Here is a 51,989-nt window from a genome sequence, read left to right as displayed (position 1 = left end):
AAGCCCCGATAAGATGCAGGAGGACCACAGCAGCCATGGCTCATGGGCGATGCCCATGGTGGCAAAACCGGCCGCCCGTAGCAGCATCCCGGTGACAATCAGCGGCTTTGCGCCGAAGCGGTCGGCAATGGCGCCGCCAAACACGCCTAACCCCTGCTGGACGAACTGCCGCAGGCCAAGGGCGATACCCACCATCAGGGCGGCCCAGCCGAGCTGATCGACAAAGCGAATCGAAATAAGCGGAAAAACGACGAAAAAGCCCAGCACCACGAGCATATTATCGACGAGCAGGAAATATTTACCCAGGCTCCTTGCCTGCGAGACGCGTGACATTTCCCCTCCAGGGAAATAAAAAGAGTAGCCTGCTTATTTTGCCGGGTCGCTGATTATTTTCCCATCGTCGTTGCGACAATATTTTTTTATCAAAAGCAGGCTTTAATTCAGACTTCTCATCGAAAGCGGTTTTTGAGGCTAAGAAAATGCAGGTTGGTGTTTTCCCGAAGCGGGCGAGCAAATGTATAGTAAAGGTAAGGGGTTAAAGACGTAACCGTAAGGAGAAGGAATGCATGTTTGGCTATCGCAGTAATGTCCCCAAAGTACGCCTGGTCACCGACAGGCTGGTGGTTCGTTTAGTCCATGAACGGGACGCCTGGCGGCTTGCGGATTATTACGCAGAAAACCGTCAGTTTTTGAAACCGTGGGAACCCGTACGCGATGAGAGCCATTGTTATCCATCGGGCTGGCAGGCTCGCCTTGGCATGATTAATGAGTTTCATAAACAGGGCACTGCCTTTTATTTCGCCTTGCTCGACCCGGAAGAAAAAGAAATTATCGGCGTGGCGAATTTTTCCAACGTCGTCCGCGGCTCCTTTCATGCCTGTTACCTGGGCTACTCCATCGGGCAAAAATGGCAGGGGCAGGGGCTGATGTTCGAGGCGCTCACCGCCGCGATCCGCTATATGCAACGCACGCAACATCTGCATCGTATTATGGCCAACTATATGCCGCATAATCAGCGCAGCGGCGATTTGCTGGCGCGTCTGGGGTTTGAAAAAGAGGGATACGCGAAAGATTATCTCTTGATTGATGGCCGGTGGCGCGACCATGTATTGACCGCGCTGACTACCAAAGAGTGGACCGCGGGTCGTTAAGGAGCAGCTATGAAATATCAGTTAAGCGCGACGGAAGCGCGCGTTATCGGTTGTTTACTGGAAAAACAGGTCACCACGCCAGAGCAGTATCCGCTGTCGGTTAATGGCGTGGTCACCGCCTGTAATCAAAAAACCAACCGCGAGCCGGTGATGAACCTGAGCGAAAGCGAGGTGCAGGATCTGCTCGACGCGCTGGTGAAGCGCCACTATCTGCGCACGGTTAGCGGCTTCGGCAATCGCGTCACCAAGTATGAGCAGCGTTTTTGCAATTCCGAGTTCGGCGATCTCAAACTGAGCGCCGCCGAGGTGGCGCTGGTCACCACGCTGCTGCTGCGCGGCCCGCAAACGCCGGGCGAACTGCGCGGCCGGGCGGCGCGGATGCATGAGTTCGCCGACGTCAGCGAAGTCGAGCAGGCGCTGGAGCGGCTGGCAGAGCGGGAAGACGGCCCCTTCGTGGTACGGCTGCCGCGCGAGCCGGGTAAACGTGAAAGCCGCTATATGCACCTGTTCAGCGGCGATGTGGAAACCTTAATCAATGTGGTTGAGGCGGTCAGTCCGCAGGAGAGCGACCTCACGGCGCGCGTCGAGGCGCTGGAGGCGGAAGTACAAGAGCTTAAGCAGCGGCTGGCGTCTTTACTGGAACATTTGGGAGATTAACCGTGGCAGCATTACGTATTGGGGTAGTGGGGCTTGGCGGGATCGCGCAGAAAGCGTGGCTGCCGGTGCTGGGCGCGGCGACGGACTGGACGCTGGCGGCGGCCTGGTCGCCCACCCGCGAAAAGGCGCAGCGAATCTGTGAAACCTGGCGGATGCCGTACGCCGCCTCTTTACAGGATGTTGCGGCGCAGTGCGACGCGGTTTTTGTGCATACCGCAACCGCGTCGCACTATGCGGTGGTCAGCGAACTCCTCAATGCGGGCGTCCATGTCTGCGTGGATAAGCCGCTGGCGGAAAACCTGCCGGATGCGGAGAAGCTGGTGGAGCTGGCGGCGCGTAAAAAGCTGACGCTTATGGTGGGGTTCAATCGCCGCTTCGCACCGCTCTACCGCCAGCTTAAACAGCATCTCGGCGACGCTGCCTCGTTGCGTATGGATAAGCACCGCGCCGACAGCGTAGGCCCGCATGATTTACGCTTCACCCTGCTGGACGATTACCTGCACGTGGTGGACACCGCGCTCTGGCTTGGCGGCGGCAGCGCGACGCTTGCCAGCGGGACGTTACAGACCAACGATCAGGGGGAAATGGTCTACGCCGAACACCATTTTTCCCGCGGGGGGCTGCACATGACCACCAGTATGCACCGGCGTGCGGGCAGCCAGCGTGAATGGGTGCAGGCGGTAACCGATGGCGGCCTGTATGACATCACCGATATGCGCGAATGGCGTGAGGAGCGCGGTCAGGGCGTTGTGACGTCGCCGGTGCCGGGCTGGCAAAGCACCCTTGAACAGCGCGGCTTTGCCGGATGCGCGCGTCACTTTATCGAATGCGTGCAAAATCAGACGGTTCCTGAAACGGCGGGCGAGCAGGCGATACTGGCGCAGCGCGTGGTGGAGAAGCTGTGGCGCGAGGCGATGAGCGAATAAACTGCTGTTACACATGCCGGTAGAAATTCGCGCGATTCCGGGTAGACTAAGCGCTTCGCTATACCAACGCCTGCTTTGCAGGCGTTGTGCTTATGGAACCATTAATGAATCTTTTAAAATCGCTGGCCGCCGTCAGTTCTATGACCATGTTTTCCCGCGTGCTGGGCTTTGCCCGCGACGCGATTGTGGCGCGGGTTTTTTGGCGCAGGTACGGCGACCGACGCCTTTTTTGTCGCGTTCAAACTGCCGAACCTGCTGCGACGTATTTTCGCCGAGGGGGCGTTTTCCCAGGCGTTTGTGCCGATCCTTGCAGAATATAAAAGCAAGCAGGGCGAGGATGCGACGCGGGTTTTTGTCGCCTACGTGTCGGGCCTGTTAACGCTGGCGCTGGCGGTGGTCACCGTTGCCGGGATGCTGGCGGCCCCCTGGGTCATCATGGCTACCGCACCGGGTTTCGCCAATACGGCTGACAAATTCACGCTGACTACCCAGCTGCTGCGGATTACCTTTCCCTATATTTTGTTAATCTCGCTGGCGTCGCTGGCGGGGGCGATACTGAACACCTGGAACCGGTTTTCTGTTCCGGCATTCGCGCCGACGTTTCTTAACGTCTCTATGATTGGCTTCGCCCTGTTCGGCGCGCCGTACTTTCATCCGCCCGTACTGGCTCTCGCCTGGGCGGTAACGGTGGGCGGCGTATTGCAGCTGGTCTATCAGCTACCGCATCTGAAAAAAATCGGCATGCTGGTGCTGCCGCGGATCAACTTTCGTGACGCCGGGGCGATGCGGGTGGTCAAACAGATGGGGCCTGCCATTCTTGGCGTATCCGTCAGCCAGATTTCGCTCATTATCAATACCATTTTCGCGTCGTTTCTGGTCTCCGGCTCGGTCTCGTGGATGTACTACGCGGATCGCTTAATGGAGTTTCCCTCCGGCGTGCTGGGCGTGGCGCTGGGCACAATTCTGCTGCCGTCGCTGTCGCGCAGCTTTGCCAGCGGCAACCACGATGAATACTGTCGCCTGATGGACTGGGGCCTGCGCCTCTGCTTCCTGCTGGCGTTGCCCAGCGCGGTGGCGCTGGGGATTCTGGCGAAACCGTTAACGGTCTCGCTGTTTCAGTACGGCAAATTCAGCGCCACGGACGCGCTGATGACCCAGAAGGCGCTGGTTGCCTACTCCGTGGGGCTGATGGGGTTAATTGTGGTGAAAGTGCTGGCGCCGGGCTTCTATTCCCGTCAGGACATTAAAACGCCGGTGAAGATCGCCATCGTGACGCTTATCATGACCCAGTTAATGAACCTGGCCTTTATCGGGCCGCTCAGACATGCGGGCCTGGCGCTGTCGATTGGCCTTGCCGCCTGCCTTAACGCCGGGCTGCTCTACTGGCAGCTGCGTCGGCAGAAAATTTTTACCCCGCAGGCCGGGTGGGGCAGTTTTCTGGCACGCCTCATCGTCGCGGTAGTGATTATGGCCGCCGCGCTGCTGGGCATGATGCATATTATGCCTGAGTGGGCGCAGGGCAATATGCTCAGCCGGATATTGCGTTTAATGGTGGTGGTGGTGGCAGGGGTCGTCGCCTACTTCGCAACGCTTGCGCTGCTGGGCTTTCGTCTGAAAGACTTCGCGCGGCGAATCGCATAAACGCCAAAGGGAGTCTGCCTGGCGGCGACTCCCGTCATATCATGTTTACGCCAGCGGCGGGTTAAATGGAGATTTTTTTTCCGCCGCGATTCTGGGTAAACGTCTGGCCGTTTGCGCCGTAGAGCCCCGGCTCCTGGTGCGGCTTGAGCACTTCCAGCGCCTGCTGGTTACGGGCAATCTGTCCTTCAAGCAACCAGCCGTTATGCTGGTTCAGGGAGCGAAGCTGCGCTGTTTTTTCAGTAATTATCTGCCAGCGGCTGGCAACGTCGTCGTTGGCGCTGGTTTGCACTTTTTGCGCCGCCCGACGCTGCTGTTCAAGGTAATCCAGCGTGGCGAGCAAAGAGCTTTTCTCTTCGGTGATACGCTGCAACGCGCTGCCATTGATATGGCCTGCGGAAAGCTGTTTTTGCTCAGCATCCATCACGTCTTTCAACGCGTTCAGGATAACTGTCATCTGATCGAGAATATCTGACAGTTGATTCATACCTTATTTACTCTGTAAGTAACTCTGCACTTCATTAAGCAGGGCGTCAGCGATTTTGCCCGTATCCATTTTCAGCTCGCCGTTACGGATAGCGGTTTTCAGCTGTTCTACGCGCTCCATATTGATATCGCCAGTGCCTGGCTGCATCAGTTTTGACTGCGCGTCGCTGAGCTTCACGCTGGCGCTGTTCTGGGCGGCAGATTTTTCCACGCGTACTTTTGCGGCCTGCGGGTCGCTGGTCTCACGCGGCTGTACGGTGCTGACCGGCTTTAAAGGCGATGTACGATCAATGCTCATAGTCTTGTCCTCATTGAGGTTTTCCGGCGTAAAGGGCCAGATTTCTTCAGTCGTTGCTTATTTATCGGCAGCGGGCGCGAATTCTTTAAAAAGATTACAGGTTAATCAGAATATTCCCATCAGCGCCGACCGTACCGCTAACGATTTGCCCCGAGGACATGCGTACGCGGGCGCTTTGCGCCACCGCCGCATTATTAAGCGCCTGTCCTTCACCATTCACGCTAAACCCGTCGCCGTTGGCAATCACCTGGACGCGCTGGCCCGCCTTAACGCGCCATGCCTGGCGCAGCATTGTCAACTGAACGGGCTGGCCGGGGGCAAGATCGCGCAGGGTGATGGCGTCCTGCGCCTGGCTGATATCCAGCATTGTTCTGGGCGGCAGCTGATCGAGCCGACCGCGCGCCAGCTTCACGCTGCCGGGCGACAACGCGCCACCGCGCGCGACTGGCTGCGCCGCGACCACATAATTGCCCGTCGCCTGGACGTTCACCTGCAGATAGCGTTTCTCATTATTGCAGCGGGCGAGCACATTCACATTACCCCACAGTTTAGCACTGCCCGTCACGCTCAGGGCTGGCTGTTCGCAGGCGGGATAAAGATTCTGCGGGGTACGAATGGTCACCGCCACTTCATCGCTGAATCCCGCCAGCCTCTGGGCAAAAAAGGTGGTGAGCTGCGCCTGTAGATCCTGCGCCGTCACGAGCGGGCTTAAACAGAGTAGTGTCGCGGCTAAACCGCCTCGTAACGCCTTCATCACGGACTCCTGCCTGTCAGGGATTAAGTTGATGGCAGGATTTTACCCGTCTGGCGATTCTTTCAACGCAATAAATAGCGACGCATTTTGCGCTTATTCCAGCGATCGTGCGCGCGTAAGGCGATTTAAGCTGTTGGCTAAATAATTGTCATTTGTGGAGAAGCCATGCTCGACAAACTCGATGCCAACTTACGCTTTCAGCAAGAGGCGCTGAACCTGACCGCCCGGCGGCAGGAAATTCTATCCGCCAACATCGCCAATGCCGACACCCCCGGGTATCAGGCGCGCGATATTGATTTTGCCAGTGAACTGAAAAAAGTCATGGAGCGTGGACGGACCGAGGCAAGCGGCGTCTCGCTGGCGCTGACCTCAAGCCGCCACATTCCGGCGCAGGCTATCTCCGCCGCGCCAGAAGATCTGCTGTATCGCATTCCTGACCAGCCCTCTCTGGATGGCAACACCGTGGATATGGACCGCGAGCGGACCCAGTTCGCCGACAACAGCGTGAAATATCAGACAGGGCTGACCGTGCTGGGCGGACAAATCAAAAGCATGTTGACCGTACTGCAGGGGAATAACTAACCATGGCATTGCTGAATATTTTCGATATCGCCGGTTCGGCGATGGCTGCGCAGTCTCAGCGTCTGAACGTGGCAGCCAGCAACCTGGCCAACGCCGACAGCGTCACCGGCCCGGACGGACAGCCTTATCGCGCAAAGCAGGTCGTTTTTCAGGTCGATGCTCCGGTGGGGCAGGCAACCGGCGGCGTCAAAGTGGCCGGCGTTGTTGAAAGCCAGGCGCCGGACAAGCTGGTTTATGAACCCGGCAACCCGCTGGCCGACGCGAACGGCTACGTCAAGATGCCGAACGTCGATGTCGTGGGTGAGATGGTGAACACCATGTCCGCGTCGCGCAGCTATCAGGCGAACGTGGAAGTGCTCAACACCGTCAAGAACATGATGCTCAAAACGCTAACGCTCGGCCAGTAAGGAGACCCCCATGTCCATCGCGGTAAACATGAATGACGCCACCAGCGGCGTTAGCTCAACCAGCACAAGCAGCAACGGCTCATCGCTGACCACCAGCAGCGCTTCCGACCTGCAAAGCAGCTTTTTAACGCTGCTGGTCGCCCAGTTGAAAAACCAGGACCCGACCAACCCGTTACAGAACAATGAGCTGACCTCGCAGCTTGCGCAGATCAGCACCCTTAACGGTATTGAAAAACTCAACACCACGCTGGGCTCAATCTCCGGTCAGATTGATAACAACCAGTCAATGCAGGCCAGCACCCTGATTGGTCATGGCGTTATGGTGCCGGGCGCGACGGTACTGGCTGGCAACTCTACCACTACGCCATTTGGCGTCGAGCTGGAGCAGGCCGCCGAAAAAGTCACGGCCACCATCACCAATAAAGATAACGTCGTGGTGCAAACCATCGACCTTGGCGGTCTGAGCGCGGGCGTTCACACCTTTAGCTGGGACGGCAAGCTGACCGATGGCACCACCGCTATCGACGGTTCTTACAAAGTTTCCATCGCGGCAAGCACGGGCACCACGCAGCTGGTGGCGCAGCCGTTGCAGTATGCGGTTGTGCAGGCCGTAACCCGCACGGATGACGGCAGCAAGTTAGATCTGGGTACGTACGGTACTACTACGCTCGACGAAGTTCGGCAGATTATTTAAGCCTTAACACTTATCAGGAGTAAGTCATGGCCTTTTCTCAAGCGGTCAGCGGTCTGAATGCTGCGGCCACCAACCTCGATGTCATCGGTAACAACATCGCCAACTCCGCCACCTATGGCTTTAAATCCGGCACTGCGTCTTTCGCTGACATGTTCGCCGGTTCCAAAGTAGGCCTGGGCGTGAAAGTAGCGGGGATTACCCAGGATTTTAACGATGGCACCACCACTAACACCGGCCGCGGACTTGACGTCGCCATCAGCCAGAACGGCTTTTTCCGCGTCGTAGACGCCAACGGCTCTGTTTACTACAGCCGTAACGGCCAGTTCAAGCTGGATGAAAACCGCAATCTGGTCAACATGCAGGGCCTGGCGGTGACCGGCTATCCGGCAGCGGGCACGCCGCCGACCATTCAGCAGGGGGCGAACCCTACCGGGATCACTATTCCTAACACCCTGATGTCGGCGAAAACCACCACCACCGCAGCGATGCAGATCAACCTGAACTCCTCGGACGCCGTTCCGACCGTGGCTACCTTCAATCCGGAAAACTCCAGCAGCTTCAACAAAAAAGGCTCGATCACCGTCTTCGATACCCAGGGTAACGCCCATGACATGAACATCTATTATGTCAAAACCGCAAACAACAAATGGGATGTCTGGACGCAGGACGCCAGCGTAGCGGGCACCACGCCGGCAAAAGCGGCGCAGATGAGCTTTGATAACAACGGCAACCTGGAGGGTGTTTATAACTACACGGCAGGCGCGACCGCAGGCACCTGGAATCTGAGCACTACCGCAAACGCTAACCCGCAGATTCAGGTTACCACTGGCGCGCTGAACGGGGCAGTTCCCGCGAACTTCTCCCTGAGCTTCCTCAACTCAATGCAGCAGAACACCGGCGCCAACAACATCGTCGGCACCACCCAGAACGGCTACAGACCGGGCGACCTGGTGAGCTACCAGATTAACGATGATGGCACGGTGGTGGGCAACTACTCCAACGAGCAGAACCAGGTGCTGGGGCAAATCGTACTGGCAAACTTTGCCAACAACGAAGGCCTGCAGTCCGAAGGCGACAACATGTGGTCCGCCACCCAGGCCTCCGGCGTTGCGCTGCTGGGCACCGCGGGCACCGGCAACTTCGGCACGCTGACCAACGGCGCGCTGGAAGCCTCGAACGTGGACCTGAGTAAAGAACTGGTGAATATGATCGTCGCGCAGCGTAACTATCAGTCCAACGCGCAGACCATCAAAACCCAGGATCAGATCCTTAACACGCTGGTTAACCTGCGTTAATCGCCTGACGGGATGGCTTAATGGATCACGCAATATATACCGCGATGGGCGCTGCCAGCCAGACGCTGAACCAGCAGGCTGTGACCGCCAACAACCTGGCCAACGCCTCCACGCCGGGCTTTCGCGCCCAGCTCAACGCGCTGCGCGCGGTGCCGGTGGAAGGGCTCTCTCTGCCAACCCGTACGCTGGTAGTGGAGTCGACGCCGGGGGCGGATATGTCTCAGGGCGAGATGAACTACACCTCCCGCCCGCTGGACGTCGCACTCCAGCAGGATGGCTGGCTGGCGGTGCAGGGCGCGGACGGCAGCGAAGGATATACCCGTAACGGGAATATCCAGGTCAGCCCGACCGGGCAACTGACCATTCAGGGGCACCCGGTTATCGGCGAGGCGGGTCCTATCGCCGTACCGGAAGGCTCACAGGTAACCATCGCCTCTGACGGCACCATCTCCGCCCTGACGCCGGGCGATCCGCCCAATACCGTGTCGCCGGTGGGTAAGCTCAAGCTGGTGAAGGCGGATGGCAAAGAGGTGGTGCGCGGCGATGACGGGCTGTTTCGTCTGAGCCAGGCCGCTCAGGCCACCCGTGGCCCGGTTTTACAGCCCGATCCTGGCATCCGCGTCATGTCCGGCGTGCTGGAGGGCAGTAACGTAAAACCGGTGGCGGCAATGGCAGATATGATTGCCAGCGCCCGCCGCTTTGAAATGCAAATGAAGGTTATCGGCAGCGTGGATGAAAACGCGCAGCGCGCCAACCAGCTACTGTCCATGACCTGATAAACGGGAATTTTTATGATTGGTTCATTATGGATCGCGAAAACCGGCCTTGACGCACAGCAGACCAATATGGACGTTATCGCCAACAACCTGGCGAACGTCAGCACCAATGGTTTCAAACGTCAGCGCGCGGTATTTGAAGACCTGCTCTACCAGACCATTCGCCAGCCAGGCGCGCAGTCTTCTGAGCAGACTAACCTGCCTTCCGGCCTGCAGCTCGGCACCGGCGTGCGTCCTGTCGCCACCGAGCGTTTGCACAGCCAGGGTAACCTGTCCCAGACCAACAACAGCAAAGACGTTGCTATCAAAGGCGAGGGGTTTTTCCAGGTTCTGCTGCCGGACGGCACGTCCGCTTATACCCGTGATGGCTCGTTCCAGGTCGATCAGAACGGCCAGCTGGTTACCGCTGGCGGCTTCCAGGTACAGCCAGCAATCACCATCCCGGCCAATACCCTGAGCATTACCATTGGACGCGACGGTGTGGTGAGCGCGACCCAGCAGGGCGCGGCGGCGCCGGTGCAGGTTGGCCAGCTTAATCTGACCACCTTTATGAATGATACCGGTCTGGAAAGCATCGGCGAGAACCTGTACATCGAAACGCAGGCGTCGGGCGCGCCGAATGACTCCACGCCGGGTCTCAACGGCGCGGGTTTGCTGTACCAGGGGTTTGTTGAAACCTCCAACGTAAACGTGGCGGAAGAGCTGGTGAATATGATCCAGGTTCAGCGCGCTTATGAAATCAACAGCAAAGCGGTATCGACCACCGATCAGATGCTGCAGAAACTGACGCAACTCTAAGGGCTATCCGGCGCGGTAAACGCCGTGCCGGACCCCTGATTTCGAAGATGAATGTGATGCAAAAAAACGCCGCGGGCCGCTACCCCCTGTTAGCTTTACTGGCACTGACCCTCTCTGGCTGTGCCTGGGTTCCTTCAACGCCGCTGGTGCAGGGCGCGACCACCGCGCAGCCGACGCCGGGGCCGGTTCCCGTCGTCAACGGTTCGATCTATCAGAGCGCGCAGCCGATTAACTACGGCTATCAACCGCTGTTTGAAGATCGTCGCCCGCGTAACGTGGGGGATACGCTGACCATCGTTCTGCAGGAGAACGTCAGCGCCAGCAAAAGTTCATCTGCTAATGCCAGCCGCGACGGGAAAACCAGCTTCGGCATGGAGACCACGCCGCGTTATCTGGAAGGGCTGTTTGGCAATGCGCGGGCCGATATCGAAAGCGCCGGCAGCAATGGTTTTAACGGCAAAGGCGGCGCCAACGCCAGCAATACCTTTAACGGCACGCTCACCGTCACGGTCGATCAGGTGCTGATTAATGGCAATTTACATGTGGTGGGTGAAAAACAGATCGCCATCAACCAGGGCACTGAGTTCATCCGCTTCTCGGGTGTCGTGAACCCACGCACCATCAGCGGCAGCAATACCGTTCCGTCCACCCAGGTGGCGGATGCGCGCATCGAGTATGTCGGCAACGGCTATATCAACGAAGCGCAGAATATGGGCTGGCTGCAGCGTTTCTTCCTTAACTTATCGCCGATGTAACCGGGGTGAATTATGTTTAAATATCTGGCTGGAATCGCGCTTGCGCTGGTGGCGACCTTCGCCCAGGCTGACCGCATCCGGGACCTCACCAGTGTACAGGGCGTACGTGAAAACTCCTTAATCGGCTACGGGCTGGTGGTTGGCCTTGACGGGACGGGCGACCAGACCACCCAGACGCCGTTTACCACCCAGAGCCTGAATAACATGCTCTCGCAGATGGGGATCACCGTTCCGGCGGGCACCAACATGCAGCTCAAAAACGTGGCGGCGGTGATGGTCACCGCGCAGCTTCCCGCTTTTGGCCGCCAGGGGCAGACGATTGACGTTGTGGTCTCCTCAATGGGTAACGCCAAAAGCCTGCGCGGCGGTACGCTGCTGATGACGCCGCTGAAAGGGGTCGACAGTCAGGTCTACGCGCTGGCGCAGGGCAACATTCTGGTCGGCGGCGCGGGCGCGTCGGCGGGCGGGAGCAGCGTGGCGGTGAACCAGCTTAACGGCGGGCGCATCACCGGCGGCGCGGTCATCGAGCGCGAGCTTCCCTCTCAATTCGGCAACGGCAATACCATCAACCTGCAGCTGAACCAGGACGACTTTACCATGGCGCAGCAGATTGCCGACACCATCAACCGTCGCGGCATGGGCGGCGCGACCGCGCTCGATGCCCGTACCGTACAGGTGCGTGTGCCGACAGGCGGCAGCTCGCAGGTGCGGATGCTGGCCGATATCCAGAATCTCGAAGTGGGCGTTGCGCCGCAGGATGCCAAAATCGTCATTAACTCGCGCACCGGGTCAGTGGTCATGAACCGTGAGGTTACGCTGGATAACTGCGCCGTGGCGCAGGGCAACCTCTCCGTCACCGTCAACCAGAGCGCCAACGTCAGCCAGCCGAATACGCCGTTTGGCGGCGGCCAGACGGTCGTTACGCCGCAAACGCAGATTGACCTGCGCCAGAGCGGCGGTTCGCTGCAGAGCATCCGCTCCAGCGCCAACCTCAACAGCGTAGTGCGGGCGTTGAACGCCCTGGGCGCGACGCCGATCGATTTGATGTCTATTTTGCAGTCGATGCAGAGCGCGGGCTGCCTGCGCGCGAAGCTGGAGATTATCTGATGCTGACCGACAGCCGACTGATGACGAGCGCGGCATGGGACGCGCAGTCGCTAAATGAACTGAAAACCAAAGCGGGGCAGGACCCGCAGGCCAACCTGCGTCCGGTCGCCCGCCAGGTCGAGGGGATGTTCGTGCAGATGATGCTGAAAAGCATGCGCGACGCCCTGCCGAAAGACGGTTTGTTTAGCAGCGACTCAACGCGGCTGTACACCAGCATGTATGACCAGCAAATTGCCCAGCAGATGACGGCGGGCAAGGGGCTGGGGCTGGCGGATATGATGGTTCAGCAGATGGGGGGCGGCCAGGCCGCCGTCGAGCCCGGCGAACAGATCCAGCAGGTGCCGATGAAGTTCGATCTGCAGACCGTCAACACCCTGCAAAACCAGGCGCTGAATCAGATGGTACGCAAAGCGGTGCCGAAAGCGCCGGAAACCAACGATGTGCCGCTCAGCGGCGACAGCAAAGATTTCCTGGCCCAGCTTTCGCTGCCTGCGCGTCTCGCCAGTCAGCAAAGCGGCGTGCCGCATCATCTTATCCTGGCGCAGGCGGCGCTGGAGTCCGGCTGGGGTCAGCGGCAAATTCCCCGGGAAGATGGTCAGCCAAGCTTTAACATTTTTGGCATCAAAGCTACGTCAGGCTGGAAAGGGCCGACGACTGAAATCACCACCACGGAATACGAGAACGGCGAAGCGAAGAAGATCAAAGCGAAATTCCGCGTCTACGGCTCGTATCTGGAAGCGCTGTCCGACTATGTCGGCATGCTGACCCGCAACCCGCGCTATGCGGCGGTTACCACGGCGGCGACGGCGGAGCAGGGGGCGCAGGCGCTGCAAAGCGCCGGTTATGCGACCGATCCGAAGTATGCCCAGAAACTGACCAGCATGATTCAGCAGCTTAAATCAATGGGCGAGAAGGTCAGTAAAGCCTACAGCAATGACATTGAAAATCTGTTCTGAAATGACTCAAGTTCAGCTCAGGGTTGCCGATAATCGTTAGCAGGACTGATGTCTTAAAAGTTTAAAAGGAACCTCCATGAGTAGCTTGATTAACAGCGCCATGAGCGGGCTGAACGCAGCCCAGGCCGCGCTTAATACCACCAGTAATAACATTTCAAGTTATAACGTGGCGGGTTATACCCGTCAGACGACGGTGATCTCCGCGGCGAACAGTACGCTGGGCGCTGGCGGCTGGGTCGGCAACGGCGCTTACGTATCCGGCATACAGCGGGAATACGATGCGTTTATCACCAACCAGTTACGGGCGGCGCAGACGCAGAGCAGCGGCCTGACGACGCGCTATGAGCAGATGTCGAAAATTGACGATGTGCTTTCCGGCACGACTAATACGCTGTCGACGACCCTGCAAAGCTTTTTCTCCAGCCTGCAAACGCTGGTGAGCAACGCCGAAGATCCGGCGGCCCGCCAGAGCCTGCTCGGTAAAGCGGATGCGCTGGTTAACCAGTTTAAGGTGACCGATCAGTATCTGCGCGACCAGGACAAGCAGGTTAATATCTCTGTCGCCTCAAGCGTTGATCAGATCAATAACTACAGCAAGCAAATAGCCAACCTCAACAATCAGATCTCCCGTCTGACGGGCGTCGGCGCGGGCGCGTCGCCAAACGATCTGCTGGATCAGCGCGACCAGCTGGTCAGCGAGCTGAACAAAATTGTTGGCGTGGAAGTGAGCGTTCAGGATAACAATACCTTCAACGTCACCATGGCCAATGGCTATACGCTGGTGCAGGGCAGCAACGCCCGGCAGCTGGCGGCGGTGCCGTCAAGCGCCGACCCTTCCCGCACGACGGTGGCGTATGTCGACCCGATTGCCGGGAATATCGAAATCCCGGAAAAACTGATCAATACCGGCTCGTTGGGCGGGCTGCTCTCTTTCCGCGCCCAGGATCTGGACCAGGCGCGTAATACGCTGGGGCAGATGGCGCTCTCCTTCGCCGATGCCTTCAACACGCAGCACAAAGCGGGTTTTGACGCTAACGGCGATAAAGGGACCAACTTCTTTGCTGTCGGTAGCCCTTCCGCATTAAGCAATGGGAAAAATACCGGCGGCGCAACGCTGGCCCCCACGGTAGCGGACAGCACGCAGATCAAGGCCACGGATTACAACCTCACCTATGACGGTTCGAAATGGAACGTGACGCGTCTGGCGGACAACACCACCTTTACGGTGACGCCGACCGGCTCCAGTAACCTCTATTTCGACGGCCTGAAGGTGAAAGTCTCCGGCAGTGCCGATAAGAACGACAGCTTTACCGTCAAGCCGGTAGCGAATGCCATCGTGAATATGGACGTCGCTATTTCGGATGAATCAAAAATCGCCATGGCGGAGAGCGCGACCTCAGGCGAGAGCGATAACAAAAACGGCCAGGCGCTGCTTGACCTGCAGAACGCCAAAAAAGTGGGCGGCTCAAAAACCTTTAACGACGCCTACGCCGCGCTGGTCAGCTCTGTCGGCACCACGACCTCCACGCTGAAAACCAGCAGCACCACGCAGACCAACGTGGTGACGCAGTTGAGCAATCAGCAGCAGTCTATCTCCGGCGTCAACCTGGATGAGGAGTACGGCAACCTGCAACGCTATCAGCAATATTATCTTGCCAACGCGCAGGTGCTGCAGACCGCCAGCACGCTGTTCGATGCGCTGCTGAATATACGCTAAGTAAGAGGTGAGTGATGCGTATTAGTACTCAGATGATGTATGAACAAAACATGCGCGGTATTACCAGCTCGCAAAGCAAGTGGCTGGAATATGGCGAGCAGATGTCCACCGGACAGCGCGTGAATAAGCCTTCTGACGATCCTATTGCCGCCTCGCAGGCGGTGGTGGTTTCGCAGGCGCAGGAACAGAACGATCAATACAAACTGGCGCGGACTTTCGCTAACCAGAAAATTTCCCTGGAAGAGAGCGTACTGCAGCAGGCGACCGGCGCTATCACCGCCGCACACTCGTCAGTGGTCGCGGCCGCTAACGGCACCCTGAGCGACGATGACCGCGCCTCTATGGCGACGCAGCTGCAGGGGCTTCGCGATCAGCTGATGAACCTTGCCAACAGCACCGACGGTAATGGCCGCTATATTTTTGGCGGCTATAAAACCGCCGATGCGCCATTCGACGCGAAAACCGGCGCGTACAACGGCGGCACCGAAGCGATTACGCAAAAAGTGGATGCTGCCCGTACGATGGTAATTGCCCATACCGGCGATGAAGTGTTCAACCACATCAGCAGTAACGCCATTCCCGAGCCGGATGGTAAACCGTCGCAGACCAACGTCTTTAACATTCTGGACGATGCGATTAAGGCGCTGAATGTGCCCGTAGCCGGTAACGCCGCAGCGCAGGCCACATCTCAGGCGGCGCTGGATAAGGCGAACCGTGGGCTGAATAACGCCCTCAACAACGTCTCAAGCGTGCGTGCTGAACTGGGGACACAGCTGGATGAGCTGACCAAACTGGATACGCTGGGCGACGATCGCGCGCTGTCATTAAAAACGCAGATGAGCAGCCTGGTGGACGTAGACTGGAACGAGGCTATCTCCTCTTACACCATGCAGCAGGCGGCATTGCAGGCTTCTTACAAAGCATTCAGCGATATGCAGGGGATGTCTCTGTTCCAGCTGAATAAATAAGTTTTCATTTTGGACATGTCTGGAAACTGGAGCATGTTCGGTGTGCCCGCCCCGTAACCCGGAGCGGGCCTTTTTTTATCCTGGATTACGCATCCCGGCCTGTACGCGGCGGTTATCAAATACCCGGATAGCCAGCGCAACGAGCCCCGTCAGCGCCGCCAGCGCCACCACGCCTGACCAGCCCGCCATGCTGTAGACCTTACTTCCCAGCGCAGAGCCCGCCGCCATGCCGACAAAGACCACGGTGAACAGCAGCGCATTAAGCCTGCCACGCGCCTGCGGCTCCAGGCCATACACCAGATTCTGGTGCGCGACGAGGCTGGATTGCAGCCCCAGATCAAAGCCGATAGCCGACACCGCAATCACCGCCAGCTGAGCATGCGGCGGCAAAAACGGCAGGGTAAACATCAGCGCGAACGAGGCGGTTACCAGCATCGCGCCTAACTGCGTGACCTTTTCCGCGCCGACCTTATCCGCCAGACCACCGGCCAGCGGGGCGGCCAGCGCGCCAGCGGCACCGGCGATACCAAAGGTGCCCGCCACGGCGCTGCCAAGCTGATATTTCTCCAGCAGCATCACCGCAAGCGTTGACCAGAAGGCGCTAAAGGCGACAGATAAAAATCCCTGGGCGAAGGCGGCGCGACGCAGGGCAGGGTAACGCTGCCAGAGATGAGCCACTGATTTCATCAGCGCCGGATAGCTCAGCGTCGAATGGGTCGCAAAGCGCGGCAGCACAGACCACATCAGTACGCCAATAAATGCGATGCTGACGGCGGCTAGCTGGAACATCACCCGCCAGCCAAAAGCAGCACCGACAAAACCGCTTACCGTACGCGAAAGAAGTATACCCAGCAGCAGACCGGTCATTACCGTCCCGACGGTTTTACCCTGCTTGCCTGCCGGGGCGAGGATCGCCGCGGCGGGAACGATATCCTGCGCCATCGTGGCGGCCATGCCGATAAGCAGGCTCACCAGCAGCAGCGCCGGAAAGTGCGCGGTCAGGCTACAGACCAGCAGCAGCAGCGCCAGCGCCGCGCTTTTTAACAGTATTAAACGACGGCGATCGTAGCGATCCCCCAGCGGCAGCAGAAAGAGAATGCCCAGCGCGTAGCCCGCCTGGGTGAGCGTCGGCACCAGCCCCATGCCGTTAACCGTCAGGTGCAGGTCGCTGCCCATCAGCGGCAACAACGGCTGTGAATAGTAGATTGCGGCCACGCTAAAACCCGCCCCCAGCGCCAGCGCGAGGATTATCCACTGGCTGGCATGTAGGGGTTGTGAATGACGGTTCATTGTTTTACCTCGGGGTTTGTCTGAAAGAGTGTGACGCTATTTTTTACCTTTCCGGCGTAGCGCGGTAGCCAGCGCGGTGGTAAAACGGTTATACGTGAAACGTATAACGAGAGCTAAAATGGTGCGGACAGAACGTATAGACCGCGTTGACCTGATGCGCACGCTGGTGCGCATCGTAGAAGCCGGTTCGCTGTCGGCGGCAGCACGCCAGCTTAATACGACCCAGGCGACGGTCAGCCGCCGTCTGCAATCCCTTGAAACGCTGCTGGGGGTCAAGCTGCTGCTGCGTACAACCCATGCGATGAAACTGACTGACGATGGAGAGCGCTGCTACCAGCATGCGCGCAGGGTCATAGATGCCTGGCTTGCGCTGGAGGATGAACTCAGCCAGACCGAAGATGAGCCGGTTGGTATGCTGCGTGTCCGCGCCCCGCATGCGTTTGGTCAGCAACAGCTGCTGGTGCCGCTTACCCGCTTTCTTGAGCGTTATCCGCAGCTCACCGTGGAGTGGATGCTGAACGATAAATCGGTCAACTTCCTGAGTGACAATATCGACTGCGCCATCCGCGTGGGCGCGGAGGTGGACCCGGCGACCGTATCGGTACAGCTGGCGGAGGTGCCGCGTACGCTGGTGGCCGCCCCGGCTCTGCTGGCGCGCTTTCCCGCGGTGAAAACCCCGAAGCAGCTTGGCGAGATGCCGTGGGTGGCCCTGAGCAGCTTCTATCAGCATGAAATCGCGATAACCCACAGCCTTAGCGGCGAGCAGGCCCGGGTCGCCATCGCCCCGCGCCTCTATACTGACAGCCTCTACGCGGCGCGTAATACCGCCCTGGCTGGCCTCGGCGTGACGATTGTCTCAAGCTGGGCGGTGGAAGAGGATATCCAGCACGGCCTGCTGACGCCGCTGCTCCCGGAGTGGCAGATTGCGCCATTGCCTGTCCATCTGGTCTATCCCTGGGCGCGCTATTACCCGGCCCGTCTGCGGATGTTTCTGCAGCTGATGCGTGAAGTGATGCCCGGTCTGAGCGGGATGCGCCAGCCAGAATCGCGGGCATAAAAAAGCCGACCCGAAGGTCGGCTTGTTAACGCGGTACGTTATTCAACGCCCGGACGCGTGGCCGGCGCGCTGGCGGCATGGGTGGCGCTATGGCCGCCTGCGGAACCTTTACCTTCAAAGTTAAAGGCAGGGCGTACCCAGTCGCTTTGACGCGGCGCTTCCGGTACGTAATCCGGCGCGGGCGCTTTAGTCATTGGCGCTGTGGCATGGCTGACTGCTTTCACCTCAACAGGCTCGGCGGCTTTAACCACCGGCTCGGCGGCTGGCGTCTGCGGCTCAACGGGCACGTCGGCTGTTTCAACCGCCTGCTCAGCCGGTTGCGCTTGCGTCGCGGCCTGCTCTACTGGCGCTGCGACAGGCGCTGGCTGCGGTGCTTCGCGGGTCTGCTCCTCAGACGCCTGAACCGGCTCGCTTTCTGCTGGCTCGGCCGCCTGAGCGACTTCCTCAGCCACCGGACGATCTTCTTCGGCAATCAGCTCTGGCTGAGCGGCAACCGGTGCGGCAATCACCTCAGGATGGGTAGTGTCGACCGCAGCAGGTTGCGGCTCGATAACCGGCGCCTGCGGCGTAACCACAGTCGGCTCGTCCTCGGCAGCCGGAGTCTGCACAACCGGCTGCTGCTCCTGAGCGGTGACAAGCTGTGCTTCGGCTACCATCGGCGCGATATCGGCATCATGCTGCTCAGTAGCAACCTGCTGCTCCTGTACCTCATTTTGCGCACGGGGGACAGGATAACGAATCCACACCTTACCGGAAGCCATTTCCGGCGATGCGCAGGCAACGGCCAGCGGCATGGCGGACTGGGTCGGATAACGCTCATCACGATAGCGACGACGGCGCTGACCGCTCACGCGCAGGTGGCGCGGCGAACGACGAGAGCGACGCGGCATACCGGCGTTATCACGGTTTTCCGTTTCATCCTGCTCAGAGGCGGTATCCACAACGGCAGGCAGATCCCGTTTCGCAAGCTCGGTACGCGGGGCCGGAGCCTCGTTAACCTGCGGCTCAACGGCAACGGCCTCTTCCTGCGCAACCGGCGTCTGCGCGTCTTCAATACGCACTTTCTGAGCCAGCTGGCGCTGTTTACGACGCGGCAGCACCTGAACGCGCTCTTCCTGCTCGCTTTCAACCTGAGGCTGCTCTTCATGGTTCAGCGCCTGAACTTCTTTTTGCGCCTGACGTTTTTCATCGCTGTTACGGCGACGGTTACGCTCGCGACGCGGCTGCTGTTCATCGCGCTGCTTGCCTTTTTCAGCCTCTTCTACCACAACCGGCTGGCGGGCTTCGCGGGTCTCGGCGTTCTGCTGCGGTTTCTCACGACGGTTACGACGGTTCTCGTCGCGGCCTTCACGGGGTTCGCGGCCTTCGCCTTCGGCACGGTTGTCACGGCGCTCATTGCGATCGCGACGGTTGTTCTGACGCGGTTTACGGCGCTCAGACTGACGCTCCTGCTTCTCCTCTTTCTTCTCTTCCGCAACGGCGGCCGGGGCAGGGGTATCATTACCGGCAAAGAGGTTCTTGAGGGCAGTGAACAGGCGGCTCAGCAGGCCCGGCGCAGCAGGTGCTGGCGCGGTTGTTGTCTGAGCAGGGGCCTGATGCGGTTTTTCGACAGGCGCAGCGGGCGCTGGCGGCGCAGGCGGTACGTCCGGCATCACAAAGGTGGCCAGTGCCGGTTGTTCAGGGCGTTTACGCTCGGCGAACTCGTCCTCTGACGGCATCGCCATCTCTTCTTCATGCAGCTTCGGCAGCATGTAGCTGAGGGTAGAGGTCTCTTCGCCTTTACGTACGCGCAGCACCGAGTAGTGCGGCGTTTCCATCTGATCGTTCGGCACGATAACGCAGCGCACGCCGCCCTGACGGGCTTCGATAGCGCTCACCGCCGCCCGTTTTTCGTTCAGCAGATAGGAGGCAATCGGCACCGGAACGATGGCGTGCACTTCCTGGGTGTTCTCTTTCAGCGCTTCTTCTTCAATCAGACGCAGAATGGAGAGGGAGAGTGATTCGTTGTCGCGGATGGTGCCTGTGCCGCTACAGCGCGGGCAGACGTGGTGGCTGGATTCGCCAAGCGACGGGCTCAGGCGCTGGCGGGACATCTCCAGCAGGCCAAAGCGGGAAATATGGCTGATCTGAATACGCGCCCGGTCCTGACGCACCGCTTCGCGCAGGCGGTTTTCAACCGCACGCTGGTGGCGTACCGGGGTCATATCGATAAAGTCGATAACAATCAGGCCGCCCAGGTCACGTAGACGCAGCTGACGGGCAATCTCATCCGCCGCTTCCAGGTTGGTATTAAAGGCGGTCTCTTCGATATCGCCGCCGCGGGTTGCGCGCGCGGAGTTGATGTCGATAGCGGTTAACGCTTCGGTGGTATCAATAACGATGGAGCCGCCGGAAGGCAGACGCACTTCACGCTGGAAGGCGGATTCGATTTGCGACTCGATCTGATAGTGGCTGAACAGCGGAATTTCACCGGTGTACAGTTTGATTTTGCTGCTGAAATCCGGACGGCCCAGCGCGGCGATATGCTGACGCGCCATCTCCATCACTTTCGGATTATCGATAAGGATTTCACCGATATCCTGGCGCAGGTAATCGCGGAAAGCGCGCACGATGACGTTGCTCTCCTGGTGAATCAGGAACGGAGCAGGGCGGCTTTCGGCCGCTTTCTGGATAGCTTCCCAGTGCTTGAGGCGGAAGCTTAAGTCCCACTGCAAGGCTTCGGCGGACTTGCCCACGCCTGCGGTACGGACAATAAGGCCCATGCCGTCCGGCAGTTCAAGACTGGCCAGCGCCTCTTTGAGTTCGGTACGATCGTCGCCTTCAATACGACGGGAGATGCCGCCCGCGCGCGGGTTGTTCGGCATCAGCACCAGATAGCTCCCTGCCAGGCTGATAAAGGTAGTTAGCGCAGCGCCTTTGTTGCCGCGCTCTTCTTTATCAATCTGGACAATAACTTCCTGGCCTTCGCGCAATACATCTTTGATATTGGGGCGGCCATGAGCGTTGTAATGAGCGGGGAAGTATTCGCGGGCGATTTCTTTGAGGGGGAGGAAACCATGACGCTCGGCGCCGTAATCGACAAACGCGGCTTCAAGGCTGGGTTCAATGCGGGTGATTTTACCTTTATAGATGTTCGCTTTTTTCTGTTCGTGTCCTGGGCTTTCGATATCCAGATCGTACAGGCGCTGCCCATCCACAAGGGCGACACGCAACTCTTCTTGCTGAGTTGCGTTGATTAACATTCTTTTCATCGTAACTTACTCATTATTCTTACATTGACGACTAAGCTGCGGGCATAGTGACGCCTTTCCGGGGTGAACCGATGGCCTCGTGACTGTTCACGTCGCCAACCTCACGGTTGTCGCTCGCTTAAGAGGCGCAGTGTGTCGGTTGCCTGTATTTCCTGTGGAAAACACAGCGCAATTATCTGGGGAACAGCCTGGGAAAACTCTCCAGAGAAGATTCCATCTACCGGTAAGGACTGCAACCCGCAGCCCGCTAACTGCCTGAAAGTCCAATACGTCTTACGCCATTGCTGCGTGTATGGTCGGACAGGCAAAACTGGTCATTCCGCAAAATTGCTTGTTTTAACAAGATTCAACACGGAAAACTGCAACATTATTCCTTGCGAACCTTCTTATAGCAAGCGCACTTTTACCTTTTATCACCCGGTTACTCACAGTTTTTTCACTTTTGTCTGGTGATTGGTTTATTAACCACCAGTACGGTGATAAACGAAGCCGCGCGAGTTCAAAAGTAAATATAAGCACAGAAAAATGAGTGGCGCTATTGTGCGACGCTATTTAGAATCGCCTCCCATGAAAACTGAGACTCCATCCGTAAAAATCGTTGCTATTACCGCTGATGAAGCGGGGCAACGCATCGACAACTTTTTGCGCACCCAGTTAAAAGGGGTGCCGAAGAGCATGATTTACCGCATTTTGCGTAAAGGCGAGGTGCGGGTGAATAAAAAACGCATCAAGCCTGAATATAAGCTCGAAGACGGCGATGAGGTCCGTATTCCGCCCGTTCGCGTAGCGGAAAAAGAGGAAGACGCCGTTTCGCCGCATCTGCAAAAAGTGGCGGCGTTAAGCGATGTTATTCTTTATGAAGACGATCATATTCTGGTGCTGAATAAGCCTTCCGGAACTGCGGTTCATGGCGGCAGCGGCTTAAGCTTCGGCGTGATTGAGGGGCTGCGGGCGCTGCGCCCGGAGGCGCGTTTTCTGGAGCTCGTGCATCGTCTCGACCGCGATACCTCCGGCGTGCTGCTGGTCGCGAAAAAGCGCTCTGCGCTACGCGCGCTTCATGAGCAGCTGCGCGACAAAGGCATGCAGAAAGATTACCTGGCGCTGGTGCGCGGGCAGTGGCAGTCTCACGTCAAAGTCGTGCAGGCGCCGCTGCTGAAAAACATTCTGCAAAGCGGCGAGCGTATTGTTCGCGTTAACAGCGAAGGCAAACCGTCTGAGACGCGCTTTAAGGTGGAAGAGCGCTACGCCTTCGCCACGCTGGTGCGCTGCAGTCCGGTGACCGGGCGTACCCATCAGATTCGCGTTCATACGCAGCATGCAGGCCATCCTATCGCTTTTGATGACCGCTACGGCGACCGTGAATTCGATAAGCAGCTTGCCGGCACGGGGCTGTCGCGCCTGTTCCTGCACGCGGCGGCGCTCAAGTTTACCCACCCCGGCACCGGGGAAGTGATGCGCATTGAAGCGCCGCTTGATAATGGCTTAAAACGCTGTCTTGCAGCGTTACGCAATAGCGCCTGAGACGTTGCGGGCGGCGTGATGCCGCCCGTACCTTATGCGGTAAGGGGGTTGTAGTGCTCCCGGCGCAGCATCTGGCAGAGGGCAATCAGCGGCAGCCCAACCAGCGTGTTAGGGTCGCGGCCATCGAGTTTCTCAAACAGCGCAATCCCCATTCCCTCACTTTTAAAACTACCGGCACAGTTAAGCGGACGCTCTTTACGGATATAGTCGTCGATCTCCTGCTCGCTTAAATGACGGAAGTGCACGTCGAAAGGTTCACACTCCGTTTGCAGATGGCCGCTGGCGCTATTATAAAGCGCCAGACCGGTATAAAAGGTTACGATGCAACCGCGCGCTTTCATTAATTGAAGACGCGCGTTTTCTTCGCTGTGCGGCTTGCCGGTTATTTCACCGTCGATCACGCAAACCTGATCGGAGCCTATAATCAAATGCGCGGGGAAGCGGGCGGCCAGCGACTGCGCTTTCTCCTGCGCCAGACGCTGCACCAGCTGACGCGGAGACTCGCCCGGCCGTGGGGTTTCATCGACCTCTGGCGCGGCGCACTCAAAAGGCAGGCCGAGTTTTTCCAGCAGCGTGCGGCGGTAGACCGAAGTGGAGGCAAGAACGAGATTTGGCATATTTTTATCACCAGATATAGCGTAACAGTGCCAGCCATTTTAAACTACAGGCCGCAATGTGTGCGAATAAATGGCAAAAGGCAGCCCGGGGTTGCCTTTTTCTTTGACTCTATGACATTACAAAGTTAATATGCGCGCCCTATGCAAAAGGTAAAATTACCCCTGACTCTCGATCCGGTTCGCACGGCTCAAAAACGCCTCGATTATCAGGGCATTTATATGCCCGATCAGGTTGAGCGTGTCGCCGAATCAGTAGTCAGTGTGGACAGTGATGTAGAATGCGCTATGTCGTTCGCTATCGACAACCAACGTCTCGCCGTCATTACAGGCGATGCGAAGGTCACGGTATCACTCGAATGTCAGCGTTGCGGTAAGCCATTCAGCCATCAGGTTCACACAACGTATTGTTTTAGTCCCGTCCGTTCCGACGAACAGGCTGAAGCACTGCCGGAAGCGTACGAGCCGATTGAGGTTAACGAATTCGGTGAAATCGATCTGCTGGCAATGGTAGAAGATGAAATCATCCTCTCCCTGCCGGTAGTTCCGGTGCATGATTCTGAACACTGTGAAGTGTCCGAGGCGGACATGGTCTTTGGTGAATTGCCTGACGAAGCGCAAAAGCCAAACCCATTTGCCGTATTAGCCAGCTTAAAGCGTAAGTAACAGGTGTTCCCTGTTTTGCAGGGATGAACCGTAATTGAGGAGTAAGGTCCATGGCCGTACAACAGAATAAACCAACCCGTTCCAAACGTGGCATGCGTCGTTCCCATGACGCGCTGACCGCAGTCACCAGCCTGTCTGTAGACAAAACTTCTGGTGAAACCCACCTGCGTCACCACATCACCGCCGACGGTTTTTACCGCGGTCGCAAGGTAATCACTAAGTAATCGCGCCGCGCTCTTTCGCTTGCGCTGCGTGAGAGAAAGGGTCCAAGCGTGATAGAACTTAGTGAGGATTTCCCCGTGTAAGCGGGGAGATACCGATACCTTGGCTCGTCTAACCCTGGCGTTAGATGTCATGGGGGGCGATTTTGGCCCTTCCGTGACGGTGCCTGCAGCTTTGCAGGCACTGACTTCTAATTCGCATCTTAATCTTCTTTTGGTCGGCGATCCCGACGCTATCACACCATTGCTCGCTAAAGCTGATTTCGAGCAGCGTTCGCGCTTGCTCATTGTTCCTGCACAGTCAGTTATCGCCAGCGATGCGCGTCCTTCGCAGGCTGTCCGCAATAGTCGCGGCAGCTCAATGCGGGTGGCGCTGGAGCTTGTAAAAGAAGGGCGTGCCGGCGCCTGCGTCAGCGCCGGGAATACCGGCGCGCTGATGGGGCTGGCAAAAATGCTGCTCAAGCCTATCGAGGGTATTGAGCGCCCGGCGCTGGTGACGGTATTACCGCATCAGCTCAAGGGCAAAACCGTGGTGCTCGATCTGGGCGCCAACGTTGATTGCGACGGCAAAATGCTGGCGCAGTTTGCGGTAATGGGCGCCGTAATGGCGGAAGAGATCGTCGGGATCGCCAATCCCCGCGTGGCCCTGCTCAATATTGGCGAAGAGGAGACCAAGGGGCATGAAAGTATTCATGCCGCCGCTGCTCTTCTGAAATCGGTTCCGGGCATTAACTATATTGGTTATCTCGAAGCGAATGAATTACTCACCGGCAAAACCGATGTGCTGGTTTGTGATGGTTTTACGGGCAACGTCACATTAAAAACGATGGAAGGCGTTGTCAGAATGTTTCTTTCACTGCTGAAATCTCAGGGTGAGGGTAAAAAACGGTCGTGGTGGCTGATTTTATTAAAACGTTGGTTACAAAAAAGCCTGAGCAGGCGATTCAGTCACCTCAACCCCGACCAGTATAATGGCGCCTGTCTGTTAGGATTGCGCGGCACGGTGATTAAGAGTCATGGTGCGGCCAATCAGCGAGCCTTTACCGTCGCGATAGAACAGGCAGTGCAGGCGGTGCAGCGGCAAGTTCCCAAGCGAATTGCCGCTCGCCTGGAATCTGTGTTACCGGAAAAGACTGAGCGTACATGCATACAAAGATTATTGGTACCGGCAGCTATCTGCCTGAACAAGTACGAACTAACGCCGATCTGGAGAAGATGGTGGATACGTCTGACGAGTGGATTGTCACCCGTACAGGGATCCGTGAACGCCGCATCGCCGCGCCTGATGAAACGGTTTCTACCATGGGTTATGAAGCCGCTAAGCGCGCGCTCGACATGGCTGGCGTCAGCGCTGAAGATATTGGCCTGATCATTGTCGCTACCACCTCTGCGACCCATGCTTTCCCAAGCTCTGCCTGTCAGGTTCAGAGCATGCTTGGCATCAAAGGCTGCCCGGCGTTTGACGTTGCCGCAGCCTGCGCGGGCTTTACTTACGCGCTGAGCATCGCCGATCAGTATGTTAAATCCGGCGCGGTAAAAAATGCGCTGGTTATCGGTTCTGACGTGCTGGCGCGCACCTGCGACCCGGAAGATCGCGGGACGATTATTATTTTTGGCGACGGCGCTGGCGCGGTCGTGCTTGGCGCATCCGAAGAACCCGGTATCATCTCCACGCATCTTCATGCTGACGGCAGCTACGGCGCGCTTCTGACGCTGCCTAATGCCGATCGCGTGAACCCGGAAAGCTCCATCTACCTGACCATGGCGGGCAACGAGGTCTTCAAAGTGGCGGTCACCGAACTGTCCCGCATCGTTGAAGAGACCCTTGCCGCGAATAATCTTGAGCGTAGCGCGCTCGACTGGCTGGTGCCGCACCAGGCTAACCTGCGGATCATTAGCGCGACGGCGAAAAAACTGGGTATGTCGATGGACAACGTTGTGGTGACCCTGGATCGTCACGGCAACACCTCCGCGGCGTCCGTTCCCTGCGCGCTGGACGAAGCCGTTCGCGATGGCCGCATTAAGAAAGGCCAACTGATTCTGCTGGAAGCCTTCGGCGGTGGTTTCACCTGGGGTTCCGCGCTGGTTCGTTTCTAGTATCAAGGATATAAACATGACGCAATTTGCATTTGTGTTCCCGGGACAGGGCTCCCAGGCTGTGGGTATGCTGGCCGATATGGCGGCCAGTTACCCGGTTGTTGAAGAGACGTTTCGTGAGGCCTCCGCTGCGCTGGGTTACGACCTTTGGGCGTTAGTCCAGCAAGGGCCTGCGGAAGAGCTGAACAAAACCTGGCAGACTCAGCCTGCGTTATTGACCGCCTCCGTGGCGTTATGGCGCGTATGGCAGCAGCAGGGCGGTAAAACGCCTGCGCTGATGGCAGGCCACAGTCTCGGTGAATACTCTGCGTTAGTTTGTGCGGGCGTCATTGCCTTTGCTGATGCGGTGCGTCTGGTTGAGCTGCGCGGTAAGTTCATGCAGGAAGCGGTGCCGGAAGGCACAGGCGGCATGTCGGCCATTATTGGTCTGGACGACGCCGCGATTGCTAAAGCCTGCGAAGAGTCTGCCGAAGGGCAGGTGGTTTCTCCGGTTAACTTCAACTCGCCGGGCCAGGTGGTCATCGCCGGTCATAAAGAGGCGGTTGAACGCGCAGGCGCTGCCTGTAAAGCCGCAGGCGCCAAACGTGCGCTGCCGCTGCCGGTAAGCGTGCCGTCACACTGCGCGCTGATGAAACCTGCTGCGGAAAAACTGGCCGCCGAGCTGCAAAAAATCACTTTTAACGCGCCGACTGTTCCGGTCGTGAACAACGTCGACGTGAAGTGCGAAACCACGCCGGAAGCGATTCGTGACGCGCTGGTTCGCCAGCTCTACAGCCCGGTACAGTGGACCAAAACCGTTGAGTTTATGGCCTCTCAGGGCATTGAGCATCTGTATGAAGTAGGACCGGGCAAGGTGCTGACCGGTCTGACCAAACGTATTGTTGATACCCTGACTGCGTCTGCGCTCAACGAGCCTGCCGCGATGTCAGAGGCACTTGCGCAATAAAAGAGGAACACCATGAGTTTTGAAGGAAAAGTCGCGCTGGTTACCGGTGCAAGCCGTGGCATTGGCCGCGCCATTGCGGAGACCCTGGTCGCTCGCGGCGCAAAGGTTATCGGCACAGCTACCAGTGAAAATGGTGCTCAGGCCATCAGCGAATATCTGGGTGCGAACGGTAAAGGTCTGATGCTGAATGTGACCGACCCTGCATCTATCGAATCGGTACTGGAAAATATTCGTGCCGAGTTTGGCGAAGTGGATATTCTGGTAAATAATGCCGGTATCACTCGTGATAACCTGTTGATGCGCATGAAAGACGATGAGTGGAACGATATCATCGAAACAAACTTGTCATCAGTTTTCCGTCTGTCAAAAGCGGTGATGCGCGCTATGATGAAGAAACGTCATGGACGCATCATCACAATCGGTTCTGTGGTTGGTACCATGGGAAATGCAGGTCAGGCCAACTACGCTGCGGCGAAAGCGGGGCTGATCGGCTTTAGTAAATCGCTGGCGCGTGAAGTTGCGTCCCGCGGTATTACTGTGAACGTTGTTGCTCCGGGTTTCATTGAAACGGACATGACGCGTGCGCTGTCTGACGATCAGCGTGCGGGTATTCTGGCGCAAGTTCCTGCGGGCCGTCTTGGCGGCGCTCAGGAGATCGCCAGTGCGGTTGCATTTTTAGCTTCTGACGAAGCGGGTTACATCACTGGTGAAACCCTGCACGTCAACGGCGGAATGTATATGGTTTAACCACGAAGAAATTTATTTGCGTTATATGGGCAAAAAGCCGCAAAATAGCGTAAAATCGTGGTAAGAACTGCCGGGATTTAGTTGCAAATTTTTCAACATTTTATACACTACGAAAACCATCGCGAAAGCGAGTTTTGATAGGAAATTTAAGAGTATGAGCACTATCGAAGAACGCGTTAAGAAAATTATCGGCGAACAGCTGGGCGTTAAGCAGGAAGAAGTTACCAACAATGCTTCCTTCGTTGAAGACCTGGGCGCTGATTCTCTTGACACCGTTGAGCTGGTAATGGCTCTGGAAGAAGAGTTTGATACTGAGATTCCGGACGAAGAAGCTGAGAAAATCACCACCGTTCAGGCAGCCATTGATTACATCAACGGTCACCAGGCGTAAGTGAACATCTCCAGGCGGTCGTTCGACCGCCTGAGTTTTATCCTTTTTCCCACGAATCTTAATCTTTTTTCCCTCCCTGGAGGACAACCGTGTCTAAGCGTCGTGTAGTTGTGACCGGACTGGGCATGTTGTCTCCTGTCGGCAATACCGTAGAGTCTACCTGGAAAGCTCTCCTTGCCGGTCAGAGTGGCATCAGCCTGATCGACCATTTCGATACTAGCGCCTATGCAACGAAATTTGCTGGCTTAGTAAAGGATTTTAACTGTGAAGACATCATCTCGCGCAAAGAGCAGCGCAAGATGGATGACTTTATTCAATATGGAATTGTCGCTGGCGTTCAGGCCATGCAGGATTCTGGCCTTGAAGTGACTGAAGAGAACGCTTCCCGCATTGGCGCCGCTATCGGCTCCGGCATTGGCGGTCTCGGTCTGATAGAAGAGAACCACAGTTCCCTGGTGAAAGGTGGGCCGCGCAAAATCAGCCCGTTCTTTGTTCCTTCGACGATTGTTAACATGGTGGCAGGTCATCTCACCATCATGTTTGGCCTGCGTGGGCCGAGTATTTCAATTGCCACTGCCTGTACTTCCGGCGTGCACAATATTGGCCACGCGGCGCGTATTATTGCTTATGGCGATGCTGACGCGATGCTGGCAGGCGGGGCAGAAAAAGCCAGTACGCCTCTTGGCGTAGGTGGTTTTGGCGCAGCGCGCGCTCTCTCTACCCGCAACGATAATCCGCAGGCGGCAAGCCGCCCCTGGGATCAGGATCGTGACGGCTTCGTCCTCGGCGATGGCGCAGGTATTATCATGCTCGAAGAGTATGAGCATGCGAAAAAGCGCGGTGCGAAGATTTATGCAGAAATCATCGGTTTCGGCATGAGCAGCGACGCCTACCATATGACGTCACCGCCGGAAAACGGCGCGGGCGCAGCGTTGGCGATGGTGAACGCTATCCGCGATGCCGGTATCGAACCGGGCCAGATTGGCTACGTCAACGCGCACGGCACCTCGACGCCTGCGGGCGACAAAGCAGAAGCGCAGGCGGTTAAGGCAGTCTTTGGTGATGCCGCCCGCAGCGTGATGGTGAGTTCGACCAAGTCCATGACCGGTCACCTGCTTGGCGCGGCGGGCGCGGTTGAGTCAATCTACTCAATCCTTGCGCTGCGCGATCAGGCCGTTCCGCCAACCATCAACCTGGATAATCCCTCTGAGGGTTGCGACCTGGACTTTGTACCGCACGAAGCGCGCCAGGTCAGCGGAATGGAGTACACGCTGTGTAACTCCTTCGGCTTTGGCGGCACCAACGGTTCACTGATCTTCAAAAAGGTCTGATCCGCGTCTGCGGGTTGCTAAAAAAGGTCCGCCCGGCGGGCCTTTTTTTATTCGGTTTTCTCCGCTTGTCCCTGCCTGTTCATCCTGCCACACTAACCGCCCACGGATAAGGAGCGACTATGTTCTTGATTAATGGCCGCGAGCAGGATTGTCTCAACGCGAGCGACAGAGCCATACAGTTTGGCGACGGCTGTTTTACCACGGCGCGAGTAACCGCCTCGCGGGTAGATCTGTTGCCGGAACATCTTCACCGTCTGCAGAGGGCATGCGAAAGGCTCTTTATCGACTTTTCTGACTGGGCGCTTCTGGAAGACGAGATGTGCCGCCTGGCCGCCATGCAGAAGGACGGGGTGCTGAAGGTTATACTGAGCCGCGGTACGGGCGGGCGGGGCTATGCCGTCTCCGGCTGCGACTCGCCGACGCGGCTTTTGCGGGTCAGTGCGCTGCCTGCGCACTATACGCGCTGGCGGGAAGAGGGCGTGACGCTCTCCTTAAGCCCGATACGGCTGGGGCGAAACCCGGCTCTGGCAGGCATTAAGCACCTTAACCGGCTGGAACAGGTGCTGATTCGCCGCTATCTTGAGCAAACGCAGTGCGATGAAGCGCTGGTTCTTGACAGTGAAGGGTGGCTTACGGAATGCTGTGCCGCGAATATTTTCTGGCGCGAAGGCCGGCGCGTTTTTACGCCCCGTCTCGACCAGGCAGGCGTTGATGGCATTATGCGCCGGTATTGTTTAGAAAAGCTGGCCTGCGCCGGCTATCGCGTTGTTGAACTCAATGCGCCACCCCAGGCGCTGAAAACGGCCGATGAGGTCGTTATTTGTAACGCATTAATGCCCGTGGTTCCGGTTCGCGCCTGGGAAGCGCTGAACTGGTCGTCACGGGAGATGTATCACTTGTTAGCCCCTCTTTGCGAGCACCCACAATCGTCATGAAAAAAATGTTGCGCTTTGTTCTTCTGCTACTGCTAATCATGGTTGTTGCCGCGGGCGTCGGTATCTGGAAAGTTCGCCATCTGGCAGACAGTAAACTTCTTATTAAAGAAGAGACGATATTTACGCTCAATGCCGGCACCGGCCGCGTCGCGCTCGGCGAGCAGCTATACGCAGAAAAAATCATTAATCGCCCGCGCGTCTTCCAGTGGCTGCTGCGTGTCGAACCGGATCTCTCTCATTTCAAAGCTGGAACCTACCGCTTTACCCCGACGATGACGGTACGTGAGATGCTGCAGTTACTGGAGAGCGGTAAAGAGGCGCAGTTCCCTTTACGCCTGGTCGAAGGGATGCGTCTGAGCGACTACCTCGCGCAGCTGCGCGACGCTCCCTGGATCAAACACACCCTGAAAGATGACAGCTACGCCGCGGTTGCCGAAGCGCTGGGGCTGGAACATGCCGACCAGGTTGAAGGCTGGTTCTGGCCGGATACGTGGATGTATACCGCGAATACAACGGATGTGGCTCTGCTCAAGCGCGCCCATCAGAAAATGGTGCGTGCCGTAGACAGCGAGTGGGAAGGGCGCATGGAAGGGCTTCCCTACAAAGATAAAAATGCGCTGGTCACCATGGCGTCGATTATCGAAAAAGAGACGGCGGTCGCCAGCGAGCGTGACAGGGTTGCATCCGTCTTTATAAACCGCCTGCGTATAGGTATGCGCCTGCAGACGGACCCAACGGTTATCTACGGCATGGGCGAGCGCTATAATGGTAAGCTGTCGCGCGCGGACCTTGAAACGCCCACCCCTTATAACACTTACATTATTGACGGATTGCCGCCGGGCCCTATCGCCACACCGGGCGAGGCCTCCCTTAAAGCGGCTGCCCATCCGGCAAAAACGCCTTATCTCTATTTTGTCGCTGACGGCAAAGGCGGGCATACATTTAATACCAACCTCGCCGGACACAACCGCTCGGTGCAGGCCTGGTTAAAAGCGCTTAAGGAAAAAAATGACCAGTAAATACATTGTCATTGAAGGGCTGGAAGGTGCCGGGAAAACTACGGCGCGGGATGTCGTGGTTGAGACGCTGCAACAGCTTGGCGTCGAAGAGATAGCCTTTACCCGCGAGCCTGGCGGCACGCAGCTGGCAGAGAAATTACGCAGCCTGGTGCTGGATATTCGCTCGGTAGGCGATGAAACCATTACCACGAAGGCGGAAGTATTGATGTTCTATGCCGCCCGCGTACAGCTGGTGGAAACCGTCATTAAACCGGCGTTATCCCGCGGATGCTGGGTAATCGGCGATCGTCACGACCTCTCAACCCAGGCGTACCAGGGGGGCGGACGCGGCGTCGATCGCACGATGCTGGCAACGCTGCGTGACGCCGTGCTGGGTGATTTTCGCCCGGACCTGACGCTCTATCTTGATGTGACCCCTGAGGTAGGGCTAAAGCGCGCCCGCGCCCGTGGCGAGCTGGATCGGATAGAGCAGGAGTCCTATGACTTTTTTAATCGCACCCGCGCACGCTACCTTGAACTGGCGGCGCAGGATCCGAGCATTCGCACCATCGACGCCACCCAGTCCCTTGAGGCGGTCATTGCCGCTGTTCGCCAGACGGTCACGGCCTGGGTACAGGAGCAGGCGGCATGAGATGGTACCCGTGGCTCCGGTCCGATTATGAACAACTGGTCGCCAGTTATCAGGCCGGGCGCGGACACCACGCGCTCTTAGTGCACGCGCTGCCGGGAATGGGCGACGAGGCGCTGATTTACGCCCTCAGCCGTTACTTGCTCTGCCAGAACCCGCAAAATGCGAAAAGCTGCGGCCACTGCCGCGGCTGCCAGCTGATGCAGGCGGGTACACATCCTGACTATTACCCGCTGGCGCCGGAGAAGGGCAAAACAACGCTGGGTATCGATGCGGTGCGCGAAGTCAGCGAGAAACTCTATGAACGCGCCCGTCTTGGCGGTGCTAAAGTTGTCTGGATTGCGGACGCGGCGTTATTAACCGACGCGGCGGCCAACGCCCTGCTCAAAACGCTGGAGGAGCCGCCGCGGGAGACCTGGTTTTTACTGGGCTGCCGCGAGCCTGCGCGCCTGTTGGCCACGCTGCGTAGCCGCTGCCGACTGCACCATCTTGCTCCGCCAGCCGAAAGCTACGCCTGCGCGTGGCTGGCGCGCGAGGTCTCTGCGTCGCAGGAGGCGATCGTGAGTGCGTTGCGCCTGTGCGGCGGCGCGCCAGGTGCTGCAGAGCAGCTACTGCAGCAGGCGAATCTGGCGTCGCGGCAGGCGCTGTGTCAGGGCCTTGAAAAGGCCCTGACGGATGGGGACTGGCTTGCGCTGCTTCCCCTACTTAATCATGAGCAGGTAGCGGAGCGTCTGCACTGGACCGCCGCGCTGCTGCTGGACGCGTTAAAAGTGCAGCAGCACGCCACGCTTCTGACCAATATGGACGCTGTGGCGCTGGTACATCACCTTGCCGCCCGGCTCAGCAGCGCCACGCTACAGGCCAGCCTGCAGGCTGTGGTGGAGTGCCGGGAACAGCTGCTGTCTGTCGTTGGCGTCAATCGTGAACTCCTGCTTACCGACCTTTTACTGCGTATCGAACGTTTTCTGCAGCCCGGCGCGACCCTGCCGGTATCGCATCTTTAAAGAGAGACATTATGTTTTTAGTCGACTCCCACTGCCATCTTGATGGCCTTAATTATCAGGATCTACACCAGGACGTAGATGATGTCATGCAAAAAGCCGCCAGCAGAGGGGTGAAGTTTTGCCTGGCGGTGGCCACGACGCTGCCCGGGTATCGCGCCATGCGCGAGAAAGTGGGTGAGCGCGATGACGTGGTTTTCTCCTGCGGCGTGCATCCCCTTAATCAGGATGAAACCTTTTTGGTGGAAGATCTGCGTCGTCTTGCCGCCGAAGAGGGCGTAGTGGCGATGGGCGAGACGGGGCTTGATTATTTTTATACCCCGGAAACAAAGGCGCGCCAGCAGGCTTCGTTTCGTGAGCATATCCGTATTGGGCGCGAGCTGAATAAGCCGGTGATTGTGCATACCCGTGATGCGCGCGCTGATACCCTGGCCATCCTGCGAGAAGAAAAGGTGACGGACTGCGGTGGCGTACTACACTGTTTCACGGAAGACCGGGAAACAGCGGGCCAACTGCTGGATATGGGGTTTTATATCTCCTTCTCCGGGATTGTGACCTTTCGCAATGCCGAGCAGCTGCGTGATGCGGCGCGCTATATTCCGCTGGATCGCCTGCTGGTGGAGACCGACTCGCCGTACCTGGCGCCGGTTCCGCATCGCGGCAAGGAGAACCAGCCCGCGTTTACCCGCGATGTGGCTGACTATATGGCGGTGTTAAAAGGCGTTTCGGTTGAAGAGCTGGCGCAGCAAACCACGCAAAATTTCGCTACGCTGTTCCATATCGATCCCGCCCGCCTGCAATCCGCCTGATTTTCTGGCTTATTTTAGTACTCGTAATTAATAAGTAATAAGAGTAAAGTTCACCGCCACAAAAGGGGCGGTGACGCGCTTTTTTGACACATTCAGTAACGAGTTGAGTCATTCTGTGAAAGTTTAGTCGGAGCTGCTGGCTGAAACGTGATAGCGGTCAAACAAACTTTTTCGGATTTATTTTACTCTGTGTAATAAATAAAGGGCACTTAGATGTCCTGTTCACAGCACGGTTCTCCCCCCGTGCGAATGCGCAAAAGCGTAAAAAAAGCACTAATACTCAGGAGCACTCTCAATATGTTCAAGAATGCATTTGCTAACCTGCAGAAGGTCGGTAAATCGCTGATGCTGCCAGTATCCGTACTGCCTATCGCAGGTATCCTGCTGGGCGTCGGTTCCGCAAACTTCAGCTGGCTGCCGGAAGTGGTTTCTCATGTTATGGCGGAAGCAGGCGGTTCTGTTTTTGCTAACATGCCGCTGATCTTCGCCATCGGCGTAGCTCTGGGCTTTACTAATAACGACGGCGTTTCCGGTCTTGCCGCCGTGGTGGCCTACGGCATCATGGTGAAAACCATGGCTGTGGTCGCGCCGCTGGTACTGCATTTACCTGCGGAAGAAATTGCGGCTAAGCACCTGGCGGATACCGGGGTTCTCGGCGGTATCATCGCGGGCGCTATTGCGGCGTATATGTTCAACCGCTTTTATCGCATCAAGCTGCCTGAGTATCTGGGCTTCTTCGCCGGTAAGCGCTTCGTTCCGATTATCTCCGGTCTGACGGCGATTATTTTCGGCGTGGTTCTTTCCTTCATTTGGCCGCCGATCGGTAGCGCAATCCAGACGTTCTCCCAGTGGGCTGCTTACCAGAACCCGGTTGTCGCGTTTGGTATCTATGGCTTCATTGAGCGCTGCCTGGTACCGTTCGGTCTGCACCATATCTGGAACGTTCCTTTCCAGATGCAGATCGGTGAATTCACCAACGCAGCAGGCCAGGTATTCCACGGCGATATCCCGCGTTATATGGCAGGCGACCCGACCGCAGGTAAACTGTCTGGCGGCTTCCTGTTCAAAATGTACGGTCTGCCGGCTGCCGCGATTGCTATCTGGCACTCCGCTAAACCGGAAAACCGCGCGAAAGTGGGCGGCATCATGATCTCCGCCGCGCTGACCTCGTTCCTGACCGGTATTACCGAGCCGATCGAGTTCTCCTTCATGTTCGTTGCGCCGATTCTGTACGCAATCCATGCGGTGCTGGCTGGTCTGGCGTTCCCGATCTGTATCCTGCTGGGTATGCGTGACGGTACCTCCTTCTCTCACGGTCTGATTGACTTTATCGTACTCTCCGGCAACGGCAGCAAACTGTGGCTGTTCCCGATTGTTGGTCTGTGCTACGCAGCGATTTACTACACCGTGTTCCGCGTGATGATTAAAGCGCTGGATCTGAAAACACCGGGTCGTGAAGACGCTACCGAAGAGAACAAAGCTGGCGCGACCAGCGAAATGGCTCCGGCGCTGGTAGCGGCGTTTGGCGGCAAAGAAAACATCACCAACCTCGACGCCTGTATCACTCGTCTGCGCGTTAGCGTGGCCGATGTGGCGAAAGTTGACCAGCCTGGCCTGAAAAAACTGGGCGCGGCAGGTGTAGTGGTGGCAGGTTCCGGCGTACAGGCAATTTTCGGTACTAAATCCGATAACCTGAAAACCGAAATGGATGACTACATCCGCAACCACTAAGTAACAGGTCTGGGGAGACTGAGGCAGCCGCAAGGCTGCCTTTTTTATTGCCGCATCCGGGAATGTCCCGGGTGCGCTCGCGCTTACCCGGGCTACCGTTTCGTAGCCTGGATAAGGCAACACCGCATCCGGGAACCCTGCCAGTGCTACAGGCAATAAAAAACCCGCCGGAATGCGGCGGGCTCGGTGTGATATTGGCGACGATCAGAAGCTGTAGCTGGCGCTTACCGAGAAGTTACGCGGCGCGCCGTAAACACCGTAGGTATCCAGATAGTCGTAGTACTCTTCATCGAACAGGTTGTTGATGTTGCCCTGCACCGCGAAGTTCTTCGTCACCTGATAGCGGGTGAATAAATCAACCACCGTGTAGCCATCCTGGGTAATACGCGAAACGCCGTTCGGGCCGTTGTCGATATCATTCCAGGTTTTGTTCTGCCAGCGGACGCCGCCGCCCACCGCCAGTGCTGGCAGCATCGGCAGCTGGTAACGGGTAAACAGCTTCGCCGTCGTGCGCGGCTGGCCCGGGTTGACCGCGTTGCCATCTTCATCTTCCGCCACATAGCGGCTGGCGCCAAAGGTCAACTGCCAGTTGTCGGTAATCGCGCCGTTCAGCTCAAACTCAACGCCTTTGCTGACGGTACCGTCCACCGATTTGTAGGCCGTCTGACCGCCGGAGGCGGGGATAGACTGCCCGGTATTCACCGCTACGTTATCCTGCTCGATGCGGAAGACCGCAAGGCTGGCGGTCAGGCGAGTGTTAAACCAGTCGCCTTTGATTCCCGCCTCATAGCTTTGGCCGGTGGTCGGGTCGAGGAACTCGCTGTTGATATCGCGCTGGCCGCTCGGCTGGAAGATAGAGGTGTAGCTGCCGTAAACTGACCAGGTATCGTCGATATCATAGATAAGCCCGGCGTAGGGGGTGACATCGTCGAACTTGCTGTTCCGGATCTCGTCCGGTTTGCGCTCAAGGTTATATTTGGCGCTCCATTCGGTCCAGCGAGCGCCCAGGATCAGGTGCAGCGGGTCGGCCAGCGACAGACGGGTCGCCGTATAGACGGACTTCTGGCGAATCACGTCCCGCTGGTAGAGCGCCCAGTCTGACCACTGCGGATCGGCCAGGGTATTGCCGTTGTACTGGTTAATATTGCCAACGTCCATCAGGCCGTAGTTATCATTAACCGGATAAGCGTTGTCATAGTTGTTGCGCTGACGGCTGTAGCTGCCGCCAAACATCACCTCATGCTGACGGCCCAGCAGCTCATAGCCGCCGCGCACAAAGGCGTCCACCGAGTCCTGCTTACGCTCGCCACGGTTCCAGCCGCCCCACGCGCCCTGGAACAGCGAGGCGTCATACAGGCCAGTGGTTTTATCCGGGTAGCCGTCAATGTACATCAGCTTGCTATCAAAATTGGTTTCCGCATGCATAGCGTTGATTTTGGCTTCCCAGCCGTTATCGAAGCGCTGCGTCAGGTTGGCGAAGACTTTGGTGGAATCTTTGTTGGAATAAGCCCAGTCGGCTGCGGTGTTAAAGCCGCGACGGAAATGGGTTTTGCTGCCGTCGCTCCACATTGACGGTACGCCGCCCCAGGTCGGGCTGTCGTCTTCGTTTTCCTGATAGTCGTAGCCCAGCGAAAGGGTCGTGGAGTCCGTCACATCGGCATCAACCACGCCGTAGATGAATTTCTTGCGGCTGTGGTTGCGCTCAAGCCAGCTGTCGTTGTCCTGATAGCCGGTAATAACGCGGCCGCGAACTTTGCCGCTTTCCACCAATGGGGCTTGCAGATCCAGCACGTAGCGCTGTTTATCCCAGCTGCCATAGGTGGCCGAAGCGGAGCCTTTAAACGCTTTGCTGTCCGCGTGCTTACGTACCATGTTGACGTAGGCGGAAGGGTTACCCGTGCCGCTCATCAGGCCAGCCGCGCCGCGCACCACTTCGATTTTATCGTAAATGGCGGTGTCGCCTGCGGTGTCGCCGAAGTTCCAGCGGTTATCCAGGAAGGTGGGCATATCTTCATAGGCAAAGTTGCTGATGAAAAAGCCGCGGGAATAAAAGTTTGTACGGGAACTGTCGATACGCGACGCGCTTACGCCGGTGGTATTGTCCAGTACGTCCTCAATGGTATTGAGTTCCTGATCCTGCATACGCTGCTGGCTGATAACGCTGACCGATTGCGGAATATCTCGCGGTACCAGCAGCAGCTTGGTGCCGGTGGTGGTGGTTTTTACGCTGTAGTCCTGATCCTGGCTGATATCGCCCTGAGCGGAAGCGCCTTCAACAATGACCGTATCTTCACTGTCTGCGGTGGCCGCGTAGGTGGCGGCAGGTGTCAACGCGAATGCTATGCAAATCGCCAGGCGAGACGGCGTTCCGGCAAGCGAACGCTGCTGGCTGCTGGCGTTAATGGTGAAAGACATTATTAACCCTTAATAGTGTTGGGATTGTTGCCTGGCAGCGATACGTTGTCGCTGTCGGACGTATTATGGTTTCAGGTAATAAATGCGCATGTAAATGCAAATGCGAAATATACGCATTTAATTTTACGGTGTAAACAGATGTTACATGGCGTTTTGAAAGCCTGTTTCAAAGGGAAGCGAAGGGGCGGGCGGCCATAATGCGGTCAGCCTGACGGGAAATCTTGAAGAAAAAGAGTGTTATAGTTGAAACAGCCGAAGAATCTCGCTCATACTCTACACTGTATCTCGTGACTGGGCGGTGTCGCCTGCACGTATAAAAAGGAAAAGGTCATGGCCGAAGAAACCATTTTCAGTAAAATCATCCGTCGCGAAATTCCCTCGGATATTGTTTATCAGGATGAGCTTGTCACCGCTTTTCGCGATATCTCCCCTCAGGCGCCGACGCACGTGCTGATCGTGCCGAATATACTTATCCCTACCGTTAACGACGTTACCGAAGCGCACGAGCAGGCGCTGGGCCGGATGCTCACCGTCGCGGCTAAAATCGCCCGCGATGTAGGCATTGCGGAAGATGGCTATCGCCTGATCATGAACTGTAACCGTCACGGCGGGCAGGAAGTCTGGCATATCCATATGCACCTGCTGGGTGGCCGCCCGCTTGGCCCGATGCTGTCTCACAAAGGGTAATACCTATGGCAAACGGACGCGTCGCTTTGCTGTTAATGGCCCTGACGCTTGTGGGTTGTAGCTCGCGTCCGGAAATTCCGGTCGCAAACGATCAGACACTGGTTATGGAGTCGACTGTCCTGGCCGCCGGGATAACGGCGCAGCCGCCAACGCTGAGCACGCAAGAGATCCAGCCGGTGGCTTCATCAAGGCTGTTTAACGAACGCGCTCAGCCTGTCACGGTGAACTACCGTTTCTTCTGGTATGACGCGCGCGGCCTGGAAATGCATCCGCTCGAAGAGCCACGCAGCGTGACCATTCCGGCTAACGCTTCCGTTACGCTCTATGGAAGCGCCAATTTCCTGGGTGCGCACAAGGTCAGACTTTATCTCTATTTGTAAGGGGTGAAAATTGATTAAAACATTAGGACGCTACGCGCTGCTGACGACGGTAGCGGTTATTCTCTCTGGCTGTATTATGCAGCGTGAACAGCAGCCTGCGCCGGTGGATCAGGCGCAGCCAACGCCGCAGCAGCCGGTGCAGCCTGTGCCGCCGCCGCAGCAGCCGGTGCCCACCGTCCCTTCGGTGCCGTCAGTGCCGCAGCAGCCGGGGCCGATTGAACACCCGGATGAAAGCGCGCAGCCCGCGCCCCGTGAGCGCCATTATGACTGGAACAGTGCCGTGCAGCCGATGGTGAGCAAGATGTTGCAGGCCAGCGGCGCCAGCGCCGGTAATGTTCTGCTGGTGGACAGCGTTAACAACAGAACAAATGGTTCGATTAACGCCAGCGAAGCCACAGAGACGCTGCGTAGCGCGCTGGCTAACAACGGCAAGTTCACGCTGGTCACGGCGCAGCAGCTGGCTATGGCGAAGCAGCAGCTTGGCCTGTCGCCGCAGGATAGTCTCGGCTCGCGCAGCAAAGCTATCGGTATTGCCCGTAACGTAGGCGCGCAGTATGTGCTTTACTCCAGCGCGACCGGCAGCGCCAGCGCGCCGGGTCTGCAAATGCAGCTCATGCTGGTGCAAACCGGTGAAATTGTCTGGTCGGGGAAAGGTGCGGTTCAGCAACAGTAAACTGACGCGTGACGGGCTTCTGTCACGCTATCTTCCTCACTATGCTCCCGTTGCGGGGATGGACGCTGGTCTCAGCGGCGGGAGTTGTCTTATCAGCGATGGCCGTCATCGCCTGGTGTTACGCCAGGCGCATTCGACGGCATCGTCCCCGTTTTTACGTCAGTATCGCGCCCTTAAACGTCTGCCGCCTTCGCTGGCGCCGCAGCCAAAATGGCTTATTGATGGCTGGATGGCGATAGAGTACATCCAGGGTGAAATCCCGCAGGTCTTACCTCCGGCAGATGATCTGGCGGCGCTGCTCTGTGCGCTACATCGCCACGCGCCGCTGGGCTGGCGGATAACGCTGTTGCCCCTGCTGGCGCGCTACTGGCAGGAGAGCGACCCTTCCCGCCGTACGCCGCTGTGGTTAAAAACGTGGAAAACGTTGCGCCAGCGTGGCGAGCCGCCGCCGCTGCGGCTCGCCCCCTTACATATGGACGTTCACACCGGTAATCTCGTCCATAGCCCCGACGGTCTGCGGTTGATAGACTGGGAATATGCGGGCGATGGCGATATCGCGCTGGAGCTTGCCAGCGTCTGGATGGACAATACGCAGCAGCGTCGTGCGCTGGTGGATGCCTATGCGCAACGTGCGGCTATCGCCCCCCGGCAGCTATGGCGGCAGGTGCAACGCTGGGAGCCATGGGTAGGGCTGCTGATGGCGGGGTGGTTTGAAGTGCGCTGGCAGCAGACGGGTGATAAACAGTTTATTTCGCTGGCCGACAGGGTATGGGGCCAGCTCAGAACAAAAGGAAAAGAGAGGTGAATGTGGGTCCGGTGATGTTAGATGTGCACGGCTACGAACTGGATGCGGAGGAGCGAGAGATTCTGGCCCATCCGCTGGTAGGCGGGCTGATTTTATTTACCCGCAATTACCATGATCCAGACCAGCTACGCGAGCTGGTACGCCAGATCCGCGAGGCTTCGCGCCATCGACTGGTGGTCGCCGTGGATCAGGAAGGCGGGCGCGTACAGCGTTTTCGTGAAGGGTTTACCCGCCTGCCCGCGGCACAATCTTTCGCCGCGCTGCTCGGCGTAGAGGAGGGCGGCAGGCTGGCGCAGGAGGCAGGCTGGCTGATGGCGAGCGAAATGATCGCCATGGATATCGATATCAGCTTTGCCCCGGTGCTGGATGTGGGCCATATCAGCGCGGCCATTGGCGAGCGCGCTTACCATGATGAGCCTGACACGGCGCTGGCGTTAGCGACCCGCTTTATTGACGGTATGCACAGTGCCGGGATGAAAACCACCGGTAAACATTTCCCCGGCCATGGCGCGGTGACGGCGGACTCCCATAAAGAGACGCCCCGCGACCCGCGTGAAGAGGCGGCGATCCGCGCCAGAGACATGGCGGTGTTTAGCACGTTGATAGCCCAGGGCAAACTGGATGCCATCATGCCCGCGCACGTGATTTATAGCGACGCCGACCCGCGTCCGGCCAGCGGTTCGCCTTACTGGCTGCAAACGGTGCTGCGGGGCGAACTGCAATTTGACGGCGTGATTTTCTCTGACGATCTGTCGATGGAAGGGGCGGCGATCATGGGCAGCTATGCCGAGCGCGGTCAGGCGTCGCTGGATGCGGGTTGCGATATGATCCTCGTCTGCAATAATCGTAAAGGCGCAGTCAGCGTGCTGGATAACCTGTCGCCGATCAAAGCTGAGCGTGTTACGAAATTGTATCATAAAGGTTCATTTTCCCGTCAGGAGCTGCTGAGCTCCTCGCGCTGGAAGAGCGTCAACCAGCAGCTGGAACAGCTTCACGCGCGCTGGCAGGAATATAAAGCAGCGCAGTAATGGGTTGCGTACGGGTACTGAATAGGGTGAGGATGCGATGATCATCTATTTACACGGTTTTGACTCAAACAGTCCGGGAAACCACGAGAAAGTATTACAGCTGCAGTTTATCGATCCCGATGTGCGACTGATAAGCTACAGCACGCGTCATCCGAAACATGATATGCAGCACCTGCTAAAAGAGGTGGATAAAATGCTGCAGCTCAACGTGGATGAGCGGCCGCTGATTTGCGGCGTGGGGCTGGGGGGCTACTGGGCTGAACGGATCGGCTTTTTGTGCGACGTCCGTCAGGTCATGTTTAACCCTAACCTTTTCCCCTATGAAAATATGGAAGGCAAGATTGACCGGCCGGAAGAGTATCTGGATATCGCCACGAAGTGCGTGTCCAACTTTCGCGAGAAAAACCGCGACCGCTGCTTGGCCATTCTTTCCCGCACCGACGAGGCGCTGGACAGCCAACGTTCTTCTGACGTTTTGCACCATTATTATGAGATCGTCTGGGACGAAGAGCAGTCGCATAAGTTCAAGAACATCTCTCCGCACCTGCAGAGAATCAAGGCATTCAAAACGCTTGGCTAAGCGTTGTCGTAGCCCGGGTAGGCGTAGCGTACCCGGCGCTGCCAGCTGCGGCGAAACGGCATCCCCCCGGTATAGTCATCCCGCCATCTCACCTTTCAATGCCTTGTCTTATGCCGATTCTGGCTACACTGTCTATCTTTTGAACGGCAAAACTTGATTAATATCAATTTTGGTATGACCAATGCACCGTTCATGATATTCTCATTGAAGTAACACGTCTTTATGCAATCTAACTTGTTGTTAATTAAAAGCTATTTTTATAACCTTTAGTTAACAATTGGTTAATATTTTAAGGGGGTCACGTTGACTACACCATTGAAGAAAATTGTGATTGTCGGCGGGGGCGCTGGTGGGCTTGAGCTGGCAACCCAGCTCGGGCACAAACTGGGCCGTGGGAAAAAAGCGAAAGTTACGCTGGTCGATCGCAATCACAGCCATCTGTGGAAACCGCTGCTGCACGAAGTGGCGACCGGATCGCTTGATGAAGGGGTGGATGCGCTGAGCTATCTGGCGCATGCCCGTAATCACCATTTCCAGTTTCAGCTCGGATCGGTTGTTGATATCAACCGTGAAGCGAAAACCATAACCTTAGCCGAACTGCGGGACGAGAAGGGCGAACTGCTGGTGCCGGAGCGCAAGCTGGCCTACGACACGCTGGTGATGGCGCTGGGCAGTACCTCCAATGATTTCAACACGCCGGGCGTTAAAGAGCACTGTATCTTCCTCGATAACCCACATCAGGCGCGCCGTTTTCACCAGGAGATGCTCAATCTGTTCCTGAAATATTCGGCAAGCCTTGGGGCTAACGGCAAGGTCAATATCGCCATTGTCGGCGGCGGGGCGACAGGCGTTGAGCTTTCCGCTGAGTTGCATAACGCGGTCAAACAGCTTCACAGCTACGGCTACAAAGGGCTGACGAATGAAGCGTTGAACGTGACGCTGGTTGAAGCAGGGGAGCGTATCCTGCCCGCGCTGCCGCCGCGTATTTCCGGCGCCGCGCACAATGAGCTGACCAAAATGGGCGTGCGCGTGCTGACGCAAACCATGGTCACCAGCGCCGATGAGGGCGGCCTGCACACTAAAGAGGGCGAGTACATCAAAGCCGACTTGATGGTGTGGGCGGCAGGCATCAAAGCGCCGGACTTTATGAAAGAGATTGGCGGCCTGGAAACGAACCGCATTAATCAGCTGGTGGTGGAGCCGACGCTGCAAACCACTCGCGACCCTGACATTTATGCGATTGGCGACTGCGCTTCCTGCGCCCGTCCCGAAGGCGGTTTTGTTCCACCGCGTGCGCAGGCCGCGCATCAGATGGCAAGCTGCGCGCTGCACAACATTCTGGCGCAGAGCAAAGGCAAGCCCCTGAAAGCCTACGTCTATAAAGACCACGGTTCACTGGTGTCGCTCTCTAACTTCTCTACTGTCGGCAGCCTGATGGGCAACCTGATGCGCGGCTCGATGATGGTGGAAGGGCGTATCGCGCGTTTTGTCTACATCTCGCTTTACCGTATGCACCAGATTGCGCTGCACGGCTACTTTAAAACGGGTCTGATGATGCTGGTTGGCAGTATCAACCGGGTGATCCGCCCGCGACTCAAGCTGCACTAAGTTCTGGCTGCTCCCCCGCCGCTGCGCAGGGGAGCAGAATATCCTTCTGCTTATTGAGCAACTTTTGCTCGGATAACTCTGAATCGCGCGTTTACCTCCGCAAATCTCCCCTTTTTTCCACTCTTTCCGATTGGCTTTCACTCTTGTCAGGTTGCAGAATTGTTACTAGATATCAACCAGGGAGGAGATCCTGTGAATAAATCAATGTTAGCGGGTATCGGTATTGGCGTGGCCGCTGCACTGGGTGTTGCGGCGGTAGCCGGTCTGGATGTTTTTGACCGCAGCCCCCAGTATGCGCAGGTGGTTTCCGCCACGCCAATCAAAGAAACCATTAAAACGCCTCGTCAGGAGTGCCGTAACGTGACGGTTACGCACCGTCGCCCGGTACAGGATGAGAACCGACTCACCGGCTCCGTATTGGGTGCGGTAGCGGGGGGTGTCATTGGGCATCAGTTCGGGGGAGGACGCGGCAAGGATGTGGCGACCGTAGTCGGCGCGTTGGGCGGCGGCTATGCAGGTAACCAGATCCAGGGCGAGATGCAGTCGCGGGACACCTATACCACCACGCAGCAGCGCTGCAAAACGGTCTACGACAAATCAGAAAAAATGCTGGGCTATGACGTCACCTACAAAATTGGCGATCAGCAGGGAAAAATCCGTATGGATCGCGATCCCGGTACTCAGATCCCCCTGGACGGTAACGGCCAGCTGATTTTGAATAACAAAGCGTAAAAAAGCAGTACCTTACGTTTGGCTCCTCAATTGCTCAGGCTGAGGAGCCTTTTTTTGCAGCAGTGATGAGGAGAGCACCAGCGCATCAGACAATATCCGGCTGGCGAATCAGCAGACAGCCCGTAATGATAATCGAGACGAATGCGAACAGGATGGAACCGCCGTAAACGACCCAAAGGCTAAATAACAATGTAATTACTATTAACACTTTGATGAATGGTAATAGCAAAATCATCTTCATTTTCCTTCTGCATGTGAATAGTCGAAAGTTAAACTCCGTAGAGACAGTAAATGCAGGGTATTGTAAACGTCTGTCTTAATGACAGTTCTCTATTATTTTTCCCTGAATGGTTAGCAAGGAAATAATTACTGTTAAAGCTTAGCAAAGCGGCAGAGGTCGCATTATGTTTTCACCTATTAATCTGATAGGTGAAAACAATAATACGCATAAGAAGGGGTTACTGGCCTGTCAGCTGCGGCCAGAGACGCAATGTAGTGGCGGTTATCTGTTTTAACTTATCGCACCCGGCACCTTCCCGGGCGCTTATCGACATCCCCTGCAGTACACAGCTTAAAAACTGCGCCAGCTCCTGCAGGTTCGCCTGGGAGGGGATCTCGCCGCGCTGCTGACGCTGTTCCAGAAAATGACGCAGCGTCTGTTCCTGCTGTGCATGCCGCGCTTTAATCGCCCTGGCTATCTCCTGCGAGGAGGCGGCAAGGGCGGTGGAGGTGTTTATCAGAAAGCAGCCTGCGGGCGTTTCGCTACTGGTAAAACAGGAGGCAACCGCATGGAAATAGTCGCGTAAAGCCACCAGCAGCGGTTTCTCATCGTCAAACAGCTGCGCTTCATGGCGGCTGGCGAAGCGGGTGACGTAACGGTCAAGCACCGCCCGAAACAGCCCCTCTTTGTTATGGAATTCCGCATACAGCGTGGGCGCTTTCGCGCCTGTCGCGGCCACCAGATCGGCAAGCGATGTCGCTTCATAGCCGTGCTGCCAGAAGAGTGTCATGGCCTTATCAAGCGCCGCTTCCCTGTCGAACACTTTGGGTCGGCCACGGCTTTTTTTACTTTCATTTTTGACTTCACTGGTCATAGCGCCGCCTAACCTTCGTTGGTTTGTTGAACGATCATTATAAAAATAATCGCCCACAGAAGCCAGCGCGATAACCGCACAAATTATTAAATATTATCTCTTTGATATATATAGGTTTATGTATTTATTTAATGATCATTATAAAAATGGATTGACGCGTGATGGGGGTCACATCTATTATTTTGTTAACGATCGTTAGTTAAATGCTTTCGACACCTTTTCACCTGCATCAGGACCAACATCATGAAAAACGTTAAAACCCTTTTCGCCGCAGCCGTACTGAGTTCTCTCTCTTTTGCAAGTTTCGCAGCCGTTGAAGTTCATTCAGCGCCCGCTAACCAGCAACAGGCTGGCACCATCGCCGTCACCGCAGACAGCAACCTCTCTTCTGTTGAAAATCAGCTGGCGCAGAAAGCCGACGAGATGGGCGCGAAATCTTTCCGCATCACCTCCGTGACCGGTTCAGATAAACTGCACGGCACCGCAGTGCTCTACAAATAAGCGTTAAAAGTTAAAAAGCCTCGCCTTTGCGAGGCTTTTTTATAGCGTTTGTACCGTGGCGTGCGCGGTGACATCTACCGGCATACCCGAGCGCACCTCCATCGCGTGATCCATGACCGCAGCGTCGCTTTCTGGCGCGCTTCGGAACCCCTTCATCGCGGCATTCAGCGTGATGGGCAGAGTTTTCGGATCGTCATCAATGGATTTTGAGAGCGGCTGATGTACTTCTACCAGGCGCGTTCCGTCAGGCTCAACGGAAGCTTTAATCGGCGTATTGATAATGTTGACCCGGGTGCCGGGTGTAATAACGCGAAACAGCGTTGCGATATCATTATCCCGCAGGCGAATACAGCCGGAGCTGACCCGCATACCGATGCCGAAGTCGGCGTTGGTGCCGTGAAGAAGGTAAACGCCGCCATAGGCCGCAAGGCGAATCGCGTGGTGGCCCATCGGATTATTCGGCCCTGCCGGCACCACCGCCGGTAAATCTATCCCCTGCGCTTTATAGCGCGCGCGAATATTGGCGGTTGGCGTCCACGTCGGGTTGGCCCGCTTGTCGGAGACGGTAGTCACCATCGTCGGCGTCAGCGTATCACCCCCTAACTGACCGATACCGATAGGATAGATCGTCACCTCATTTTTCCCCGGTGGGTAATAGTAGAGCCGCAGCTCAGCGAGATTAATCACAATCCCTTCACGCGGCGCATCGGGTAGCAGCGTTTGCAGTGGAATCGTCAGCACGCTGCCTGCGCGGGGCACATAGGGGTCAATGCCGGGGTTGGCCTGCAGCAGCGCCAGAAAACCCACGTTATATTTTTTGGCGATAGCCTCCAGGGAGCCGCCATCATCTTCCACAACGTGATAGCGGTTTTCACCGACCAGCCTGCTGCCGGAAGGGGGAAGGGGCCAGGTATTGGCCCAGGCGGGGACCAGCAGCGAAACGGCCACCAGCGTTAGCAAAACATTAAGACGCATTATTTTTATCATTACCATAATCCATGTAAATAATAAGGTTATATATATACATATAAGCTATGGAATTATGGGCCACAGAAGTGTCGGCTTTTCCTGGAATAGTGCAAGCCTATGTAAAGAAACCGGGCCGGCAGAGCGGCCCGGCGAGTGTCAGGCGATAGCGTTCTCTTCAAGCTGCTGCATAAAGCCGCGTACCCACTCCATGCGGGTTTTACGCTCCGCCAGATCCTGGAAGAATTTCAGCCGCGTCGGGCCATCCAGGCGGAAGTGCTGCGGCTGCTTTTGCAACAGGCCGATAAGCCATGCCGGGTTGACGTGGTTCTTCTCGTTGAACTCGATAAGCCCGCCTTTGTCGTTGCCTTCCAGCTTGCGAATCCCCAGCTTCTGCGCCTGCTGACGCAGACGGGCGATATCGAGCAGGTTACGCGCCGCATCCGGCAGCAGGCCAAAGCGGTCAATGAGTTCGACTTTGATCTCATCAAGCTCATTCTCGCTTTTCGCGCTGGCGACCCGTTTGTAGAACGACAGGCGCGTGTTGACGTCCGGGATAAAATCATCCGGCAGCAGCGACGGCATCCGCAGTTCGACTTCGGTCTGCTGGCTGGTGAGATCCTCCAGCGACGGTTCGCGCCCGGCCTTCAGCGCATCGACGGCGTTTTCCAGCAGTTCCATATACAGCGAGAAGCCAATGGTCTCCATCTGCCCGCTCTGGTCTTCGCCGAGCAGTTCGCCTGCGCCGCGAATTTCCAGATCGTGGGTTGCCAGCGCAAAGCCCGCGCCCAGATCTTCCAGCGAGGCAATCGCCTCCAGGCGCTTCTGCGCGTCGGTGGTCATTGCCTTCGGATGCGGGGTCAGCAGCCAGGCGTAGGCCTGGTGGTGCGAACGGCCCACGCGCCCGCGCAGCTGGTGCAGTTGCGCCAGGCCGAAGTGATCCGCGCGCTCAATGATAATGGTGTTCGCGGTCGGGATGTCGATCCCGGTTTCGATGATGGTGGTACACACCAGCACGTTAAAGCGCTGGTGGTGGAAGTCATTCATCACCCGCTCCAGTTCGCGCTCGCGCATCTGCCCGTGGCCGATGGCGATGCGCGCCTCCGGCACCAGTTCCGCCAGCCGATCGGCAGCTTTCTGGATGTTCTCAACGTCGTTGTACAGATAGTAAACCTGACCGCCGCGCAGAATTTCACGCAGAATGGCTTCACGCACCACCAGGTTGTCATACTCGCGCACAAAGGTTTTCACCGCCAGACGGCGAGCAGGGGGCGTGGCGATAATCGACAGATCGCGCATGCCGCTCATCGCCATATTCAGGGTGCGCGGAATGGGGGTAGCGGTGAGCGTCAGAATGTCCACATCGGCGCGCATCGCCTTGATACGCTCTTTATGGCGCACGCCGAAGCGGTGCTCTTCATCAACGATCAGCAGGCCGAGATCTTTTAGTTTCACATCGCTCTGTAACAGCTTGTGGGTGCCGATGAGGATATCAATCTTGCCTTCGGCGGCCTGCTCCAGAATCTGCGCCTGCTCTTTGGCGCTGCGAAACCGCGACAGCATCTCTACGCGCACCGGCCAGTTGGCGAAGCGGTCGCGGAAGTTGTCGAAGTGCTGCTGGGCGAGCAGGGTGGTGGGCACCAGCACCGCCACCTGCTTATGATTTTCTACCGCCAGGAACGCGGCGCGCATTGCGACTTCGGTCTTGCCGAAGCCCACGTCGCCGCACACCAGCCTGTCCATCGCCAGCGGCTGGCACATATCGCTGAGCACGGCGTTGATCGCCTGCGCCTGGTCGGGGGTAGTTTCAAACGGGAAGCTGTCGCAGAACAGCTGATACTGCTCACGATCGTGCTTAAAGGCGAAGCCCGCTTTCGCGGCGCGCTGGGCATAGATATCCAAAAGCTCCGCCGCCACGTCGCGCACTTTCTCCGCCGCTTTTTGCCGCGCCCGCGTCCAGGCGTCGCTGCCGAGCTTATGCAGCGGCGCGTTATCTTCCGCGCCGCCGGCGTAGCGGCTAATCAGGTGCAGGGAGGAGACCGGCACATACAGTTTGGCGTCCCCGGCGTAGGTGAGCATCAGGTATTCGCCTTTGATGCCGCCCGCTTCAAGCGTGGTCATGCCCGCGTAGCGGCCCACGCCATGCTCCAGGTGGACCACCGGCTGCCCAGGATGCAGTTCCGCCAGGTTGCGAATCAGCGTGTCCGGGTTGATGGTGCGCCGCGTATCCTGGCGACGACGGGAGACGCGTTCGCCCAGCAGGTCGCTTTCGCAGATCAGCGCGCGGTTGCGCAGGCTGTCGATAAAGCCGTGTTCCGCCGCGCCAATCATCAGATAGCGGCCTGCATTTTCCGCTTCGTCCAGCCGCAGGATGCGTTTGGGCGCGATCTTAATGCGGGCGAGCAGTTCCCCCAGCGCTTCGCGTCGGCCTTCGCTTTCGACCGAGAAGATCACCGGGCCGCTAAAGGATTCCAGGAATTTACGCAGGTTATCCAGCGGCGCTTTATTCTGCGCCTGTACCGCCAGTTCGGGCAGCGTCTGATAACCGAGATTGACGTTGACAGCTTTATCCGCCAGCTGCTCGTTTTTCAGCTGGACGCGAGGCCAGCGTTTCAGCTCGCCAAACAGTTCATCAACACGCAGCCACAGCGCTTCGGGCGGCAGGAGCGGGCGCATCGGGTCAACGCCGCGGTTTTCATAGCGCGCGCGGGTCTCCTGGCTAAAGCGCTCTGCGCTCTGCTCCAGCGAGCCGGTATTGACCACCAGCGTGCTGGCCGGGAGATAGCTGAACAGCGAAGGCAGCGGTTCGCTAAAAAAGAGCGGCTGCCAGTATTCAATCCCGGTGGGCAGGGTGCCTTTGCTCACCTGCTGGTAGATATGCTCCGCGTCGCGCTTCACGTCGAATTTATCGCGCCACTGGCTGCGAAACAGTTCGATAGCCGCTTTGTCCGTGGGAAATTCGTGGGCTGGCAGCAGGCTGATGGCCTCGACTTCCTCCAGCGTGCGCTGGCTGTCGGCGTCGAAAAGACGCAGGCTGTCGATTTCATCATCAAAGAAGTCAAGACGATAGGGCTGCGGGCTGCCCATCGGGAAGAGATCCAGCAGGGCGCCGCGGGTGGCGTATTCGCCATGCTCCATCACCTGATCGACGTGCCGGTAGCCCGCGCTATCAAGCTGCGCGCGCAGCGCGTCGCGGGAGAGGCGCTGCCCCTTTTTCATCACCAGCGCATGGCCGTGAAGATAGCTGTGCGGGCAGACCCGCTGCATCAGGGTATTGACGGAAACAATCAGCACGCCGCGCTGCATTGAGGGCAGCTGATAGAGCGTCGACAGACGCGAGGAGATAATCTCCTGGTGCGGCGAGAAGCTGTCATAAGGCAGCGTTTCCCAGTCGGCAAGATTCATCACCAGGTTATCGGTGAACTGGGCGATTTCATCCTGCAGGCGCAGGGCATTTTGCATATCCGGGGCGATTAATACCACCGGGCCCGGATGACGCTCAATGATTCCCGCCACTTCGGTGGCGCAGGCCGCGCCGGTCAGTTCGCCAAGCTGGCGCTGCTCGCCCGCTTTCGCGGGCAGGGAATAACGGTATTGTTCAGGCATAGACGGGGTCAGGATCTCTTGTGGATACCCCCCTGTTATGGGGGCATATCACTGATACGCAATCCCTTTATTATCCGCGATTGTGCATTATTCGCCAACCTTAACGCGTCTGTTCCTGCAGGCGCAGCCTGGCAGGCGGGGTGAAGAAAAGATCGCCGAACAGCGCGGACGAGGCTTTTCGCACTCCCAGCCCCACCACTGTACAGACGATAAGGCTCAGGAAAGGGTAGCAGAGCAGCAGGGCCAGTTCGGCTGCGGGCGGCCAGCTTCCGGCATTAAGCGGCCTGAGCAGCGCCAGGCTGAACGCCTCGATCAAAATGCGGTGGGTGGTATAGATAGCCAGCGTATTGGACCCTACCAGGTTCAGCAGTGAGTTCTCCCGTGAGCCGTAGCGCACCTCAAGGGCACGGAACAGGCGCAGAATCGCCACCACCGACAACAGGCACAGGGGCAGAGGAACATTGATAAACCACAGCGCCGTCGCCGCCACCGCGCCGGCTATCAGCAACAGGGCGTAGCGGCGCAGCGGGAAATTTTGTATCGCCTGCATGATAACCGCGCCGAACCAGGCGCCGAGGCTGTAAAAAATCATGTTGCGCAGGACGCTGTTCATTCCCCACCACGGCAGCGGCAGGAAGTTTATCGCCACGCTGAGCAGCGCCATCGCCGCCAGCGCGACGCCCGCCCAGCGGCT

The 51,989-nt window shown here is 57.4% G+C and carries 50 protein-coding genes and 2 pseudogenes; 40 read left to right on the top strand and 12 right to left on the bottom strand.

Going from position 1 to position 51,989, the window contains the following annotated elements; all coding sequences use genetic code 11:
- Positions 1-333 (bottom strand): MFS transporter (locus tag ENTHG_RS07850; protein WP_044177615.1); only part of this gene is annotated, 333 nt, incomplete at its 3' end.
- Positions 334-566: 233 nt separating this feature from the next.
- Here ENTHG_RS07850 and rimJ point away from each other — a divergent pair.
- The 4 genes and pseudogenes from rimJ (at position 567) to murJ (ending at position 4,375) form a co-directional block, all read left to right on the top strand.
- Positions 567-1,151, top strand: a complete 585-nt coding sequence (gene rimJ / locus ENTHG_RS07845; RefSeq protein ID WP_044177613.1) for a ribosomal protein S5-alanine N-acetyltransferase — start codon at positions 567-569, stop codon at positions 1,149-1,151.
- 9 nt (positions 1,152-1,160) lie between these two features.
- The gene (locus ENTHG_RS07840) at positions 1,161-1,808 is read left to right on the top strand and encodes a YceH family protein (protein WP_044177611.1); all 648 of its coding nucleotides are present in this window, start codon (positions 1,161-1,163) and stop codon (positions 1,806-1,808) included.
- Positions 1,809-1,810: 2 nt separating this feature from the next.
- Positions 1,811-2,734, top strand: a complete 924-nt coding sequence (locus ENTHG_RS07835; protein ID WP_044177609.1) for a Gfo/Idh/MocA family protein — start codon at positions 1,811-1,813, stop codon at positions 2,732-2,734.
- Between the two features lie 104 nt (positions 2,735-2,838).
- Positions 2,839-4,375 (top strand): annotated as a pseudogene (gene murJ / locus ENTHG_RS07830) (murein biosynthesis integral membrane protein MurJ).
- Positions 4,376-4,436: 61 nt separating this feature from the next.
- On the opposite strand, the gene flgN reads toward murJ, so the two are convergent.
- From flgN to flgA, 3 genes are all read right to left on the bottom strand, one after another.
- Positions 4,437-4,859, bottom strand: a complete 423-nt coding sequence (gene flgN / locus ENTHG_RS07825) for a flagella biosynthesis chaperone FlgN (RefSeq protein WP_044177607.1) — start codon at positions 4,857-4,859, stop codon at positions 4,437-4,439.
- Between the two features lie 3 nt (positions 4,860-4,862).
- A complete protein-coding gene (gene flgM / locus ENTHG_RS07820; RefSeq protein WP_044177605.1) occupies positions 4,863-5,156 on the bottom strand; it encodes a flagellar biosynthesis anti-sigma factor FlgM in 294 nt (97 codons plus the stop codon).
- 94 nt (positions 5,157-5,250) lie between these two features.
- The gene (flgA, locus tag ENTHG_RS07815) at positions 5,251-5,910 is read right to left on the bottom strand and encodes a flagellar basal body P-ring formation chaperone FlgA (RefSeq protein WP_044177604.1); all 660 of its coding nucleotides are present in this window, start codon (positions 5,908-5,910) and stop codon (positions 5,251-5,253) included.
- Positions 5,911-6,075: 165 nt separating this feature from the next.
- Between flgA and flgB the strand changes: the two genes are divergently transcribed.
- The 11 genes from flgB to flgL all read left to right on the top strand — a co-directional run bounded on the left by flgB (position 6,076) and on the right by flgL (position 15,965).
- On the top strand, positions 6,076-6,492 hold the full coding sequence (gene flgB / locus ENTHG_RS07810; RefSeq protein WP_044177602.1) for a flagellar basal body rod protein FlgB: 417 nt from the start codon (positions 6,076-6,078) through the stop codon (positions 6,490-6,492).
- A 2-nt stretch (positions 6,493-6,494) separates the two neighbouring features.
- Positions 6,495-6,899 carry a flagellar basal body rod protein FlgC gene (flgC, locus tag ENTHG_RS07805; protein WP_044177600.1) on the top strand — a complete coding sequence of 135 codons (405 nt, stop codon included), beginning with the start codon at positions 6,495-6,497 and terminating at the stop codon, positions 6,897-6,899.
- Between the two features lie 10 nt (positions 6,900-6,909).
- Positions 6,910-7,593: a flagellar hook assembly protein FlgD gene (gene flgD / locus ENTHG_RS07800; RefSeq protein WP_044177598.1), complete on the top strand. Its 684-nt coding sequence runs from the start codon at positions 6,910-6,912 to the stop codon at positions 7,591-7,593.
- A 26-nt stretch (positions 7,594-7,619) separates the two neighbouring features.
- Positions 7,620-8,888 carry a flagellar hook protein FlgE gene (gene flgE / locus ENTHG_RS07795; RefSeq protein WP_044177596.1) on the top strand — a complete coding sequence of 423 codons (1,269 nt, stop codon included), beginning with the start codon at positions 7,620-7,622 and terminating at the stop codon, positions 8,886-8,888.
- A 20-nt stretch (positions 8,889-8,908) separates the two neighbouring features.
- Entirely contained in the window at positions 8,909-9,664 is a 756-nt protein-coding gene (locus ENTHG_RS07790) for a flagellar basal body rod protein FlgF (protein ID WP_044177594.1), read from the top strand.
- A 15-nt stretch (positions 9,665-9,679) separates the two neighbouring features.
- The gene (gene flgG, locus ENTHG_RS07785) at positions 9,680-10,462 is read left to right on the top strand and encodes a flagellar basal-body rod protein FlgG (RefSeq protein ID WP_044177591.1); all 783 of its coding nucleotides are present in this window, start codon (positions 9,680-9,682) and stop codon (positions 10,460-10,462) included.
- Positions 10,463-10,518: 56 nt separating this feature from the next.
- Positions 10,519-11,217 carry a flagellar basal body L-ring protein FlgH gene (locus ENTHG_RS07780; protein WP_044179129.1) on the top strand — a complete coding sequence of 233 codons (699 nt, stop codon included), beginning with the start codon at positions 10,519-10,521 and terminating at the stop codon, positions 11,215-11,217.
- 12 nt (positions 11,218-11,229) lie between these two features.
- A complete protein-coding gene (locus tag ENTHG_RS07775; RefSeq protein ID WP_044177589.1) occupies positions 11,230-12,324 on the top strand; it encodes a flagellar basal body P-ring protein FlgI in 1,095 nt (364 codons plus the stop codon).
- Positions 12,324-13,280 carry a flagellar assembly peptidoglycan hydrolase FlgJ gene (flgJ, locus tag ENTHG_RS07770; protein WP_044177587.1) on the top strand — a complete coding sequence of 319 codons (957 nt, stop codon included), beginning with the start codon at positions 12,324-12,326 and terminating at the stop codon, positions 13,278-13,280. Before ENTHG_RS07775 ends, flgJ begins: the two co-directional genes overlap by 1 nt.
- A gap of 76 nt (positions 13,281-13,356) precedes the next feature.
- On the top strand, positions 13,357-14,997 hold the full coding sequence (flgK, locus tag ENTHG_RS07765; RefSeq protein WP_044177585.1) for a flagellar hook-associated protein FlgK: 1,641 nt from the start codon (positions 13,357-13,359) through the stop codon (positions 14,995-14,997).
- A gap of 14 nt (positions 14,998-15,011) precedes the next feature.
- Positions 15,012-15,965, top strand: a complete 954-nt coding sequence (flgL, locus tag ENTHG_RS07760) for a flagellar hook-associated protein FlgL (RefSeq protein ID WP_044177583.1) — start codon at positions 15,012-15,014, stop codon at positions 15,963-15,965.
- 75 nt (positions 15,966-16,040) lie between these two features.
- On the opposite strand, the gene ENTHG_RS07755 is transcribed toward flgL, so the two are convergent.
- Entirely contained in the window at positions 16,041-17,255 is a 1,215-nt protein-coding gene (locus tag ENTHG_RS07755) for an MFS transporter (protein ID WP_044177581.1), read from the bottom strand.
- Positions 17,256-17,373: 118 nt separating this feature from the next.
- On the opposite strand from ENTHG_RS07755, the gene ENTHG_RS07750 reads away from it, so the two are divergent.
- Positions 17,374-18,312, top strand: coding sequence for a LysR family transcriptional regulator (locus tag ENTHG_RS07750; protein WP_044177579.1), 939 nt, complete (start codon positions 17,374-17,376; stop codon positions 18,310-18,312).
- Between the two features lie 38 nt (positions 18,313-18,350).
- On the opposite strand, the gene rne is transcribed toward ENTHG_RS07750, so the two are convergent.
- The gene (gene rne / locus ENTHG_RS07745; RefSeq protein ID WP_044177577.1) at positions 18,351-21,563 is read right to left on the bottom strand and encodes a ribonuclease E; all 3,213 of its coding nucleotides are present in this window, start codon (positions 21,561-21,563) and stop codon (positions 18,351-18,353) included.
- Positions 21,564-22,130: 567 nt separating this feature from the next.
- Between rne and rluC the strand changes: the two genes are divergently transcribed.
- Entirely contained in the window at positions 22,131-23,084 is a 954-nt protein-coding gene (gene rluC, locus ENTHG_RS07740; RefSeq protein ID WP_187371637.1) for a 23S rRNA pseudouridine(955/2504/2580) synthase RluC, read from the top strand.
- A 32-nt stretch (positions 23,085-23,116) separates the two neighbouring features.
- Here rluC and ENTHG_RS07735 read toward each other — a convergent pair whose 3' ends face one another.
- Positions 23,117-23,701: a Maf family protein gene (locus ENTHG_RS07735; protein WP_044177573.1), complete on the bottom strand. Its 585-nt coding sequence runs from the start codon at positions 23,699-23,701 to the stop codon at positions 23,117-23,119.
- Positions 23,702-23,842: 141 nt separating this feature from the next.
- On the opposite strand from ENTHG_RS07735, the gene yceD reads away from it, so the two are divergent.
- The 14 genes and pseudogenes from yceD (at position 23,843) to ptsG (ending at position 36,220) form a co-directional block, all read left to right on the top strand.
- Positions 23,843-24,364 (top strand): 23S rRNA accumulation protein YceD, encoded by a 522-nt coding sequence (yceD, locus tag ENTHG_RS07730; RefSeq protein ID WP_044177571.1) that lies wholly within the window; start codon positions 23,843-23,845, stop codon positions 24,362-24,364.
- A gap of 50 nt (positions 24,365-24,414) precedes the next feature.
- Positions 24,415-24,588, top strand: a complete 174-nt coding sequence (rpmF, locus tag ENTHG_RS07725) for a 50S ribosomal protein L32 (protein ID WP_007374494.1) — start codon at positions 24,415-24,417, stop codon at positions 24,586-24,588.
- A gap of 100 nt (positions 24,589-24,688) precedes the next feature.
- Positions 24,689-25,711 (top strand): annotated as a pseudogene (plsX, locus tag ENTHG_RS07720) (phosphate acyltransferase PlsX); the annotation flags it as partial.
- Between the two features lie 17 nt (positions 25,712-25,728).
- Positions 25,729-26,682, top strand: coding sequence for a beta-ketoacyl-ACP synthase III (locus tag ENTHG_RS07715; RefSeq protein WP_044177569.1), 954 nt, complete (start codon positions 25,729-25,731; stop codon positions 26,680-26,682).
- Between the two features lie 16 nt (positions 26,683-26,698).
- Positions 26,699-27,628: an ACP S-malonyltransferase gene (fabD, locus tag ENTHG_RS07710; protein ID WP_044177568.1), complete on the top strand. Its 930-nt coding sequence runs from the start codon at positions 26,699-26,701 to the stop codon at positions 27,626-27,628.
- Positions 27,629-27,640: 12 nt separating this feature from the next.
- Complete coding sequence (fabG, locus tag ENTHG_RS07705) at positions 27,641-28,375, top strand: 3-oxoacyl-ACP reductase FabG (RefSeq protein WP_044177566.1); 735 nt, start codon at positions 27,641-27,643, stop codon at positions 28,373-28,375.
- A gap of 154 nt (positions 28,376-28,529) precedes the next feature.
- Entirely contained in the window at positions 28,530-28,766 is a 237-nt protein-coding gene (gene acpP, locus ENTHG_RS07700; RefSeq protein ID WP_000103754.1) for an acyl carrier protein, read from the top strand.
- Positions 28,767-28,855: 89 nt separating this feature from the next.
- On the top strand, positions 28,856-30,097 hold the full coding sequence (gene fabF / locus ENTHG_RS07695; RefSeq protein WP_044177564.1) for a beta-ketoacyl-ACP synthase II: 1,242 nt from the start codon (positions 28,856-28,858) through the stop codon (positions 30,095-30,097).
- 119 nt (positions 30,098-30,216) lie between these two features.
- Positions 30,217-31,032, top strand: a complete 816-nt coding sequence (gene pabC, locus ENTHG_RS07690) for an aminodeoxychorismate lyase (RefSeq protein WP_044177562.1) — start codon at positions 30,217-30,219, stop codon at positions 31,030-31,032.
- Entirely contained in the window at positions 31,029-32,051 is a 1,023-nt protein-coding gene (yceG, locus tag ENTHG_RS07685) for a cell division protein YceG (RefSeq protein ID WP_044177560.1), read from the top strand. The genes pabC and yceG overlap by 4 nt, the downstream gene beginning before the upstream one ends.
- The gene (gene tmk / locus ENTHG_RS07680) at positions 32,041-32,682 is read left to right on the top strand and encodes a dTMP kinase (RefSeq protein WP_044177558.1); all 642 of its coding nucleotides are present in this window, start codon (positions 32,041-32,043) and stop codon (positions 32,680-32,682) included. The genes yceG and tmk overlap by 11 nt, the downstream gene beginning before the upstream one ends.
- Positions 32,679-33,683, top strand: a complete 1,005-nt coding sequence (holB, locus tag ENTHG_RS07675; RefSeq protein WP_044177556.1) for a DNA polymerase III subunit delta' — start codon at positions 32,679-32,681, stop codon at positions 33,681-33,683. The genes tmk and holB overlap by 4 nt, the downstream gene beginning before the upstream one ends.
- Before the next feature lie 11 nt (positions 33,684-33,694).
- A complete protein-coding gene (locus ENTHG_RS07670) occupies positions 33,695-34,489 on the top strand; it encodes a metal-dependent hydrolase (protein WP_044177554.1) in 795 nt (264 codons plus the stop codon).
- A 297-nt stretch (positions 34,490-34,786) separates the two neighbouring features.
- Positions 34,787-36,220, top strand: a complete 1,434-nt coding sequence (gene ptsG, locus ENTHG_RS07665; protein ID WP_044177552.1) for a PTS glucose transporter subunit IIBC — start codon at positions 34,787-34,789, stop codon at positions 36,218-36,220.
- Positions 36,221-36,424: 204 nt separating this feature from the next.
- On the opposite strand, the gene fhuE is transcribed toward ptsG, so the two are convergent.
- Positions 36,425-38,635: a ferric-rhodotorulic acid/ferric-coprogen receptor FhuE gene (gene fhuE / locus ENTHG_RS07660; protein WP_044177550.1), complete on the bottom strand. Its 2,211-nt coding sequence runs from the start codon at positions 38,633-38,635 to the stop codon at positions 36,425-36,427.
- A gap of 330 nt (positions 38,636-38,965) precedes the next feature.
- Here fhuE and hinT point away from each other — a divergent pair, with 330 nt between their 5' ends.
- The 8 genes from hinT (at position 38,966) to ENTHG_RS07620 (ending at position 45,128) form a co-directional block, all read left to right on the top strand.
- The gene (gene hinT, locus ENTHG_RS07655) at positions 38,966-39,322 is read left to right on the top strand and encodes a purine nucleoside phosphoramidase (RefSeq protein WP_044177548.1); all 357 of its coding nucleotides are present in this window, start codon (positions 38,966-38,968) and stop codon (positions 39,320-39,322) included.
- A 5-nt stretch (positions 39,323-39,327) separates the two neighbouring features.
- Positions 39,328-39,702 (top strand): YcfL family putative periplasmic lipoprotein, encoded by a 375-nt coding sequence (locus ENTHG_RS07650; RefSeq protein WP_044177546.1) that lies wholly within the window; start codon positions 39,328-39,330, stop codon positions 39,700-39,702.
- A 10-nt stretch (positions 39,703-39,712) separates the two neighbouring features.
- Positions 39,713-40,375, top strand: a complete 663-nt coding sequence (lpoB, locus tag ENTHG_RS07645) for a penicillin-binding protein activator LpoB (RefSeq protein ID WP_044177544.1) — start codon at positions 39,713-39,715, stop codon at positions 40,373-40,375.
- Positions 40,356-41,180: a thiamine kinase gene (gene thiK, locus ENTHG_RS07640; protein ID WP_044177542.1), complete on the top strand. Its 825-nt coding sequence runs from the start codon at positions 40,356-40,358 to the stop codon at positions 41,178-41,180. Before lpoB ends, thiK begins: the two co-directional genes overlap by 20 nt.
- A 2-nt stretch (positions 41,181-41,182) precedes the next feature.
- Positions 41,183-42,208, top strand: a complete 1,026-nt coding sequence (nagZ, locus tag ENTHG_RS07635) for a beta-N-acetylhexosaminidase (protein WP_044179124.1) — start codon at positions 41,183-41,185, stop codon at positions 42,206-42,208.
- A 37-nt stretch (positions 42,209-42,245) separates the two neighbouring features.
- Complete coding sequence (gene ycfP, locus ENTHG_RS07630) at positions 42,246-42,788, top strand: alpha/beta hydrolase YcfP (protein ID WP_044177540.1); 543 nt, start codon at positions 42,246-42,248, stop codon at positions 42,786-42,788.
- A gap of 303 nt (positions 42,789-43,091) precedes the next feature.
- Positions 43,092-44,396, top strand: a complete 1,305-nt coding sequence (gene ndh, locus ENTHG_RS07625; protein ID WP_044177538.1) for an NADH-quinone dehydrogenase — start codon at positions 43,092-43,094, stop codon at positions 44,394-44,396.
- A gap of 192 nt (positions 44,397-44,588) precedes the next feature.
- A complete protein-coding gene (locus ENTHG_RS07620) occupies positions 44,589-45,128 on the top strand; it encodes a glycine zipper 2TM domain-containing protein (protein WP_044177536.1) in 540 nt (179 codons plus the stop codon).
- A 458-nt stretch (positions 45,129-45,586) separates the two neighbouring features.
- Here ENTHG_RS07620 and ENTHG_RS07615 read toward each other — a convergent pair whose 3' ends face one another.
- A complete protein-coding gene (locus ENTHG_RS07615) occupies positions 45,587-46,222 on the bottom strand; it encodes a TetR/AcrR family transcriptional regulator (protein WP_044177534.1) in 636 nt (211 codons plus the stop codon).
- A 243-nt stretch (positions 46,223-46,465) separates the two neighbouring features.
- Between ENTHG_RS07615 and bhsA the strand changes: the two genes are divergently transcribed.
- Entirely contained in the window at positions 46,466-46,723 is a 258-nt protein-coding gene (bhsA, locus tag ENTHG_RS07610; RefSeq protein WP_044177532.1) for a multiple stress resistance protein BhsA, read from the top strand.
- Positions 46,724-46,762: 39 nt separating this feature from the next.
- Here the strand turns inward: bhsA and ldtC are convergent, their stop codons facing one another.
- The 3 genes from ldtC to ENTHG_RS07595 form a co-directional block, all read right to left on the bottom strand.
- Positions 46,763-47,716: a L,D-transpeptidase LdtC gene (gene ldtC / locus ENTHG_RS07605; RefSeq protein ID WP_425325295.1), complete on the bottom strand. Its 954-nt coding sequence runs from the start codon at positions 47,714-47,716 to the stop codon at positions 46,763-46,765.
- Positions 47,717-47,848: 132 nt separating this feature from the next.
- Positions 47,849-51,295 carry a transcription-repair coupling factor gene (gene mfd, locus ENTHG_RS07600; protein ID WP_044177528.1) on the bottom strand — a complete coding sequence of 1,149 codons (3,447 nt, stop codon included), beginning with the start codon at positions 51,293-51,295 and terminating at the stop codon, positions 47,849-47,851.
- A 100-nt stretch (positions 51,296-51,395) separates the two neighbouring features.
- On the bottom strand, positions 51,396-51,989 hold a 594-nt coding region (locus tag ENTHG_RS07595), incomplete at its 5' end, for an acyltransferase family protein (RefSeq protein WP_044177526.1).

This window comes from Phytobacter massiliensis JC163 (genome assembly GCF_000321045.1).
GTDB lineage: Bacteria > Pseudomonadota > Gammaproteobacteria > Enterobacterales > Enterobacteriaceae > Phytobacter_A > Phytobacter_A massiliensis.
The sequence above is the reverse complement of the archived record's forward strand: the minus strand, read 5'-3'. Positions and strand labels throughout refer to the sequence as shown.

Excerpts from the sequence above, each read along its gene's own strand:
- rimJ (WP_044177613.1), top strand. The coding sequence starts at position 567 with ATGTTTGGCTATCGCAGTAATGTCCCCAAAGTACGCCTGGTCACCGAC.
- ENTHG_RS07840 (WP_044177611.1), top strand. The coding sequence starts at position 1,161 with ATGAAATATCAGTTAAGCGCGACGGAAGCGCGCGTTATCGGTTGTTTA.
- flgN (WP_044177607.1), bottom strand. The coding sequence starts at position 4,859 with ATGAATCAACTGTCAGATATTCTCGATCAGATGACAGTTATCCTGAAC.
- flgM (WP_044177605.1), bottom strand. The coding sequence starts at position 5,156 with ATGAGCATTGATCGTACATCGCCTTTAAAGCCGGTCAGCACCGTACAG.
- flgA (WP_044177604.1), bottom strand. The coding sequence starts at position 5,910 with ATGAAGGCGTTACGAGGCGGTTTAGCCGCGACACTACTCTGTTTAAGC.
- flgB (WP_044177602.1), top strand. The coding sequence starts at position 6,076 with ATGCTCGACAAACTCGATGCCAACTTACGCTTTCAGCAAGAGGCGCTG.
- flgC (WP_044177600.1), top strand. The coding sequence starts at position 6,495 with ATGGCATTGCTGAATATTTTCGATATCGCCGGTTCGGCGATGGCTGCG.
- flgD (WP_044177598.1), top strand. The coding sequence starts at position 6,910 with ATGTCCATCGCGGTAAACATGAATGACGCCACCAGCGGCGTTAGCTCA.
- flgE (WP_044177596.1), top strand. The coding sequence starts at position 7,620 with ATGGCCTTTTCTCAAGCGGTCAGCGGTCTGAATGCTGCGGCCACCAAC.
- ENTHG_RS07790 (WP_044177594.1), top strand. The coding sequence starts at position 8,909 with ATGGATCACGCAATATATACCGCGATGGGCGCTGCCAGCCAGACGCTG.
- flgG (WP_044177591.1), top strand. The coding sequence starts at position 9,680 with ATGATTGGTTCATTATGGATCGCGAAAACCGGCCTTGACGCACAGCAG.
- ENTHG_RS07780 (WP_044179129.1), top strand. The coding sequence starts at position 10,519 with ATGCAAAAAAACGCCGCGGGCCGCTACCCCCTGTTAGCTTTACTGGCA.
- ENTHG_RS07775 (WP_044177589.1), top strand. The coding sequence starts at position 11,230 with ATGTTTAAATATCTGGCTGGAATCGCGCTTGCGCTGGTGGCGACCTTC.
- flgJ (WP_044177587.1), top strand. The coding sequence starts at position 12,324 with ATGCTGACCGACAGCCGACTGATGACGAGCGCGGCATGGGACGCGCAG.
- flgK (WP_044177585.1), top strand. The coding sequence starts at position 13,357 with ATGAGTAGCTTGATTAACAGCGCCATGAGCGGGCTGAACGCAGCCCAG.
- flgL (WP_044177583.1), top strand. The coding sequence starts at position 15,012 with ATGCGTATTAGTACTCAGATGATGTATGAACAAAACATGCGCGGTATT.
- ENTHG_RS07755 (WP_044177581.1), bottom strand. The coding sequence starts at position 17,255 with ATGAACCGTCATTCACAACCCCTACATGCCAGCCAGTGGATAATCCTC.
- ENTHG_RS07750 (WP_044177579.1), top strand. The coding sequence starts at position 17,374 with ATGGTGCGGACAGAACGTATAGACCGCGTTGACCTGATGCGCACGCTG.
- rne (WP_044177577.1), bottom strand. The coding sequence starts at position 21,563 with ATGAAAAGAATGTTAATCAACGCAACTCAGCAAGAAGAGTTGCGTGTC.
- rluC (WP_187371637.1), top strand. The coding sequence starts at position 22,131 with ATGAAAACTGAGACTCCATCCGTAAAAATCGTTGCTATTACCGCTGAT.
- ENTHG_RS07735 (WP_044177573.1), bottom strand. The coding sequence starts at position 23,701 with ATGCCAAATCTCGTTCTTGCCTCCACTTCGGTCTACCGCCGCACGCTG.
- yceD (WP_044177571.1), top strand. The coding sequence starts at position 23,843 with ATGCAAAAGGTAAAATTACCCCTGACTCTCGATCCGGTTCGCACGGCT.
- rpmF (WP_007374494.1), top strand. The coding sequence starts at position 24,415 with ATGGCCGTACAACAGAATAAACCAACCCGTTCCAAACGTGGCATGCGT.
- ENTHG_RS07715 (WP_044177569.1), top strand. The coding sequence starts at position 25,729 with ATGCATACAAAGATTATTGGTACCGGCAGCTATCTGCCTGAACAAGTA.
- fabD (WP_044177568.1), top strand. The coding sequence starts at position 26,699 with ATGACGCAATTTGCATTTGTGTTCCCGGGACAGGGCTCCCAGGCTGTG.
- fabG (WP_044177566.1), top strand. The coding sequence starts at position 27,641 with ATGAGTTTTGAAGGAAAAGTCGCGCTGGTTACCGGTGCAAGCCGTGGC.
- acpP (WP_000103754.1), top strand. The coding sequence starts at position 28,530 with ATGAGCACTATCGAAGAACGCGTTAAGAAAATTATCGGCGAACAGCTG.
- pabC (WP_044177562.1), top strand. The coding sequence starts at position 30,217 with ATGTTCTTGATTAATGGCCGCGAGCAGGATTGTCTCAACGCGAGCGAC.
- yceG (WP_044177560.1), top strand. The coding sequence starts at position 31,029 with ATGAAAAAAATGTTGCGCTTTGTTCTTCTGCTACTGCTAATCATGGTT.
- tmk (WP_044177558.1), top strand. The coding sequence starts at position 32,041 with ATGACCAGTAAATACATTGTCATTGAAGGGCTGGAAGGTGCCGGGAAA.
- holB (WP_044177556.1), top strand. The coding sequence starts at position 32,679 with ATGAGATGGTACCCGTGGCTCCGGTCCGATTATGAACAACTGGTCGCC.
- ENTHG_RS07670 (WP_044177554.1), top strand. The coding sequence starts at position 33,695 with ATGTTTTTAGTCGACTCCCACTGCCATCTTGATGGCCTTAATTATCAG.
- ptsG (WP_044177552.1), top strand. The coding sequence starts at position 34,787 with ATGTTCAAGAATGCATTTGCTAACCTGCAGAAGGTCGGTAAATCGCTG.
- fhuE (WP_044177550.1), bottom strand. The coding sequence starts at position 38,635 with ATGTCTTTCACCATTAACGCCAGCAGCCAGCAGCGTTCGCTTGCCGGA.
- hinT (WP_044177548.1), top strand. The coding sequence starts at position 38,966 with ATGGCCGAAGAAACCATTTTCAGTAAAATCATCCGTCGCGAAATTCCC.
- ENTHG_RS07650 (WP_044177546.1), top strand. The coding sequence starts at position 39,328 with ATGGCAAACGGACGCGTCGCTTTGCTGTTAATGGCCCTGACGCTTGTG.
- ycfP (WP_044177540.1), top strand. The coding sequence starts at position 42,246 with ATGATCATCTATTTACACGGTTTTGACTCAAACAGTCCGGGAAACCAC.
- ENTHG_RS07615 (WP_044177534.1), bottom strand. The coding sequence starts at position 46,222 with ATGACCAGTGAAGTCAAAAATGAAAGTAAAAAAAGCCGTGGCCGACCC.
- bhsA (WP_044177532.1), top strand. The coding sequence starts at position 46,466 with ATGAAAAACGTTAAAACCCTTTTCGCCGCAGCCGTACTGAGTTCTCTC.
- ldtC (WP_425325295.1), bottom strand. The coding sequence starts at position 47,716 with ATGGTAATGATAAAAATAATGCGTCTTAATGTTTTGCTAACGCTGGTG.
- mfd (WP_044177528.1), bottom strand. The coding sequence starts at position 51,295 with ATGCCTGAACAATACCGTTATTCCCTGCCCGCGAAAGCGGGCGAGCAG.